A 41,493-nucleotide genomic window follows, 5' to 3' on the forward strand; every position below is an offset into this window, starting at 1 on the left:
GGCGGCCGGCGGGCAGGCGCGCGCCCAGCCAGGCGGCGAAGACGCCGCCAATGGCGCCGACGCCGACGACGCAGACCTTGTGCAGGGAGGGTGTGCTCATGCGCGGTAGCCGGGGTCGATGCGGTCGATCAGGCGCTGCATGGCGGCAAAGCTGTCCTCACCGGCCCCGAAGTTCGGGTTGAAGTTGAGCGAGTCTCGCACGCATTTCTCCAGCACCGGCACCGGGATCGGGCGCAGCGCGCCCAGGGCCTGCGAGGCCACCTGCACCTCGCAGGCGCGCTGCACCAGCCACATCAGGTTGAAGGCCTGCGCCAGCGAGCGGCCGATGACCACCGGGCCGTGGTTGCGCAGCAGCAGCACCGGCTTGCCCTGGCTGGAGGCCAGGATGCGGGCGCCCTCGTCGGCGTGCACCGTGATGCCTTCGAACTCGTGGTACGCCACCTGGCCGTAGAGCTGGGCGGCGTAGAAGTTGGTGTAGCTCAAGCCCTCCTCAGTGCAGCACACCGCCAGCGTGGGCGTGGTGTGCACGTGCATCACGCAGTGGGCCTCGGGCAGGGTGGCGTGGATCGCGCCGTGGAAGGTGAAGCCGGCCGGGTTGATCGGCCAGTCGCTGTGGCCGACGACGTTGCCCTGGATGTCCACCTTCACCAGGTTGCTGGCGGTGACCTCGCTGTAATGCAGGCCGAAGGGGTTGATCAGGAAGTGGCCCTCCTGATCGGGCACCTTCAGGGAGATGTGGTTGTAGATCAGCTCGGCCCAGCCCTGGTGGGCGAAGATGCGGTAGCAGGCGGCCAGCTGGACGCGGGCGGCCCATTCGGCCTCGCTGAAGCGTGCGGGTCGGGTGAATGCGGTCATCGTGTGGCCCTCAGACGAAACGGAAGTTCAGGACCCCCAGCGGGCCGTAGTCGGCTTGAAACAGGTCCCCTGCCCGGGCGGCTACCGGCCGCGTGAACGAGCCGGCCAGCACGATGTGGCCGGGCTGCAGGGTCTCGCCCCAGGGCGCGAGCTTGTTGGCCAGCCAGGCGATGCCGATGGCCGGGTCGCCTTGCACGCCAGCGGCCAGGCCGGTTTCCTCGACCACGCCGTTCTGGCGCAGGATGGCGCCGCACCAGGCGCGGTCCACCGCGCGCGGGCCGACGCGCTGGCCGCCCAGCACGATGCCGGCGTTGGCGGCGTTGTCGCTGATGGTGTCGAAGACCTTGCGCATCAACTGGGTATGGCGGTCGAACTGCTCGATGCGGGCGTCGATGATCTCGATCGCGGGGGTGATGTACTCGGTGGCGTCCAGCACCTGCTCCACCGTCACGTCCGGGCCGGTCAGCGGCGCCTTCAGGATGAAGGCCAGCTCCACCTCCACCCGCGGCGCGATGAAGGCCGACACCGGGATGTCGAGCACCGCCTCGCCCTCGCAGCGGTAGAGCATGTGGTCCAGCAGGGTGCCGTAGTCGGGCTCGGTGATCTGGCTGCTGATCTGCATCGCGCGGCTGGTCAGGCCGATCTTGTGGCCGATCACCCGGGCGCCGTCGCCGATCTGCCGCTGCACCCAGGCGCGGCTGACGCGGTAGCCGTCCTCGATCGTCATGCCGGGGAAGCGCTTGCTGAAGTGCTCGACCGGCTCGCGGCGGTCCTGCGAGGCCTGCAACTCGGCGGCGAGCGCGGCGATGGTGGTGTCGTCCAGCATGGGTCAGGCCTTCTTGAACAAGGGGTGCAGGGAGCTGTGCTTGGCGTCGAAGACCTCGGGGCCTTCGTCGATCTGCAGGGTGACGCCGATCGGCCGGGTGGCCAGCAGCGGCGCGAAGTGGGCCTGGGCGGTGGCCTCCAGCGCCTGTCCCACCGCGCGGTGGACGGCGGCGCTGCGGCCGCGGCCCATGCGCAGGTTCAGGTACGCGAAGGCGTAGTCCCCGCCCTGCCCGGCCGCCTGGCCGGCGGCGCCACCGTCGGCCACCGCCCAGTGCGCCGCCGGGTAGGCCAGCACGCGCACGCCACCGGGCGGGAAGACGGCGCGGCCGTCCTCGTCACGGGCGGCCAGCAGGGTGTCGGCCAGGGCGCGGCACAGCGCGCCCAGGTCGCTGCCGCCCTCGGCCACCGGGCGGTCGAGGTTGGCGGTGTAGAGGATGACCAGGTGGGGCATCGCGGGCTCCTCAGAGGCGGGTGGCGATCGCGGTGTAGCCGTCGGCCGCCGAGGCCTGGGCCGCCGGGATGGCGCGGCCGCTGACCGGCGTGACCGGGAAGACGGCGTTGAGCTGGCCGGTGCCGCTGGCGCCGAAGTACGGGGTGACGATCTCGGCCGGGGCGGCGTATTCGCTCCAGCCGAGTGCGCCCAGCATCATCGCGGTGTCGTGCATGAAGCCTTCGCCGTGGCCCTTGCTGGCGTACTCGGGGAGCATGGCGCAGAAGTCGTCCCACTGGCCCTTCTCCCACATCTCGATGACGCGGCGGTCGAGCTGTTCCAGGAAGGGGCTCCAGACCTTGAAGGCGTATTCGGGCGCCAGGCCGTTCTGGGCGAAGCGGTGGCTGAGCGAGCCGCTGGCGAGGAAGGCGACGGTGCCGTCGTAGTGGTCCTCGACGGCCTTGCGCAGCGCCCAGCCCAGGCGGGCCGAGTCGTTGAGGTAGTGGACGGTGCACAGCGCCGACACCGACACGACCTTGAAGTGCTGGTCGGGGTTCATGTAGCGCAGCGGCACCAGGGTGCCGTATTCGGGGTCGAGGGTGGTCTCGTGGTGGGCCAGGGTCTCGACGCCCATCCCGGTGGCCACGCGCGCCATCAGCTGGCCCAGTTCGGGGTTGCCGTGGCACTCGAAGGGCATGTTCTTGATGAAGTGCGGCAGCTCGTTGCTGGTGTAGCTGCCCTTGAAGTGCGGCGCGCAGTTGAGGTGGTAGTTGGCATTGACCAGCCAGTGGGTGTCGAACACCACCAGGGTGTCCACGCCCAGTTCGCGGCAGCGCCGGCCGATCTCGATGTGGCCATCGATCGCGTCCTGCCGCGTGCCCTTGCGCGGGCCGTCGAGCTCCGAGAGGTACATCGACGGGACGTGGGTGATCTTTCCGACGAGAGCGAGCTTGCCCATAGTGTGTCTCCTGATGAGGCCAAGTCTTCCGACTTCAAAGGGCGGCGCGGGCGGCAGCGGCAGGTGGCCGCTTGCGCTCATGTCCCCCGGGCTGGTCTTCGACCAGCCCTCCTCCTTTACTTCGCTCCAGCGGCCACCTGCCACTGCCTGTTCCGTCGCGGTCTGACTGCTCCGCAGGGCAGCACGGTGGAGTGGCAGGGGGCTGGGGTGCTTGGCGGAGCGAAGTAAAGGAGGAGGGCCCGGCGAAGCCCGGGCCGGGGGACGGAGCCCGGACACAAACAGTCCTGAGGACTGTTTGTGCCTGGCGACGGCCAGGGCCTCTGGCCCTGGCATGAGCGCAGCCAAGCACCCCAGCCCCCTGCCCCGCTCCGGGTCCTGCGAGCGAGGTCCTCAAACACCCCAATGCGGAATGTGGTGCGAGCCCATCGACACCGCCACGTTCTTCGGCTCCAGGAACACCTCGTGGCTCCAGGTGCCACCCTCGCGCCCGGTGCCGCTGGCCTTGGTGCCGCCGAAGGGCTGGCGCAGGTCGCGCACGTTCTGGCTGTTGACGAAGCACATGCCCGCCTCGATGGCCGCGGCCACGCGGTGCGCCTTGCCGATGTTCTCGGTCCAGACATAGCTCGACAGGCCGTAGGCGGTGTCGTTGGCGATGCGGATGGCCTCGGCCTCGTCCTCGAAGGGGATCAGGCAGGCCACCGGACCGAAGATCTCGTCCTGGGCGATCTTCATGCGGTTGTCCACGTCGGCGAAGACGGTGGGCTTGACGAAGTTGCCCTTGGCCAGATGGGCCGGCAGCTCGGGCGCGTCCAGGCCACCGCACAGCAGCGTGGCGCCCTCCTTCGTGCCCAGCTCGATGTAGTGGCGCACCTTGGCCAGATGGCCTTGGCTGATCATCGGGCCGATGATGGTCGTATCCATCAGCGGGTCGCCCACGGTGATGCGCCGGGCGCGCTCGGCGAACCTGGCGGCGAAGTCGGCGTAAATGTTCTTTTGCACCAGGATGCGGCTGCCGGCGGTGCAGCGCTCGCCGTTGTTGCTGAAGATCATGAACACCGCGGCGTCCAGGGCGCGGTCCAGGTCGGCGTCGGCGAAGACCACGAAGGGGCTCTTGCCGCCCAGCTCCATGCTGAACTTCTTCAGGCCGGCGGCCTTGACGATGCGGTGGCCGGTGGCGGTGGAGCCGGTGAAGCTGATGGCCCGCACGTCAGGGTGGGCACACAGCGGCTCGCCGGCGTCGGCGCCGAAGCCGTGCACGATGTTGAGCACGCCGGCCGGGATGCCCGCCTCCAGCGCCAGCTCACCCAGGCGGGCGGCGGTCAGGGGCGAGAGCTCGCTCATCTTCAGCACCGCCGTGTTGCCGAAAGCCAGGCAGGGCGCGACCTTCCAGGTGGCGGTCATGAAGGGCACGTTCCAGGGGCTGATCAGCGCGCACACGCCCACCGGGTGGAACAGGGTGTAGTTCAGGTGCGTGGGCGTGGGGTAGGTGTGGCCGTCCACCCGGGTGCACATCTCGGCGAAGTAGTGGAAGTTGTCGGCCGCGCGCGGCACCAGCTGCTTGGCCGTTTGGCTGATGCTCTGGCCGGTGTCCGTCGTCTCGGTGCGGGCGATCTCGGGCACGTGCCGGGCGATCAGCTCACCCAGCTTGCGCATCAGCGCGGCCCGCTCGGTGGCGGGCCGGCCGGCCCAGGCCGGGAAGGCGTCCTTGGCGGCCTGGACCGCGGCATTCACCTCGGCGGCGCCGCCGGCGGCCACCTCGGCCAGCACCTCCTGGGTGGCGGGGTTGACGGTCTCGAAATACTGCCGGCCGGCGACGGCCTGGCCGTTGATCAGGTGGTCGATGCGCATGGGTGCGTGTCCTTGTGGGTGCTCAGCGGCCGAACGCGGCGTCGCCGACGAGGGTGTTGACCAGGCGGCCGATGCCGTCGATCTCGCAGACGACTTCGTCGCCTTCGTTGACGTTGACCACGCCTTCAGGCGTGCCGGTCAGGATCACGTCGCCCGGCTGCAGCGTCATGAAACGGCTGAGGTAGGCGATCAGGTCGGCCACGTCATGCACCATGTGACCGGTGTGGCCTTGCTGGGTGATCTGGCCGTTCACGCGGGTGCGCAGCGCCAGCGCCTGCGGATCGGGCACGGCGGCGGCGGGCACCAGCCAGGGGCCCAGCACGGTGGCGGTGTCGCGGTTCTTCACCGGCAGGTTGGGGCGGTACCAGTTCTCCAGCAGGTCGCGAATGGCGTAGTCGTTGCACACGGTGTAGCCGGCCACATGGGCCAGGGCGTCTTCGCGGCGGACCTGGGTCGCGGTGCGGCCCATCACCACGGCCAGCTCGCACTCGTAGTGCATGAAGGCCACGCCGTCCGGGCGGCGGGTGGCGCCGCGGTGGCCGATCACGGCACCCGGCCCCTTCAAAAAGACCAGCGGTTCGTCGGCGGCGGTGACGGTGAGCTCCTTGCTCAACTCCTTGACATGGTCGGCGTAGTTCAGGCCCAGGGCGATGACGGTGCCCACCTCAAAGGGCGGCAGCCACACCACCTCGTCCTCGCGCAGCACGCGACCGTCGGCCAGGCGCAGCCAGCCGCTGGCGATGGCGGCCAGGCCGGTGGCGCCCTCGGGCGACCAGGGCCAGGCGGTGTGCAGCGCCCCGCCATAGGCCACGCGGGCACGGGGGCTGAGGGCCGGCTGCGCCGGCAGGGCGCAGCGACGGGCGTTGGCGTCCGCATGGGCCAGTGGGGTCACGACCGTCATCACCGGCCCTCCCCCGCCACGAGTTCAAGCGCCAGGGCCGGCAGGCCATCGATGCGCAGGCTCACCCGCTGGCCGGCCCGCACCAGCGGCGCGGGGGTGGCGGCCCCCAGCATCAGCACATCGCCGGGCTGCAAGGTCATGAAATCGGTGACGTCGGCGATCAGGCGGGCCACGGGGCGCAGGCGCTGCGCGGTGCTGGCCTGCTGCATGCAGACGCCGTCCACCCAGACCTCGGTGCGCAGGGCGTCCGGCTCTGCCACGGCGCTGGCCGACACCACCGGGCCCAGGGGGCAGAAGCCGTCGCGGGCGTGCTGGCGCACGGCGGGGCGGTAGTGGCTGGGGTGCGGCACCCACACATCGGCCACCACACAGTAGCCGGCCACCACCTCGGCGGCGCGCTCGGCCGGCACGGCACAGGCGGGCTGGCCAATCACCAGCCCCAGCGACACGCCCACCTGCAGCGCCGCCTCACCCGCCGGCACCACCACCCGCGCCCCCGGCCCGGCCAAGGTGTTGCGCGGCCGCAGGGCCAGCACCGGCCGCTGCGCAGGGGCCTTGTGCGGCGGCTGGTGGGCGGTCTCGCCCAAGGCCTCCCATTCGGGGGCGTGGTTGAGCAGGGTGTTGTAGACCACACCGCTCAAGAGCGGCGGGCACGGCGGCAAGCCCGGTGCGGGCAGTGCGACGGCAGACATGCGGCAGTAGGCGACGGTCCGTCGCGGCTAATCACTAATAGATTAGTAATGTATTCACTAAGATATGAGCATGTCAATCGAACCCGCTGCCGACCCACCCGAAGCCTCCAGCAGCAGCACCGGCCGTGAGCGCGTGTTCCGCCACCGCAACCTGCCCCTGCTGCTACTGACCGCACGCGACGGTGTGCTGGGGCGCTTTCGCCCCATCCTGAATGCGCACGGCGTGACCGAGCAGCAATGGCGCATCATTCGCGCCCTGCTGGAGTCGGGCCCCCAGGAGCCGCGCCAGATTGGCGAGCGCTGCCGCATCTCCAGCCCCAGCCTGGCCGGCGTGCTGGCCCGCATGGACGACATGGGCCTGGTCACCCGCGAGCGCCTGCCCCACGACCAACGCCGCGTGATGGTGAGCCTGACCGACGCCAGCCGCCGCCTGGCCCAGACCATGGCGCCGCAGATCGAGGCGGTCTATCAGATGGTGGAGGACCACATCGGCCAGGCGGTGATGGCCCGCTTCTACGCCACGCTCGATGAGGTGATCGGCCTGCTGGGCGAGATGCCGCCCATCGACGGGGAGTGAGCCCGGCCGGCCGGCCCGTCGGGCCCGTGGCCGGTCCTCAGCCGCCGGCCAGCACCCGCACCAGCCGCGCGGTGGAGGCCACGCCCAGCTTGGCGCGGATGCTGCGCAGCTGGTGGTCGATGGTGGCGGTGGATCGGTCCAGGGCGCGGGCCACTTCCTTGTAGCTCAGGCCCTGGGCGACCAACCGGGCCACTTTGCGCTCGGCCGGCGTCAGGCGGGCCAGCCAGGGGCTCAGGTGGCCCGGGTGGCCGGACGCGGGGGCCAGGTCCGGATCCGCAGGCGGCAGCCCCCCCGCGGCGGCGCCGTCGGCCAGGGGCCCTACGGTGTCCGGGGCCGCCAGCGCCTGCGCTGTCTCCAGCACGGGCGCCAGCAGCTGCTGGCAAAGGGCCGGCAGGGCCTGCAAGGCGCCGGGCTGCCAGTGGGGGCTGGCGTCTTCCCAATCGGCGCAGATCAGGCCCACGGGGCGGCGCCCGGCCAGGCCCAACGCCAGCTTGGCGGCGGTGCCGGCCTGGGCCAGCAGGGCCCGGGTGCCGGCCGACACCTGGCGCTGCTCGCTCAGGTGCGGCAGCACGCACAGGCCCTGGCTGGCCCAGACCTGGCGCACACCGGGCTCGGTGGCTGGCACTCGGCGGCCCAGCATGCTGGGCATCAGGCCCGGGCGGCGCTGGCTCTCCACCAGCACCACGTAGTCGCGCGCCCCCTCCGGGCCTGCGCCGTAGCCGCCGGGGCCGGCGTCCACCCGGTCGGCGTGCACGGTGCGGCACAGCCAATCGGCGGTGATCTGCCAGCACCGGGCGGGGTCGTCCAGGTAGAGCAGCAGGTGGGCGGCCAGGTCCCGGGCGGGCTGCCAGCGCAGGGCTTGCGGCCCGTCCAGCAGCAGGGCGCGCAGGCGGCGCTGCTCCTCGTGCAGGCGGGCGTCGGCATGGGGGGTGGGCATGACCGGGAGTCTCGCCGAGAAGCCCACGGCCGGCCCCGGCCCCGGGCCGCACCTGGGGGAAGTCCCGGGGCGAAGGTTCGCGATGCGTGGCCCGCCCGGCCCTGCCCATACTGGCCTGCAGCCAAGCCAAGACTTCCGGAGACACGCCCTTGCACACCCCCACCTACCTCAACACCCTGGCCGGCCAGGCCGTGGACTCGCCCACCCACTTTGACTCGTTCAACCCGGCCACGGGCGAAGTGATCGGCCGCGTGCCGCACAGCACGCCCGATCAGGTGGCTGCCGCTGTAGGCGCGGCCCACGCCGCCCAGCCGGCCTGGGCCGCCCTGCCCGATGCCGAGCGCCAAGCCCGCCTGATGGCTGTGGCCGATGTGCTGCACGAGCACGCCGAGGCACTGGCCACCTGGGTCACACGCGAGCAGGGCAAGCCGCTGGGCGGCGTGGGCCCTGATCAAGTGCCCGGCGCCCGCTTTGAGCTGCACGGCTGCGAAGCCTGGACCCGCGTCACCGCCTCCCTGCCCCTGCCCGTGGACGTGGTGTTTGAAGACGACACCCGCCGCGACGAGATGCACCGCCGCCCGCATGGCGTGATCGGCGCCATCGCCCCCTGGAACTGGCCGCTGCTGATCGCCATCTGGCAGATCATCCCCTCGCTGCGGGCCGGCAACACGGTGGTCATCAAGCCCTCCGAACTCACCTCCATCGGCACCTTGGAGATGGTGCGCCTGATGGCCGCCGCCCTGCCCCCGGGCGTGCTCAACACCGTGAGCGGCGGCGGCGAGGTGGGCGGCTGGCTGGTGGAGCACCCGCGGGTGGACAAGGTCATGTTCACCGGCTCCGAAGCCACAGGCATCAAGATCGCCACCGCCGCGGCCCGTCACCTCAAGCCCACCACGCTGGAGCTGGGCGGCAATGACGCCGCCATCGTGCTGCCCGATGCCAACCCGCGCGCCATCGCCATGGGCCTGTTCTGGGGCGCCTTCCTCAACATGGGCCAGACCTGCGCCTGCGCCAAACGCCTGTATGTGCCCGACAGCCTGCACGACGCCGTGGTGGCCGAGCTGCGCGCCCTGGCCCAGGCCCTGCCCATGGGCAACGGCCTGCAGCCCGGCGTGGCCTTGGGGCCCCTGCAAAACCGCCCGCAGTTCGACAAGGTCAAGCGCCTGGTCGACAGCGCCCGCGCCGGCGGCGCCACCATCGTCTGCGGCGGAGAGCCCCTGCCCGGCCCCGGCCTGTTCTACCCCGTGACCCTGGTGACCGACATCGCCGACGGCGCCCCCCTGGTGGACGAGGAGCAGTTCGGCCCGGTGCTGCCCATCCTGCGCTACCGCAGCGTGGACGAGGCGGTGGCCAGCGCCAACCGCCTGCAGGTGGGCCTGGGCGCCTCGGTCTGGGGCACCGACACCGCCGCCGCCCATGCCGTGGCCCAGCGCCTGCAGGCGGGTACCGTCTGGATCAACCAGCACGGCGCCATCCACCCGCTGGTGCCGTTTGGCGGCATCAAGGCCTCCGGCTGGGGCGTGGAGTTTGGTGCCGAAGGCCTCAAGGCCGTGACCCGCGGGCAGGTGATCAGTTTGAAGAAGTGAGGCGCCACGGGCGCCACCACGGCCCAGGGCGTCGATACTCACCGGCGGCTGCGCCGGCAGGCCCGAGCCACTCCCGGTGGTGGTACGGTGCCTGCGGCAGGCCTCCCACCTGGGAGGCGGTGCGGGCCGCACGGGGCATGATGGGCGCGGCTCGGGCCTGATCTGGCCCCAACCGCTTCAACGACTAGGACCCGACAGGACGCGGATCACGGTGCTCGACTACCTGCGAGACATGCTGGACTTGGCCCTTCGCAAGGAGGTCCAGGGGATTCATTTTTGGGCGACGGTGTACGTGCTGGTCGTTCTGGGCGGATCGCTATGGCACGTGCTGAAGGTTCGTGCTTGGCCACATGCCGAAGGCCAGCTTTTGAGCTTGGGCATTCGTCCCCTGGGGGGTGCTGGCCTGGGCTCAGGCGACGCAGACCATGTGCCCTCGGCGCTTTACCGGTATCAGGTGAACGGGCAGGAGTTCCTCGGCCATGAGATCTCGGTATGGAAGATGTCTGCATCGGGCCTGCTCAAGAACGCGGCCTATGTGCTGCCCCGCCTGGTGGCTGTCGAGCCGACGGGTCGGGTGCGCATCTACTACCACCCCAAGCACCCCAACAAGAGCCTCTTGTTGCGGCCGGGGTGGATGAGCCTTTGCAGCCTGACGGTCGCCATGGGGCTGACGGCGGCGCTCTACCTCTGGAGTTGGCACCTGCCCTGAGCCAAGGGGCGGGCCAAAGGGGGTGATTGGGGCGCGGCGCCCGCTGCTGCGACGCCTTGCCGCGTGGACGACCGCAGCTTGTACAGGCCCATCCCAAGGCAGTGCATCGCCGATCCACGCCCAACCGTGGACCGTGGATCGAGGGCAAAGCGCTCGAACGGTGCCCCTCAGCCCTCCCGCCACTTCGCCGCCAGCGCATCCGCTGCGGCGATGAGCAGGTGCAGGTCGGTGCCCACGCCCACCAGGGTGGCGCCTTGGGCGATGTAGCCCTCGGCTTTGCCGTCGGCGGCGAGGATGCCCACCGGCTTGCCGGCGGCGCGGCCGGTGGCGATGGCCTGTGAGATGGCGGCCTGCACCTCGGGGTGCAGGGCGTTGCCGCGGTGGCCCAGGCTGGCAGCCAGGTCAGAGGGGCCGATGAAGACGGCGTCCACGCCGGGCACGGCGCAGATGGCGGCCAGGTCGTCCAGGGCTTCGCGGGATTCGATCTGCACGATCACGCCGATCTCGTCGTTGGCGCGGGGCAGAAAGTCTTTGCGGCGCAGCCAGCCGCCGGCGCGGGTGCTGCTGGCCACGCCGCGCTGGCCGTCGGGGGCAAAGCGGGTCCAGGAGACGACTTCGGCGGCCTCTTTGGCGTTGCGCACGTTGGGCACCATGATGTTGGGCGCGCCAGCGTCCAGCACGCGCTTGATCCAGGCCATGTCGTGGATGGGCACACGCACGATGGGGGCGACCTGGGTGCCGCGCAGGGCCAGCAGCTGGCTGCCGATGATGTGCAGGTCGCTGGGGGTGTGCTCCATGTCGAGCAGCAGCCAGTCGAAGCCGGAGCCGGCCAGCACTTCAACGATGGCCACATGGTCGAAGTTGATCCACAGGCCCAGCAGGCGCTCGCCAGCGGCCAGGGCGCGCTTGAAGTGGTTCTCGGGCAGGGAATGGACGGGGGTGTGCATGGTGTCTCGTCTCCTCAGAGCACGTCGGCGTAGATGGCGCGCATGGCGGCGTGGTCCATCGGGCGGGGGTTGTTGTCCAGCAGGCGGGTGACCTTGGCGGCGCCGGCCACCAGGGCGTCCAGGTCGGCTTCCACCACGCCCAGGTCGCGCAGGCGGGTGGTGATGCCCAGGTCGGCGTTGAGCTGGCGCAGTGCGGCCACAAAGGCATCGGCCGCGTCGGCATCGCTCTGGCCTTGCACGGGCAGGCCCAGGGCGGCGGCCATGGCGGCAAAGGCGGCTTCGTTGCCCACACGGTTGTAGGCCATCACGGTGGGCAGCAGCATGGCGTTGGACAGGCCATGCGGCACGCGAAAGCGCCCGCCCAGCGGGTAGGCCAGGGCGTGCACCGCCGTGGTGGAGCTGGTGGCGATGCACACGCCGCCGTAGTAGCTGCCCAGCAGCATGTCTTGGCGGGCGTCCACGTCCTGCCCGTTGGCAAAGGCGCGGCGGATGCTGCGGCCAATCAGGCGGATGGCCTCCAGCCCGTACAGGGTGGAGAAGGTGTTGCCTTTTTTGGAGGTGACGCACTCGATGGCGTGGCACAGCGCGTCAATGCCGGTGTGGGCCGTCACCTCGGCCGGCAGGCTGAGGGTGAGCAGCGGGTCCAGCAGCACCAGGTCGGGCAGCAGGTGGGGGCTGACGATGCCGATCTTGAGCGCGTCCTGCGGCACCAGGATGATGGAGTTGGGCGTGGCCTCGGCGCCGGTGCCGGCGGTGGTGGGCACCATGGCGGTGGGCAGGCCACGGCCGGGCACCGGGGTGCCCGAAAGCAGGGCGCGCAGGCTGACCGGGTGGGCCAGCAAGACGGCCAGGACCTTGGCCACGTCGATCGCGCTGCCGCCGCCGATGCCGGCCACAAAGTCGATGGGCTGGCTGGCAGCTTCCGCCGCTGATTGGGCGGCGGCCAGCAGGCCGTCCACGTCACTTTCCAGCGGCTCGGGCGGCACGGGGGGCAGCAGGCTCACGCGGGTGCCGGCGGCTTCCAGCGCCGGGATCAAGGCGGACAGCGGGCTGTCGGCGGCCACATGGCGGCCCACCACCAGCAGCAGGTGGCGCGGGCGCCAGCCGGCCAGCAGCTCGGGCAGGCGCTGCAGGCAGCCGGCGCCGGCCACCACGCGGCCGGCTTGGTGGAGGATGGCCGGGGCGGCGGCGGGGTTTGAAGCGTTCACGGTGCTCATCACGGTGCTCATGTCAGGGGCTCAGTCCTGCGTCGGAAGGGGGAGTCCCGCATCAGCCGGCAAGGTGGCGGCCCAGGCTTCGTCGCACACCACATGGCGGATGTGCTGGCGGTGCCAGGTGTAGGCCAGCTGCAGGCGGCCGTCCGGGCCCTGGTGGACGCTGGGGTAGGAGAGTTCGCGGTTGCGCTGCTCGGCGGAGTTGTTGGTCAGGCAGTAGCCGTCGCCGGTCTCCACATCGCGACGCATCGGCCAGCTCAGGCCGTCGTCGTCCGACAGCAGCAGGGCCATGGGGGCGCGCGGCGCCCCCCAGAAGGCCAGGCGGCGGCCGCCGGCGTTGGCGGCGCCGGCCTCCGGCAAGGGATTGGCGGCGTCATCTTCCGATTCGATCTCGTCATAGAGCGAGACGCGGCGGTCGGTGGCGTGGGCGGCGCTCACCGGGTTGCACACCAGGGCCAGGCGGCCGCTGGCCAGGCGCACCACCTGCACCGAGGAGTTGTTGTTGGGCACCGGGGTGGGCTGCGGGGCGCTCCAGGTCTCGCCGCCGTCGTGGCTTTCGCTGCGGTAGACCCAGTCGGCCCAGCGGCTGCGGTAGAAGGCCAGCAGGTGGTCGGGGCCCTGGCTGCCGGGCACCACGTTCATGTGCACGGCACCCAGGCTGTGGGGCACTTCGCGCACGGTCCAGGTGGCGCCCTGGTCGTGGCTGATGAAGAGCACGCTGTCATCGTCGTCGCCGCTCCAGCGCAGGCCGGGCAGCGCGCGGCAGCGGAAGACGGGCAGCAGCCAGGCGCCATCGGCCCGCACCAGCGGGGGCTGGCGCACGAACAGGCCGCTGCCGGGCAGCAGGTCGCGCGGCTCGTCCCAGGTGGCGCCGCCGTCGGTGGAGGTGCGGCAGCGCACCACGGCGGTGTCTTGGTGGCCGGCGCGCTGGGCGGTGTGGATCAGCCACAGCCGGCCGTCGGGCGCGGTGAAGAGGATGGGGTTCTGCTCAGAGCGGGCGCTGTCGTGGCTCAGCCGCACCGGGGGGCTCCAGGCGCTGGCGCCCGGCGTCAGGGTGGAGAACCACACGCAGATGTCCGAAAGGCCTTCTTGTGTGCCACCAAACCACACGCAGGCCAGCCGGCCGTCGGCCAGGGTGGTGAGGTTGGCGGCGTGGCTTTGCACGCCGGTGGCCGGCAGGTCGCGCACGGCGCCGGCGGCCAGCAGGTCGGGGTGCGGTGCGGCGGTGGGCAGGGCGGTGGTGAACTGTGGCGCGTTCATGCGGCTTCCGCTGCCATGCGGGCGCGGCCTTCAATCAGGGTCTGGGCGTAATGGATGGCGTCCACCAGGCTGTCGGCGTTGGCGATGCCACGGCCGGCGATGTCAAAGGCGGTGCCGTGGTCCACCGAGGTGCGCAGGATGGGCAGGCCCAGCGAGATGTTCACGCCGCTGATGGCCTGCCATTTGCCGGTGGCCGGGTCCACATTGAAGCCCAGCAGCTTGACCGGGATGTGGCCTTGGTCGTGGAACATGGCCACTACCGCATCAAACTGGCCGGCGCGCAGCTTGATGAACACGGTGTCACCCGGCCAGGGGCCGGTGAAGGCCTCGCCCCGGGCCTGGTATTCGCGGATGACGGGGGCGATGACGGCGTCGTCCTCCTGGCCCAGCACGCCGTTCTCGCCGGCGTGGGGGTTGAGGCCACACACGGCGATGCGCGGTTTGTCGATGCCCAGGGTGCGCAGGGCGTCGAGCGTGACGTCGAACACGCGGCGCAGCCGGGTGGGGGTGACGCGGCCGGGCACGCTGGCCAGGGCGCAGTGGGTGGTGACGTGGGTGACGCGCAGGTTGTCGTGCGCCAGCATCATCACCGCGTCGCGTTGGCCGGTCAGGTGGGCCAGCAGCTCGGTGTGGCCTTCAAAGGCATGGCCGGCCAGGTGCAGCGCTTCTTTGGACAGCGGCGCGGTGACGATGGCATCGGCCCGGCCGGCCTGCACCTCGGCCACGGCGCGGCACACGGCGCGGTAGGCCCACTCGCCGCCAGCGGCGCTCACCTCGCCGGTGCGCCATTCACCCACCACGGGGCCCAAGTCCTGGCCCACGTCGATCATCCGGGCGGCGGTGGGCGGCAGGCCCAGCTGGGCTTCGGCCTGGCGCAGCGCGGCCTCGCAACCGGCCACCTGCAGGTCCAGGCGGCCGGCTTGCACCTCGGGCGCCAGGTGCTGGACGGCCTTGGCGATGATTTCAGGGCCAATGCCGGCGGGGTCGCCCATCGTCAGGATCAGGCGGGTGGGATGGCTCATCGGGTTCTCTTTTCTGCGCGGGGAGGGATCGGACGGGGGCGGCGGGAAAAATCGCCCGCCCGGACACGCTGCGGTGGCGGGCCCGGTGCGGGCGAAACGTTCCAACGACGTTCTCGGGACAGGGCCGGCCGGCGGGGCCCGGGCGGCCGGGGGTTCAGTCGGCCTTGATGTTGGCGCTCTTGATCAGTTTGCCGATGCGCTCGTACTCCACCGGCACCAGCTTGGCCAGCTCGGCGGCATCGCCACTGGCGGGGCTCACACCCACGCTGCGCAGCTTGTCGATCACCTCGGGCTGCTTGAGCGCCGTTTGCAGGGCGCCGGAGAGCTTGGCCACCACGTCCTTGGGTGTTTTGGCCGGGGCGAACAGGCCGTACCAGGCGGTGAACTGGAAGCCGGGGTAGCCGGCCTCGGCAAAGGTGGGCACGTGGGGCAGGTCGGGCAGGCGCTGCGGCATGGAAACCGCCAGCGGCCGCACCTTGCCGCCGCGGATCAGCGGCATGGAGTTGGTGGCGGTGTCGAAGATCACCGGCACGCGGCCACCGATCAGGTCCAGGATGTGGGCATTGCCGCCCTTGTAGGGCACATGGGTCATCTGCGAGCCGTTGGTGGCGTCAAACAGTTCACCGGCCAGGTGCAGCGGCGAGCCATTGCCCGAGGAGCCGTACATCACCTCGCCGGCCTTCTTCTTGGCGGCGTCGCCCACCTCCTTCAGGCTCTTGAAGGGCGAATCCGGGTAGGTGATGACGATGATGGGCGCCTGGCCCAGCAGGCCGATGGACTCGAAGTCCTTGAGCGGGTCGTAGTCGGCCTTGATGAGGTGGGGGCTGGCGGCATGGGTGGCCAGGCCGCCCACCAGGATGGTGTAGCCGTCCGGCGCGGCCTTGGCCACGGCGTTGGCGCCCAGCAGCGCGCCGGCGCCGGGCTTGTTGTCGATGATGACCGTGGTGCCCAGGGCCTCGCCCATCTTCTGGCCGATCAGGCGGCCCAGCATGTCGTTGGCGCCCCCGGCCGGGTACGGCACCACCACGGTGATGGGCTTGGCGGGGTAGCCGCCCTGCGCCCAGGCCCCGGGCATGGCGGCAGCGGTGGCCAGGGCGGCCAGGCCCAGGGCGGCGGCGCGGCGGGTGGTGAAGGCGAAGCGGGAAGTGGTGCGGCGTGTCATGAACGGTGTCTCCGGTGGCGTGGCGCTTTGTGAGCGTTTCTGATTGAACGCTTCGCATATCCTCCACAATCAATCACAAAGCGTCAATAGGTGTCAGATCCGATCAAACCCTGGCGCGGCCAGGCGCAGAATGCTGACCATCCACTGCCCAGCCGCCCCGACATGAGCGCCCCCCTGCCCGAATCCGCCCCGTCCCTGGCCGTCGTCTCGCTGCTGCCCGCGCAGCGCCGCCAGCGCATCGTGGAATTCCTGCGCCGCCATGGCGCCGTCACCCTGGTGCAGCTGGAGCAGGCGCTGGAGGTCTCGGTCTCCACCCTGCGGCGCGACCTGGACAGCCTGGCGGCCGAAGGGGTGATCGACCGCACCCACGGCGGTGCGCTGCTGCGCCAGCAGGGCTACACCGCCTTCGAGCCCGATTCGGTGGCGTCGTCTGAGCTGTCGCCGCGGGAGAAGCGGGCCATCGGCACCGCGGCGGCGGCGGCCCTGCAGCCCCACCAGAGCGTGATCTTTGACAGCGGCTCCACCGTGCTGGAGGCCGCCCGCGCCGCCGTGGCCCGGGGCCTGCCCTTCACCGCCGTGACCAACGACCTGGCCATTGCCCAGGCGCTGGGGGCCAGCCCGCAGGTGCAGGTGCATGTGTTTGGCGGCCAGCTGCGCCCTGGCAGCCAGACGCTGGTGGGGGAGCAGCTGATCGAGGCCGCGCGCGCCATCCAGGCCGATGTGCTGCTGTGCGGCGCGCATGCCATCACCGGCGGCATCATCACCGAGACCTCACCCGAGGTGGCCGCCGTCAAGCGGGCGCTGATGCGTGCCGCCGTCAGCCGCCGCCTGCTGGTGGATGCCTCCAAGTTCCGCCCGCGCACCTTCATGCAGGTGGCCACGCTGGACGAGGTGGACGAGATCTACTGCGACGACGCCCTGCCCGCCGACGAGGCGGAACACCTGCGCAACCTGGGCAAACGCCTGACGCTGGTGCCCGTGACCGGCTGAGCCCCACCCGCCCGACGCGGCCTGCCGCACCGGGCTTCTGACGCCCCGCCTTGCCCTGCCCGACCGGCGCGCCGCTGCGCGACCGGCGGCAGCGCCCTGCCCGCTGACGCCCACGGCCCCTCCCCATGACCCACCCCTGGCTCCCCCTGCACCTGCTGGCCGATGACCTGACCGGCGCGCTGGACAGCGCCGCCGCCTTTGGGGCGGGCGTGCCGGTGCACCTGGACCGTCCCCCGGCGCACGCCGAGCGGCCCGGCCCGGCCGTGGCCGTGCTGGCCACCGCCACCCGTGACGTGGCCCCGCCCACGCTGCCCGGGCACCTGGCGCCGGTGCTGCCCTGGTGGGCCGATGCGGGCATCGCCTTCAAGAAGGTGGACAGCCTGCTGCGCGGCAACACCCTGGCCGAGGTGGCCTGGCTGACGCGTGCCGGTGGCTTTGGCCGCGTGGTCATGGCCCCGGCCCTGCCCGCCCAAGGCCGCTACACCCTGGGCGGCCGGCTGGCCGTGGCCCCGGCCGGTGCCCCCTGGACGCAGGCCGAGGCCCGGGGCCCGCAACTGGCGCAAGCCCTGCACGCGCTGGACTGGCCGGCGGACTGCGCCCTTCACCTGCCGGATGTGCGGGACGACGCCACGCTGGACGCCCTGCTGGGCGAGGCCCTGCCCGCCCTGGCCGGTCCCCAGCCGGCACGGCCCACGCTGTGGTGCGGCAGCGCCGGTCTGGCTGCCGCCTGGGCGCGGGCCCTGAAGCCGGTCCGTGCCGCCCCCCCTGGGTGCCCGGCCCCTGCCACAGCAAGTGCCGCCACCGGCGCGGTGTGGGTGGTGGGCGCCAGCCACCAGGCCATCGCCCGGGCCCAATGGGACCGGGCCCAGGCCGCCTGGCCTCAGGCGCTGACCGTGCGCCACGGCCAGCCCCAGGCGCTGGCCCAGGCCTGCGCCGTCCTGCGGAACGCCGCCGCCGGCGGGCCCGGGCCGGTGCTGATCGACCTGGCGCCCCTGCACCCGCTGACCGCGGCCGAGGCCGCCACCTTGCTGCACACCCAGGTGGCCGCCCTCACCGCCCTGCCGCCACCGGCGCGCCTGTTGGTGCTGGGCGGCGACACCGCGCTGGCCCTGGCCCGCGCCACCGGCGTGCAGGCCATGGTGAGCGGCCTGCCCGGCCGCCCAGGCTGGGGCCAGGCCCGCTGGCAGGGCGGCCGCTGGCACGGCCTGCTGATGGATTGCCGCTCCGGCGCCTTTGGCGCCGAGGACGACCTGTGCCGGGCGCTGGAGGTGGTGATGCCGGCGTGATGCCGGCCGTCTCCCCGCCGCTGCCCACCGCCCGATCCCTGCCCGATTTCCGCCCCAGGCGGCCCGCCCCCACCGCGCCCTGACGCGGCATTGAAGACCCCTACGGAGACCTCCCCCATGCAACGCCGCCTCTTTCACCGCACCCTGGCCACCGGCGCCGCCCTGGCCGCCACCGGCGCCCTTTGCGGCCTGGCCAGCCCGGCCGCCGCCCAGGCACCGGCCGCGGCCTATCCCGGCAAGCCGGTCACGGTGATCATCCCCTTCCCGCCCGGCGGCACGCTGGACGCGGTGGGCCGCATGCTGGCGCAGAAGTTGGGCGAGCAGCTGGGCCAGACCTTCGTCATCGAGAACCGGCCGGGCGGCGCGGGCACCATCGGCGCCAGCGCGGTGGCCAAGGCCCCGGCCGACGGCTACACCCTGCTGTTCAACGCCTCGGCGCTGACCACCACGCCCATGACCCTGAAGAACCCGCCCTATGACGTGGTGCGGGACTTCAGCCCCATCGCCCTGGTGGCCAAGGCGCCACTGGCCGTGGCGGTCAACAAGAACGCGCCCTTCAACGACATCAAGGGCCTGCTGGCCCATGCCAAGGCCAACCCGGGGCGCCTGAGCTTTGCGGTGGGCTCCACCGCCTCGGCCGGGCACCTGGCCACCGAACTGCTGCGCCGCAGCGCCAACGCCGAGCTGGTGATCGTGCCCTACAAGGGCTCCGCGCCGGCCTACCAGGACCTGATCGGCGGCCAGATCGACGGTTTCATCGACCCCATCCTGGGCTCTGCCGCCTTTGCCAAGGCCGGCCAGCTCAAGGTGCTGGCCGTCACCAGCACCCAGCGTGTACCCGCCCAGCCCGACATGCCCACCGTGGGCGAAACCGTGCCGGGCTACGCCTTCTACAGCTGGTACGGCCTGTGGGGCCCGGCCGGCCTGCCCCCGGCCATCGCCCAGCGCCTGAACGCCGAGGTCAACAAGGCGCTGGCCAGCGACATGCGGGACAAGCTCACCCAGCAGGGCCTGGTGCTGACGCCGGGCTCCATCGCCGACTTCAGCCGCTTCCAGACCGAGGACATCGCCCGCTCGGCCAAGATCATCCGCGAGGGGAACATCCGTGCCGAGTGACGCCGCCGGGAACCGTCCGCACGCCGTGGTCTCCGGCGCCAGCGCCGGCATCGGCCGGGCCATCGTGCAGGCCTTGCTGGACCAGGGCTGGCGCGTGACCGGCCTGAGCCGCCAGGCCCCGCCCGATCTGGACCACCCCGACTACCAGCACCAGCCACTGGACCTGGTCGACGCGGCTGCCACCCAGGCCGCTGCCCGTGCCCTGGCTGCCGCCCCCGGCGGGGTGCAGGCGCTGGTGCATGCCGCCGGCGTGTTGCGCGTGGGCCCGCTGGGCGCACTGGACGCCGAGGCGGGCCGCGCCATGTGGGCCCTGCACGTGGCCGCCGCCGAGCACCTGGCCGACGCCCTGGTGCCCGCCATGGCCACCGCCGGCCACGGCCGGGTGGTGTTGGTGGGCAGCCGGGTGGCCCAGGGCAAGGCGGGTCGCAGCCAATATGCCGGCACCAAGGCCGCCCTGGTGGCGCTGGCGCGCAGTTGGGCGGCCGAGGTGGTGGCGCGTGGTGTCACCGTCAACGTGGTCTCGCCGGCGGCCACGGCCACCGCCATGCTGGCCGACCCGGCACGCGCCGGCAGCGCTCCGGCGGTGCCGCCCCTGGGCCGGCTGATCGCCCCGCAGGAGGTGGCCGCGCTGGTGGCCTTCCTGCTCTCGCCCGTGGCCGCGTCCATCACCGGGCAGGAGATCCAGGTGTGCGGCGGGGCCTCGCTGGCGCGCTGAGCAGGCACCGGGCCCGCCTCGTTCACTGCGGATACGACAGGGTGAGGCGCTGGCTGAAGACCTTGCCGCGGCCCGGCGCGGTGAAGGTCAGCCGCAGGCGGCGGCCCTGTGGATCTGCAGCGTGCTCGACAGGGTGCTGCTGCCATCGTCGGTGGTGAAGGAGACCGCCACCCCGTCTGCCACCGGGTGGCCGTTGGCGTTGCTGAGGTAGGCGGTCAGGGTGGTGCTGCGGGTGCTGATGGACTGCATGTCGGAATTGACGGTCACGCTGGCATGGGCCGCGGCGGTGGCGGTGACGACCACGCGGGTGGCCACGCTGCCCAACTGCACGGTGGTGGTGCCGGCACTCTCGGTCACGGCCAGGGTGGCGGTGCCGCTGTAGCTGCTGGCGTCCACCGTGGCCGTAGCAGTGAGGGTGGTGGCACCGGCGCTGGCCGGGGTGACGTCCAGCAGGGCCACGCCGTCGTCGCCGGTCAGGGCGGTGGCGACGCTGGGGCTGTAGCTGAGCAGGCCCCTATCGTCGGAGAAGCTGACCACCACGCCGCTGACCGGTGCGCCGTCGGCATCGGTCACGGTGGCGCTGAGCTGTACCGAGGTGGTGCTGGTGCTGACCGAGCTGACCTCCACGCCGGAGGCCAGCACGGCCACGGCCACGGTGTAGCTGGCGTCGTCAGTGGTGGTGCTGGAGGCGCTGCTGTCCTCGTCGTCAAAGACCGAGGTGCCGGGGTCGCCGTTGTCGCTGCAGCCCGCCAGCACAGCCAGCAGCAGCAGGCCCAGCGCCAGACAGGCCCACAGAACGGACCTCCCCGCCCTCCCGGCGCCTGCCGCCCGCGCCAACGGCCCTGGCCCGCGGCCGTCTCGCCCCGGGCAGGCGGCGCCGGCCCATGCCCCTGTGTACGTGTGTGCCGCTGGCCGCATGGTCCGGCGCTCCTCTTGGGTGTCCGGGCCGGTCGGTCGGTGGATAGGTGGTGGGTTTCAGCCGCTCGGGCACAGCCCCGGCGCCAGGGCTGCGACGTCCGGCCCCGCGCGCCCGGCAAGCATGTTCCGGGGGCGGAGATGAAGGAATCTTGCCGCGGGGTTACGGCCGTGCAATGACGCGGGACCGCCACATTCGCGACACCTGCCGGCAGGGGGCGGGCGTGGGGCGCGGTCCCCCGCCGCAGGTCTGGCCCACGGGCTCAGGCCGCCGGGGCGGCACCCCACAGGGCGGTCCATTGCAGGGGGGTCTGGTGCAGCGGGGCCTCGCCCGCCGCCGCCTGGACCAGGGCCTCGGGCGTCCAGGTGCTGTCCGGCGCCAGGGCCACCCAGGCCAGCAGGTGGCCGTCGCGGGCCTGCAGCCGGGTGCCGGCACGGCCAAAGGCCACCTCGCATGGTGGCAACCCGTCCCAGTGCAGGCATTCCCAAAGCTGGGTGCTCAGGGGCAGCACCGAGACCGGATCGGCCACCAGCACGGACTCGGGGGCGCGGCGCAGCCAGCCCGTGGCCAGCGCCCTCCAGGCCTGGCGCCACCAAGAGCGCTCCGCGGGCTGCATCAGCGGGGCAGGCCCCTGCAACGCCGGCGGGCCGTCCTGGGCCAGCAACGCCAGCAGACGGTCCAACCAGGCCTCGGCCTCGGACTCCCAAGCGGGATCGGCCGCGCCGAAATCGGTGAAACCCGCGGCCTCGAAGCAGGCGTCCGGGTTGACGGGCGCGGGCCACAGGGCCAGGCCCGTGGCGCCCGGGACCAGGGGGCCCGGCCACTGGGCGGCCGGCACCTCGCCCCAATGCAGCTCAAAGCGTGTCATGCCGCCATGGTAGTGGCGCGCATGACACCGGCTTGACAGCGCCACCCGGCGCGCCGGGAGAGACCGCCGCTCAGGACAGGCGCACCACCAGGCTGCCGGTGTAGCCGGTCGCAGGGCTGCCACCGTCGGCCAGGGTCAGCAGCTGCGTGGCGTAGCCATCGCTGAAGACGTTGTCGCTGCTGAAAGTGACCGAGGTGTTGGGGCTGTGGCCATACAGCGCGGTGGCATAGACCGCCTGCGTCACCGCCTCCGGGAAGGCGATCTGGCTGGTGAGTGCCGGGGTGCCGCGGGCATAGTCGCCGTCGGTGTACACCTCGAAGTGGATGTGGGTCATGCGGCCGGCATACCAACCGGGATAGACGGTGGTGAAGGTGACCTGGCCCTGGGCGTCGGTCAGCTGCACGCCGCGCAGGAACTGCTCGCCGGCATGGCTGCCGTTGGCCGAGCCGCTGTAGGCCGAGTACTCGCCGTCCTTGTCGCAATGCCAGATGTAGACCGCCACCCCGGCGCCCACGGGCGTGCAGCCGCTGCCCGTGGTGATGGTGAGGGTCAGGGTCAACGGCGTGCCGTCCTTGAGGGTGGCCGAGCCGATGTTGCTGCGGATGTCGCGGCGCAGGATGCCCGCAAGGGCCAGCACGTCCACCGTGCTGCCGCTGTTGGCATTGGAGCCGTCGGCGGGGTAGGGGCCGCCGGTCTCCGTGGGGGTGGCGGTGCCCGGGCAGCTGGCGCTGGTGGAGCCCGTGGCAGAGCTGCTGTCGGACCCACTTCCCGTGCTGGCGGCCCTGTCGGGATCGCGGTCGTCGTCGGAGCCGCCGCAGGCCACCAGGGCCGCCGCCGGCAGTACCGCCCACCCGCCCAGGGCCAGCAGGCGCCGACGGTCGAGCACTGGCAGGGGCACGGGGTCTGTAGGGGTCGGGGTCATGGGTGCAGGCTTGGTCAGGAGGGGCAGGGGCCCCGACTCTGCCGCCAGGATGTTGCGGCTCTGTTGCCCGGCGCGCCGCACCGGCCGCTCACCGCTCAGCCCAGCTGCTCCACCACCAGCCAGGCCCGCGCCACCGCGCGGCCGGTGTTGCGCAGCGCATGCGGCTGATCGGCGGCGTAGCGCGCCGTGTCGCCCGCGCGCAGCAGCTGCTCGGCGCCACCGGCGCGCACCAGCAGCTGCCCGGCTTGCAGGGTGAGGTGCTCGCGGGTGCCGGCTTCGTGCGGATCGGACACCAGTTCGCCGCCGGGCTGCACGCTCAGCTCGTACCACTCGGCTCGGCCGGCCAGGGGCAGCGGGCCCAGGATGCGCAGTTCGCAGCGGCCGTCATGGCTGCGTATCAGCGGCACCGCATGACCGGGCAGCAGCTCGATGGCCGGGGCGGTGGGCGCGGCCTCGGGTTCGGCCAGCAACTCGGTCAGGCTCAGGCCCAGGGCAGTGGCCAGGCGCCAGAGCACCGCGATGGTGGGGTTGGCCTGGTTGCGCTCCACCTCGGAGAGCATGGACTTGGACACGCCCGCACGGCGCGACAGCTCCTCCAGCGACAGGCCCTGCTGCTTGCGCAGCGCCTGCAGGCGCTCGCCCACCACGGGCGGGCCGGCGGAGAGGGTGACGGGATCGGACATGGCGGCGTAAAATTCTATAAACCGGAAACTTGTTCGGCATACCGGAAATCTGAGAGAATTTCCGCCACACCGGAAGAACCCGCCGAGTGTAGTGCGCGCTGCCGGCCACCGCCAGCAGTGCCAGCCGCTGACCGCCAGGAGCCCCCATGCCCCGTCGCCCCGCCACCGCCGACCCCCTGCCCGCCGCCCTCGCCGCCCCGGCCCTTGTGTCTGGCGCCCCCCCTGCGGGCTACCACCTGCAGTTCGCCAGCGACAACACGGCAGGCGTCTGCCCGGAGGCGTTGGCCGCCTTCGCCCAGGCCAACACCGGCTTTGCCGCCTCCTACGGCAACGACGACGCCACCCACACCGTCTGCGACCGGCTGCGCGAGGTGTTCGAGGCCGACGCCGAGGTGTTTTTTGTCTTCAACGGCACGGCGGCCAACTCCACCGCGCTGGCCGCGCTGTGCCAGTCCTACCAGGCGGTGGTGTGCAGCGACACCGCCCACGTGCACACCGACGAGTGCGGCGCGCCGGAATTCTTCTCCGGCGGCTCCAAGCTGCTGACCGTGCCGGCGCGCCAGGGCAAGCTCACCACCGCCGGCCTGACCGAGGCCATCGAGCGGCGCAGTGACATCCACTACCCCCGCGCCCGCGCCGTGACGCTGACGCAGAGCACCGAACAGGGCACGCTGTACCAGAGGGGCGAGATCAGCGGCCTGGCCCGCGTGGCCCATGCCCACGGCATGAAGGTGCACATGGACGGCGCGCGCTTTGCCAATGCCGTGGCCAGCCTGGGCTGCGCGCCGGCCGACATCACCTGGCGCGCCGGGGTGGACGTGCTGTGCCTGGGCGGCACCAAGATGGGCCTGCCGGTGGGCGAGGCCATCCTGTTCTTTGACCGCCAGCTGGGCGCCGACTTTGCCTACCGCGCCAAACAGGCCGGGCAGCTGGCCTCCAAGATGCGCTTTGTCTCCAGCCCCTGGCTGGCCATGCTGGAAGGCGGCACCTGGCTGCGCCACGCCGGTCACGCCAACGCCATGGCCCACCGCCTGGCCGAGAAGGTGGCGGCCCTGCCCGGGGCCGAACTGCTGCTGCCGCCCGAGGCCAATGGCGTCTTCGTCAGCCTGCCCGAGGCGGCCATCGCCCGGCTGCGGGCGGCCGGCTGGGCCTTCTACACCTTCATCGGCGGTGGGGCGCGGTTCATGTGCTCCTGGGCCACCACGCCCGAGGCGGTGGACCACCTGGCCCACGACATCGGCGCGGCGCTGGCCGCAGGCTGACCGGCCCCCACTTTCCTGACCCTTCCTGGAGACCCGAATGGCCGAACGCAGCGGCGGCACAGGCAGGGCCCGCTGAGCCCGGGCCACGGCCGCAGGACCGAGAATCCCACCGCCATGCCCGCTGCCCTGCCCCCCCTGTTCACCCTGCGCCGCTACGGCCCGTCCAAGGGCAGCCACGACCACGCCCATTTCCAGGTGCTGGTGCCGCTGGACGGCGCGCTGGAGCTGGAGGTGTCCGGCCGGGGCTGCCGGCTGCTGCCAGGGCAGGGCCTGCGCATCGCCCCAGGCGAGCGGCATGACTTCGAGGCGCCGGGCGGCAGCCGCTGCCTGGTGCTGGACACCGCTGACGACCAGTGGGCCTGCCGCACGGCGCAGGCCCAGGCGGGGGCACCGCTGGCGCCGCTGGCGGACTTCATGGCCCAGGCGCTGGACCAGGGCTTGCCGGTGTCGCCCCTGCACGCGGCGCAGTTGCTGGTGCAGGCCTGGGCCCATGCGCCGACGGCCACGCGCCCGCTGCGGCGCGAGATCGACTGGACCGGGCTGCAGCGCTGGGTGACGCACCGTCTGGGGGCTCCCCTGTGCGCGGCCGACCTGGCCGCCCAGGCGGGGCTGGGCGAGAGCCAATTCCGTGCCCGCTGCCTGCTGCACACCGGGCTGACCCCCATGCAGTGGGTGCGCCAGCTGCGCCTGACCCGGGCCCGGGCCCTGCGCGCCCAGGGCCTGGGCGTGGCCGAAACCGCCCGGCGGGTCGGCTATGACTCGCCCTCGGCCCTGACCGCCGCCCTGCGGCGCCCCCCGCCGCCGTGACCCCGTTTGCGCGCACCAGCACCACGGCCCCGCGCCGGCGGATCGGCGGCCCTGTGGATCGGCGTCCCGCACCGGCCCGCCGGCGTCTGGCGATGCTCCTGGCGGCATGCTGTCGGCCATGACCCGTGCTGACCTGCTGGCCCTGGCGGCCATCCTCCTGTGGGCCTCCCTGGCCGCCCTGGGCGTGAGCCTGTCCCATGTCCCGCCCCTGCTGCTCACCGGCCTGGGCCTGCTGGTGGGCAGCCTCATCGCGCTGCCGCTCTCCGGCGGGCGGCTGGCGGCCTGGCGCGTGCCGCTGCCCACCCTGGCCCTGGGGGTGTATGGCCTGTTCGGCTTTCACCTCCTGCTGTTCATGGCCCTGCGCAGCGCCCCACCGCTGCAGGCCAACCTGGTGAACTACCTCTGGCCGCTGGGCATGGTGGTGCTGGCGCCGCTGATCCTGCCGGGGGTGCGGCTGCGCGCCGGGCATGTGGGGGCGGCGCTGATGGGCTTTGCCGGCGCGGCGGTGGTCATCCTGGGACGCGGCAACGGCGCCGCACTGCAGGGTGGCTGGCATGGCGGCTACGCCCTGGCGCTGTGCTCGGCCTTCGTGTGGTCCACCTATTCGCTGGGCACCCGGCGGGTGGCGGCCTTTCCCACGGCGGCGGTGGGCAGTTTTGCGGCCGTCTCGGGGGTGCTGGCGCTGTTGGCCCATGCAGTGCTGGAGCCCACGCCTGCGCTGAGCCTGCGCGACGGCCTGCTCATCGCCGGCCTGGGCCTGGGGCCGCTGGGCGGCGCCTTCTTCCTGTGGGATGCGGCGCTCAAGCAGGGCGACCCGCGGCGCATCGGCCTGCTGAGCTTTCTCACCCCGCTGTTGTCCACCCTGGTGGTGGCGCTGACCACCGGGCAGGCCCTGTCGGCCAGCGTGGCGCTGGGCGCTGCCCTGATCGTGGGGGGCGCGGTCTGGGGCAGCCGCACCCGGGGCGACTGAGGCCACTGAGCCGGCGGACCGGCCCGCCCGCGTGGGATCATGCGGGGATGGCCCGTCCGTCCTTGCCTGCGCCTGACGCTTCCACCGGCACCCCGTCCGCCACCACACCCACCGGCCCCACCAGCCCCCCTTGGCCCCAGCTGCAGCCAGCGCCAGCCGCGCCGCGCCGCGGCCTGCGCGCCCTGGTGGTCCTGGCCTGCCTGGGCAGCTCCGGCGCCGGGGTGGTGATGGCGGCGCTGTCCCTGCCGGTGCTGCTGGCCGCCCTGGGTTGGGGCCTAGCGCTGACGGTGGTCCTGCTGTGGCTGCTGGGCGCAGCTGCCCTGCTGCGGCTGGCGCTGGCCTGGGTGGCGGGGCTGCACCTGGGCCGGCGCGCCGCGCGCCGTGCCCACTGGCAAGGCCTGGCCGCCCTGTCCGCCCTGCCGCTGGCGATGGTGGTGTCCGCCTGGGCAGGCACCGGCAGGGGCGGTGGCAGTGGCGACCCGGCACGGTCAGCCGACCTGGCGCTGCAACTGCTGGGGCTGCAGGTACTGCTGGTGCTGCCCGCCATCGCCCTGGCGGTGGGGCTGCAGCGTTTTCACCGGCGGCTGCTCTAATGCGGCGCCCGATCCCGGGGCGCTTCCTGTTTTCGCCCACCTCGTGAGACCGCCTTCCCCCTCCCCCTCCTCGGCCTTGAGCCGACTGCGTGCCGCCAGCGGCTGGATGCTGTTCCTGCAGTTCGGCAGCCAGGGCCTGCGCTTTTTCAGCAACCTGGTCCTGGCCCGGCTGCTGATGCCCGACGCCTTCGGCCTGGTGGCCACGGTGAACCTGGTGATCATCGGGCTGAACCTTTTCAGCGACATCGGCCTGCACAACTCGGTGGTGGTCAGTGCCCGGGCCGTGGAGCCGGCCTTCGCGCGCACGGTCTGGACCCTGCAGGTGTTGCGCGGGCTGGTCCTGGCCGGCTGCTGCCTGGCCCTGGGGCTGCTGATGCTGGTGGTGGGCCGGTGGGACGCCCTGGCGGGCACCACCTATGGGGATCCGCGGCTGCCTGCCGTCTTCCTGGCCTTGAGCCTGATGCCAGTGGTGACGGGGCTGCAGTCGGTGCGGGTGCTGCTGGCCAAGCGCGAGCTGCGCACCCGCGACCTGGCCGTGCTGGAGCTCGGGGGCCAAGGCGTGGCCTTCATCACCACCGCCACGCTGGCCTGGCTGACCCATTCCCATTGGGCGCTGGTCGTGGGCGGCCTGACCGGCGCCCTGGTCCAGACGCTGGCGGGACACTGGCGCCTGCCTGGCCCGCGCGACGGCTGGCAGCTCGAACGCGAGGCCATGCGCGAGGTCCTGGGCCATGCCAAATGGCTGCTGCCGGCCTCGATCCTGGCTTTCCTGGCCGCCAACAGCGACCGGTTGGTGCTGGGCGGTGTGGTCGACGCGGCGACGCTGGGCATCTACAGCATGGCCTTTTTGCTGATGAACGCCTTCCAGCAGATCGCGGGCAATCTGTGCGCAGGGGTGGTGTTTCCGGCCCTGAGCGCCGTGCAGCGCGAAAACCCCCAGGCCATGGGCGCCACGCTGGCACGCTTCCAGCGGCTGTACGACCTGGGGTTTGTCACCGTGGGCAGCGCCCTGGCCGTTTGCGGCAGCCAGGTGGTGGGGCTGCTCTACGACCCACGCTACGCCGCCGCCGGCCCGATGCTGCAGTTGCTGGCCGCCGGCAGCATCGGCCTGCGCAGCCAGATCGGTGAGCTGGCGTTTCAGGCCTTGGGCCAGTTCAAGTGGTCCGCAGCCGCGCGCTTGGTGCAATGGCTCAGCTTGCTGGTCGGTCTGGGGACGGGCCTGGCGCTGGGAGGCGTGCTGGGGGCCACGCTGGGCATCGCCCTGTCCTCGTACGCGGTCTGGCCCCTGGTGATGGCGTTCAACCGCCGCCATGGCCTGCGCCCGCCTGGCGCCCACCGCATGCTGCTGCCGGCCCTGGCGGCCGGTGGCCTGCTGGGCCTGGTGGTGCGCCAGCTGCTGTGGTGGCTGCAGGGCTGAGCCGGTCTCCCGCCGCCGCCGGCGGCCGCCCTGGCAGCCCTAGGGCTCCAGCCGGTCGATGAGGCGGCGCACCCGGTCGATCTCGATCTCGAATCCCCCCGGGCAGGCTTGTCCGACGGTAAAGGCATAGCGCAACCCCAGCAGGTCGCAGTACGCCTTGAGCGTGTTGTCAAACTTGAAGGGCGGCTGCAGCGTCAGCAGGGTGGCCCCCGCCGGCAGGGCCATCAGGGCATGGGTGAGGTGGCTGCCCTCCACGCCCACCACCAGCCGGGCGCTGGCGCAGATGCGGGCCAGCGCCGCCGCGTCCATGCCCAGGGGATCCACCACCTGCAGGCCATGGTCGCCCAGGGCCCGGGCCAGCGCCTCCTCATGGCGCAGCAGGCGCTGGCGCCCGCTGTGTCCACGCATCAGGAAAACCCCCCGCGGCCCGCCGGACGCACCGCCCACCGCGGCACGCAGCCGTTGCCGCAGCCGGTCCAGGGCCTGGGCCTTGAGCGGATGCGGCCCCCAGGGCAGCACCAGGCTCAGGCGGCGGATGAAGGCATCCTCCAGGCGCTGCGGTGCCTGGCCAAACAGCGCCAGGTACTGCCGCTGGTGATCCGAACTGCCGGCACCCACCGAGAGCCCCGGCCACGTGGGCAGCCAGGTCGCCAGCGCCTCGGTCAGGCTGCACTCATCCAGCATCCAGTGGCCGAAAAAGGTGCAACTCTGCCTGTCGGCCACCAGTGCCGCCTGAGCCAGTTCGGGCACCCCACCCCAGCGCCACAGCGGCGGACGCCGCGCCACCAGACGGCGCAGACGCCCGCGACTCAGCAGGGCCCCCCCCACCAGATGCACGTTCTCCACCTCCACCCGCACCGGTGCCGGCATGTCCAGAGTCCCCCCCCGGATGCGCTGGTACTCCAGCGCCAGGGGAAAGAACTCCCCTGCGGACACGGGGCGGCGCAAGTCCTCCTCGTCCAGGTAGAGGGCGGGCGGCACCTGCCACTGCGCAGCCTGGCCCAGCGGCTCGCGGACCATGGCCAGATCGGTGAAGGAAGCGGCCCTGCCAAGGCGCTGGCGCAGCAGGCCAGGCAGGCAGGACACCAGGAACGGCGACGACATGAGGACGGGGCGTGGAGGAGATCGGCGGAGCTGACCCGGGTGAACCGGGTTTCCCGGGCACGATAACGCACCCCGGGTCCGGTCAGGCGGCGCGGCGCGAGGTGGTGGACTTGCGCAGGAACCGCTGCTCCCAGTAGCGGTGGCTCCACCCGGCCAACACAAAGGTCAACGCCAGGTACAGGCCCAGGCGGGTGGCAAATCCCAGGGCCGGGGGCCAGCTGACCATGAGCGGCTTGAGCACCGCCCAGACCAGCACCCGCACCGCTTCGTGATAGATGTAGGCGCCGTAGGACACCTGCCCCATCCACACCCAGGACGGTCGCTGCAGGAACCGGCTCACACAAACCGGCGCCATGCCCAGCCACAGCTGCTGGATGAACAACCCCAGGGCCAGGGAGAGCACCACCAGGGCCAGATCATGCCCCCCAGGGGTGGGGCGGGCGCTCAGCGTGGTGCCCCACACCACCAGGGCGGCCAGCAAGACCCCCAAGGGCCAGCGCCCAGCCGCCTGCGCCACCCGCGCCGCCACGGCCGGACGCGTCATGCCCCAAGCCGCCACCGCTGAGCCCACCAGCAGCAGGAAACCCCGCGTGAACAGCATGTGGTCCTTGAGCAGGCCCTCTGGCCACGCCCCGTAGGCCAGCGCTGCCAGCGCGGCCAGGGCCGCGGTCCCCGCGGCCACCCACCGACCGTGGCGCAACACCGCCGCCAGGGTGGGCGCCCAGACCAGGTAGTACTGCTGCTCCAGCGCGAGCGACCACAGGTGCACGGTCAGGATTTGATGGCGCCAGATGCCCCCTTGAGGCACGAAGTTGATGGCGTGCAGCCACAGGGCCAACAGATAGCCGCCGACGTTCCAGCCGCCCTCCTCGGCAAAGCCCGGGTCCGGCAGCAGCAGCATCACGCCACACAGGACCGCCAGATAGAGGTAGTACGCAGGCAGCAGACGGCGTGCCCGGCGAAGCAGGAAGGCCCACAGATCGATGCGGCCCGTGTTCGCATGCTCCTGCAGCAGCAAGGTGGTGATGAGGAAGCCGCTGAGGACAAAGAACACGTCCACCCCGATGCCCCCCCAGCTGAACCCCGGGGCACCGGCATGAACCAACATGACGGCGAGGACGGCCAGGGCCCGGACGCCGTCCAGCGCCTTGACATGGGTGGGAACGGCAACAGGAGATGACATGCGCGGGATACCTCTGGAAGGCGCTTCGTTCTGGCGGACAGGATTCTCCATCCCTTCCGGCGCCCGGCCCCGCGCGGGCCTCACTCCATCGTGATGCGGGCCTTGGCCACGTAGGCGCGCAGCAGCGGCAGCTCGCGGGCCAGGCGGGCGTCGTAGGCGGCGGCGGGCTGGAAGCCGACCTCCAAGCCGGCGTCTTTCAAGGCGGTCTGCACCGCCGAGTCCGACAGCGCGGCGGCCAGGGTGATGGAGAGCGTACGCGAGACGGGCGCGGGCAGGCCCTTGGGCGCCACGATGGCCAGCCAGGACACCATCTCGAACTGCGGCATGCCGGACTCGGCCACGGTGGGCACCTGCGGCAGGTACTGGGCCCGGCGGGCACCGGTGGTGGCCAGCACCTTGACCTTGCCGGCGCGCAGCATGGGCAGGGCGGCCACCAGGGTGTCCACGCTCAGGTTGACCTGTCCGCCCAGCAAGTCGGCCATGGCCGGGGCGCTGCCCTTGTAAGGCACATGGATCATGTCCACACCGGCCATGACCTTGAGCATCTCGCCGGCCAGGTGCGCGGTGGTGCCGGTGCCGAAGGAGGCATAGGTCAGGCTGCCGGGTTTGGCCTTGGCCTGGCCCAGCAGCTCACCCATCGAGTTGGCCGGAAAGGAGGGCAGCGCCATCACGGCCAGCGGCGAGCTGCCGACCATGCCCACCGCCTCGAAGCTCTTTTCCGCCGAGTACTGCAGGCGCGGCTTGAGCGCGGGGTTGACGGTGAAGGTGCTGTTGGAGGAGATCAGCAGGGTGTAGCCATCGGCCGGGGCGCGGGCCACGGCGGCCGCGCCCACCTCGGTGCCGGCGCCGGGCCGGTTGTCCACCACCACGGTCTGGCCCAGGCGGTCGCCCAAGGCCTTGGCCACGATGCGGCCCACCGTGTCGGTGGCGCCGCCGGCGGTGAACGGCACCACCAGGGTGATGGGCCGGCTGGGATAGGCATCGGCGGTGGGGGTGGTGGCGGCGGCGGCCGGCAGGCCGGCGCCCAGGGTGGCGAGTGCGGCCAGAGGCGCCAGGGACTGGGTGAGGAAGCGGCGGCGGGACATGGCGGACTCCTGTGGGCGGGAAAGGGTAAGGGGAAAGGTCGAGGCAGGGCGGCGGGCTCAGACCACGGAGGCGACGCCCTGCTGCGCGCCGGCACCGGCGGCAGGCCACTGCGGCGGCGCGGTGACCCCGCTGCGCAAGGCCGGATGGGCCGGGCGCAGGGCAGACAGATCGGGCCGCGGCCGGCCCAGGCCCGGGGTGAGGGCACCGGCCTGCTCCAGGCCCAGGGCCACCGCCAGCAGGCGGGCGTCGTCGCGGAAGCGGCCCACCACCTGCAGGCCAAAGGGCATGCCGGCCTCGTCCACGCCGCAGGGCAGGCTCAGCGCGGGCAGGGTGGTGAGCGTGACCACGTAGGTCAGCGCCAGCCAGCGGTAGTAGTTGGCCTGCGGGCGGCCGTCAATGGTGGCCGCATGCGGCTGCGTCCAGGGGAAGGGCGAGACCGGGGTGACGGGCGAGAGCAACACGTCGTAGTCCTGCCAGGCGGCCTGGAAGCGGCGCAGCAGGCGGGTCTGCTCGGCCTGGGCCCAGGCGCAGTCGGGCAGGCTCATGCGAGCGCCCATCTCGTAATTGGCGCGCGGGTTGGGCCCCAGGCTGGCCGGATCGCGGGCATAGGCGTCGCGGGTGCCGGCCACAAAGGCTTCGGCACGCAGCACATCGAAGCAGCGGTGGGCATCGCCCAGGTCCAGGCGCACCTCGTCACAGGCGGCGAACCAAGGGGCCATCGCGGCCAGGCGGGCGCGGAAGGTGCGGCGGACGTCGGGGTCCACATCGCACAGGCCGAAGTCCTCGGTCCAGGCCACCCGCAAGCGGCCCAGCTCGGCCGCACGCGGGGCCAGGAAGGCACCGGCGTCCACCGGGTAGCTCAGCGGGTCGCCCGGGTGGGCGCCCGCGGTGGCGGCCAGTTGCAGGCAGGTCTCCTCCACGGTACGGCCCATGGGGCCCACCACCGAAATGGGCGACCAGCCCAGCAGGCGCCGGGTGTTGGGCACCAGGCCGGGCGAGGGCCGCAGGCCGACCACCCCGCACTTGGCCGCGGGAATGCGCAACGAGCCGCCGGTGTCCGAGCCGGTGCACACCGGCAGCATGTCGCAAGCCAGGGCCGCAGCCGAGCCACCGGAGGAGCCGCCGGCGTTGAGGTCCGGATTGAACGGGTTGCCCGTGGCGCCCCACACCGGATTGAAGGTGTTGGCGCCCGCGCCCAGCTCGGGCACGTTGGTCTTGCCCACCACAATGCCGCCGGCCTGGCGCAGCCGGGCCACCAGTTCCGCATCCTCCGCGGGCACAAAGCTGCGGAAGTTGGGCGAGCCGAAGGTGGTCAGCAGCCCGGCAGTGGGCTCCAGGTCCTTCACGCCCACGGGCAGGCCGTGCAGCAGGCCCAGGGGCTCGCCACGCATCACCGCCTGCTCGGCCTGGCGGGCCTCCTCCAGCGCCTGCTCGAAACGGGTGGCCGTGACCGCGTTGACCAGCGGATTGACCGCCTCGATGCGGGCGATGCAAGCCTGCATCAGCTCCACCGGCGAGACGGCGCGCTCGCCGATCAGGCGGCGCAGCTCGGGGGCGGTGAGTTCAACCAGGGTGGTGGCGCGGGGGGAGGTCATCGGCGTGTCATGTAACGGGGTGCGGACACATCGTAGAAAGCCGACGGGCGGACCATCAATGGCCATTTTCGGAACCGTTCATTGCAAAATCCGCAAACCTAGGAGTTGCCCGATGCCACGCAAGACCGACCAGCGCGCCCTGCAGGAGACGGCCCTGCGCCACTTTCTGGAGGTGGCGCAAACCGGCTCGGTCACGGCCGCGGCCGAGCGCCTGCACGTGGCCCCTTCGGCAGTCAGCCGCAGCATCGCCCGGCTGGAGGAGGCGCTGGACACCCTGCTGTTCGAGCGGCGTGCGCGGGGCATGCACCTGAACTCCGCCGGCGAGCTGCTGGCGGTGCACGCCCGCCGCGCCTGGCAGGACATCGAGCGGGTGGTCGCCGAGATCGGCTCGCTGCGCGGGCTGCGCAGCGGCAATGTGCGACTGGCCAGCACCGAGGGGCTGGCCGCCGAGTTCCTGCCCCAGCTCATCGCTGGGTTCCAGCGGCACTACCCGGGCATCCGCTTCATGCTGGAGGTCTGCCAGCAGGCCGACATCCCGCGCCTGCTGCGCCATGGCGACATGGACATCGGCCTGACCTTCGGCACCAGCAGCGAGCGCGACATCCAGGTCGAACGCCGCCATGCCGCCCCCATCCTGGCGGTGGTGTCGCCCGACCACCCGCTGGCCAACCGTCGCCAGCTGGCCCTGGCACAGCTGGCCGGCCATGCGCTGGCCCTGCCCCCGCCCTCCTCCACCCTGCGCCAGCTCTTTGACATCAGTTGCACCCGGCAGGGCCTGAGCCACGACGCCGCGCTGCTGTGCAACCGGCTGGACCCGGCCATCGCCTTCGCCGCCGCCGGCGGTGGGGTCGCGCTGTGTGGCGAGCTGGCCATCCGCAGCCGCCTGCAGTCCGGCGCGGTGGTGGGCATCGCCCTGCGGGACCGGGAAATGAACGAGCGCCACTTCGAGGTGCAGACCCTGGCCGGCCGTACCCTGCCCAGCGCCTGCCGCGCCTTCCTCAACCACCTCAACGACCTGCTGCAGCAGGAACCCTGAGCCGCCGCTCCAAGCGTCCTGCCTTGCGTTTCACGCAAGGACCACTTCAAAAAATCGGCATCCACAGGACCATGGAGGGCCACAGAATGGGGCTTCGCCCCCCCCTTGGCCCCGCCACCACCCGCCTGCCGCGCCGCGCCCATGAGCTCCTCCTCCCCCCTCCGCCAGGACGTGCTGGTCCTGGGCGCCGGCATGGTCGGCGTGTGCACCGCCCTGCAACTGGCACGCCGCGGCCACCGCGTGGCCCTGGTGGACCGCCGCGGCCCCGGCGAGGAGACCTCCAGCGGCAACGCCGGCATCGTGCAACGCGAGGCGGTGGTGCCCTACGCCTTTCCCCGTGACTGGCCCAGCCTGCGCGACGCCGCCCTGGGCCGCAGCCCGGCGGTGCATTACCACCTGCGCGCCCTGCCCGCCCTGGCCGGCCCGTTGTGGCGCTACTGGCGAGCCAGCGCCCCGGCGCGCCATGCGCGCAGCGCGGTCGCCCACAGCGCCCTCATCCGCCACAGCCTGCAAGAGCACCTGGCCTTGGCCGACGAGGCCGGCGCCCGCCACCTGCTGCGACCCGGCGGCTACCACGCGGTCTTCCGCACGGCGCCAGCCTGGCAGGCTGCGGCGGCCGAGGCCCGCCGCCTGGCCGACGCCCACGGCCTGTCCCTCACCGTGCGCGACGGCGCAGCCCTGGCCCAGGCCGAGCCCGGCCTGCAGGCCCGCCTGGCCGGGGCCTTGCACTGGCAAGACCCTTTCTGCTGCCCCGACCCCGGGGCCCTGGTGCGGGCCTATGCGGCCCGCCTGCCAGCCCTGGGCGGCGTGCTGCTGCGCGGCGATGCCCAGACCCTGGCGCCACAGGGCCAAGGCTGGCAGGTGCAGACCGAGGCGGGGCCGGTGCAGGCCGCCCGGGCGGTGCTGGCCCTGGGCCCGTGGATCGCCCCCCTGGCCCAGCGCCTGGGCTACCGCCTGCCCCTGTTCGCCAAGCGGGGCTACCACCGCCACTTCCGGCAGGCCCCGGCCCTGTCGGGTCCGGTGCTGGATGCGGAACGCGGCTTGGTGCTGGCGCCCATGGCGCAGGGCCTGCGCCTGACCACCGGGGCCGAGTTTGCCCGCCTGGACGCTCCGCCCACGCTGGTGCAGGTGGCCCGGGCCACCGCCGCTGCCCGCGAGCTGCTGCCGCTGGACGACCCCCGGGAGGCCGAGCCCTGGCTGGGCCGGCGCCCTTGCACCCCCGACATGCTGCCGCTCATTGGCCCGGCGCCGCGCCACCCCGGCCTGTGGTTCCACGGCGGTCACGCCCACCAGGGCTTCACCCTGGGCCCGGTCAGTGCCCGGCTGCTGGCCGAGCTGATGGAGGGCGGCACACCCGGCCTGGGCGTGGACCCGACGCCCTACGCCCCCCAGCGCTTCCTCTGACCCTAACCCCGACGACAGGCCCGCCGCCTGCCCCGACCCACTGCCTGCGCCCCATGTCCGACCTGTCCCTGCCCAGCCCGGCCACACTGGCCACTGCCCTGTCCCACCCCCTGGTGCCCACGCTGCGCGCCGCCCAGCCGACGCTGTGGCGCAACCCGGCCCTGGCGCCCACCGCCACCGCCTTGGGCGACGTGGGCCTGGGCGCCGACGATGTGGCCCAAGCCAGCGCGCGGCTGCGGCGCTTTGCGCCCTACCTGGCGCTCAAGTTCCCGGCCACGGTCGCCGCCGGCGGGCTGATCGAATCCCCGGTGCAGGCGGCACCGGCGCTGCAGGCCGCGCTGGGCCCGGCCGGCGCGCCACCACTGCCGGGCCGGCTGTGGCTCAAGCTCGACAGCCACCTGCCCGTCTCGGGCTCCATCAAGGCACGCGGCGGCCTCTACGAGGTGCTGCACCATGCCGAACGCCTGGCCCTGGACGCCGGCCTGCTGCGCCAGGAGGACGACTACCGCGTGCTGGACACCCCACCGCTGCGCGCCCTGTTTGCCGCCCACCAGATCGCCGTGGGCTCGACCGGCAACCTGGGCCTGTCCATCGGGCTGATGGGGGCCACGCTGGGCTTCCGGGTCACGGTGCACATGTCGGCCGACGCCCGGCAATGGAAGAAGGACCGCCTGCGCGCCCACGGCGTGACGGTGGTGGAGCACCGCGCCGACTACGGCGCCGCCGTGGCCGAGGGCCGCCGCCAGGCCGAGGCCGACCCGCGCTGCCACTTCATCGACGACGAGAACTCGCGCCACCTGTTCCTGGGCTATGCCGTGGCCGCCGAACGGCTGGCCCCGCAGTTGGCGGCCGCCGGCGTGGTCGTGGATGCCGAACACCCCCTGCATGTGCACCTGCCCTGCGGCGTGGGCGGCGGCCCCGGCGGCGTGGCCTTCGGCCTGAAGCTGGCCTTTGGCGATGCGGTGCACTGCTGGTTTGCCGAGCCCACGCGCTCGCCCTGCATGCTGCTGGGGATGCTGACCGGGCTGCACGAAGGCGTGAGCGTGCGCGACATCGGCCTGGACAACGTGACCGCCGCCGACGGCCTGGCCGTGGCACGGCCTTCGGGCTTTGTGGGTCGGGCACTGCAGCGCCTGATCGACGGGGTCTACACGGTGGACGACGCGCAGCTGTTCCGTCTGCTGGCCCTGACCGAGGCCACCACCAGCCTGCGGCTGGAACCCTCGGCGCTGGCCGGGGTGGCCGGCATGGGCTGGGTGGCACCCACCCTGTCGCCGACGCTGGCCGCCGGGGCCACCCACCTGGCCTGGGCCACCGGGGGCAGCATGGTGCCCGAGGACGAGATGGCGGCCTACCTGGCCCGGGGTCGCGCGCTGCTGGACGGCTGAAGCCGCCTCAGCGCTCCAGCAGACTCAGGTCAAAGCCGGGGGGCGTGGCGCCCCCGGTGGCGCCGGGGCGGCTGTGTGCCCGCCAGCGCGCCACATCGGCGCGGATGCGCTGCAGACGGCTGGCCGGACAGGCCGCCAGCAGTGCCTCACAACGCTGGCTGAACGCCGCCGGCACGGGTGAGCCCAAGGCCACCAGCATCAGGTAGTGGCGCAAGGCCAGCTGCTGGTTGCCCCGCGCCAGGTCGGCCGCCAGCAGGCCCAGCAGAGCCCGCCGCCGCTCGATTTCCCCCGGGTCCAAGGCGCCCGGGGTCACGGGCCGCGGGGCCGCGCCACGCACCGCCCCGGCGCGCGCCGGCCGGCGTGCACCCGGCACCCAGTCGGGCAGGCCAGGCACGTCGGTCCAGCTGAAGGGATGGGGGGCGGGCGGAGTGGGGCTCATCCGGGGGAGGGGCGACGGCGCTTCAGCCGTCGATGAGGGCCGGATCCCAGGCGTGCACGGTCTGCCGTTGCTCGCCCAGTTTCTCAATGCCCAGGGTGATGACGTCGCCCGCCTTCAGGAACTGCGGGGTTGGCTTCTGGCCCATGCCCACGCCCGGGGGCGTGCCGGTGGTGATCACGTCACCCGGCTCCAGGGTCATGAAACGGCTGAGGTAGCTGACGATCTGCGCCACCGTGAAGATCATGGTGCGGGTGTTGCCGGTCTGCTTGCGCACACCGTTCACGTCCAGCCACATCGACAGGTTCTGCGGGTCGCCCACCTCGTCGGCCGTCACCAGCCAGGGGCCGATGGGGCCGAAGGTGTCGCAGCCCTTGCCCTTGTCCCAGCTGCCGCCGCGCTCGAGTTGGTACTCGCGCTCGGACAGGTCGTTGATGGTGCAGTAGCCGGCCACGTGCTTCAGGGCATCGGCTTCGGACACATAACGTGCCCGGGTGCCGATGACCACGCCCAGCTCCACCTCCCAGTCGCTCTTGACGGAGCCCTGGGGCAGCACCACCGGGTGGTGGCAGCCCACGGCGCAGCTGGCGGCCTTGGTGAAGACCACCGGCTCGGCCGGGGCGGCCATGCCGGCCTCGGCAGCGTGGTCGGCGTAGTTCAGGCCGATGGCGATGAACTTGCCCAGGCCGGCCCAGGGCACGCCCAGGCGGCCCTGGGCCACCACCGGCAGCGTGGCCGGGTCGAGGCTGGCCAGCGCGGCCAGGGCGGCGGGCGACAGCTGGGCCGGGCCGAGGTCGGCCAGCACCGGGCTGAGGTCACGCACGGTGCCGTCGGTGTGCAGCAGGGCGGGCTTTTCCTGGCCCTTGGGGCCGTGGCGGAGGAGTTTCATGGCGTGGAATGCGTCAGGGGGAGATTGTCACGGAATTGCGCAAACACCGGTCAAGGGCGGGCGCGTGATGCCGTGAAGGAAGGGCGAGGCAGACAGGTGCAGACGGGCTCAGATGGCCCAGCCGCCGTCGATGAGCTGGGTGGTGCCGGTGGTAAAGGCCGACTCGTCGCTGGCCAGGTACACCGCCAGGGCGGCGATTTCCTCCGGCTTACCCAAGCGGCCCATGGGCTGGCGGGCGTTGAACGCGGCCTGCACCGCTTCCAGCGTCTGGCCGCTGGCCTCGGCCTGGGCGGCCATGCGCTGCGCCAGCGACGGCGAGGTGACGGTGCCCGGGCAGATGGCATTGCAGCGGATGCCACGGGTCACGTAGTCGGCGGCCACCGATTTGGTCAGGCCCACCACGGCGGCCTTGGTGGCCATGTAGATGAAGCGGTTGGGCGCGCCCTTGAGGGCGCCAACGATGGAGGCCACGTTGACGATGGCGCCGCCGCCCTGGGCCAGCATGCCCGGCAAGAAGGCGCGGATGAGGCGGTATTGGGAGCGCACGTTGAGGTTGAAGGCGAAGTCCCACTCGTCCTCGGTGCTCTCCAGGATGCTGCCGGCGTGTACGTAGCCCGCGCCATTGAACAGCACGTTCACCGCACCGAACTCGGTGCTCACCTGGGCGGCCAAGGCGGCAATGGCGGCGCCGTCGGTCACGTCCAGCACATGGGTGGTGCAGCCGCCGCTGCCCAGCTCAGCCTGCAGCGAGGCCAGGGCCTGGGCATTCACATCGGTGGCGATGACCCGGGCGCCCTCGGCCGCAAAGGCGATGGCAGTGGCGCGGCCGATGCCCTGGCCGGCGGCGGTGAGGAAGGCGGTTTTGCCCGCCAAGCGTTGTGACATGAAAACGTCTCCTGAAATCGTGGGGGCGGCGAGGATCAGCCCCTCAGAGCACCTTGCCGGGGTTGAGCAGGCCTTGCGGGTCGATGGCGTTCTTGAGCAGGCGCATCAGGCCGATCTCTTCGGGCGAGCGGGCGTGGCCCAGCCATTCGCGCTTCAAGGTGCCGATGCCGTGTTCGGCCGAGACCGTGCCGCCAAACTCGCGCACCAGGCCGTAGACGATGGCGTTCACACCGTCCTTGGGTTGCTGGGGCGCCCCCGGCAGGTGGGCAATGATGTGCAGGTTGCCGTCGCCGATGTGGCCGTAGAAGAAGCTGTCGATCCCGGGGTAGGCCTCGGCGAGGGCGGCGCGGCAGCGGATCACGTAGTCCTCCATGCGCGCCACGGGCAGGCCCACGTCGTAAGCCAGGTGGCCGGGCCACAGCGGGTGGAACTCGCCCGAGGCGTCGCGCAGCGCCCAGAAGGCCTTGGCGTCGGCCAAGGACTGCGCCAGCGCCGCGTTGGGCACCACGCCGTCTTCCAGCAACTGGCCCAGCCAGGCCTGGAAGCGCTCCGCGTCCTGGGCCTCGTCGGTGCCCAAGGCCTCGACCAGCACATGCGCGCCGTAGGCGGTGGGATCGTCGGCAAAGGGGTTGCGGGCGCGGGGCGCGTGGGTGTTGGCAAACCGCCAGAACTCCGGCCACATCACCTCAAAAGCCGAGAGCTGCGGGCCCAGGTGCTGGCGGGCCGAGGCCAGCAGCGTCAGCACATCGGCATAGCTGTGGACCGCGCACAGCGCCACCTGGGTGGACGCCGGCTTGGGCGACAGGCGCAGCACCACACGGGTGATGACGCCCAGCGTGCCTTCGCTGCCAATGAACAGGTGCTTGAGGTCAAAGCCCGCGTTGTTCTTGATCATCTTGTTGAGGCTGGTGATGACCGTGCCGTCGGGCAGCACCACCTCCAGGCCCAACACCATCTCGCGCGCCATGCCGTAGCGGATCACGCGGTTGCCGCCGGCGTTGGTGGCCAAGTTGCCGCCGATGCTGCAGCTGCCCCGGGCGCCCAGGTCCAGCGGGCAGAAAAAGCCGGCCTCGCTGGCGGCCTGCTGCACCGCCTCCAGCGGCGTGCCGGCGCGCACCGTCATGGTGGCGGCGGCGGCGTCGATCTCCTCAATGCCCACCAAGCGCTCCAATGACAAGGCGATCTCCCCGCCGGCGGTGCGGGCCGCGCCGCACAGGCCGGTCAGGCCGCCTTGCGGCACCACGGCCACGCCGTGCTGGCTGCACAGGCGCAGCGTGGTGGCCACGCCGGCGGTGTCGGCCGGGCGCACCACCGCCAGCGGCGGGGCCGGCGGCAGGCCGCTGCAGTCGTTGTGGTTGCGCACCGGCGCATCGGCGCCGGCCAGCACGGCGGTGGGGCCCAGCGCGGCGCGCAGGGCGTCGATCAGGCCCGCGGCCTGGGCAAGGTTCAGGCCGCGGGCCTGGGGATGGGGGGTCGTCATCGGGGGTCTCCAGGCCGGGCGGGCGCCCGGCGCTCGGTCAGTGGGTCAGCCAGCGCGCCGGCACCAGCACCAGCGAGGGGAAGAGCACCAGCAGGAACATCACCGCGAACTGCGCGGTCATGAAGGGCAGCACGCCGCGGGTGACTTCGTCCATCTTCATCTTGCCCACGCCGGCCACCACGTTGAGCACCGTGCCCACCGGCGGGGTGATCAGCCCGATGGCGTTGTTCATGATGAACAGCACCCCGAAGTACACCGGGTCGATCCCCGCGGCCTTCACGATGGGCATGAGCACCGGCGTCAGGATCAGGATGGTGGGCGTCATGTCCATGGCCGTGCCCACGGCTATGACCAGCAGCATGATGGCGATGAGCAGCAGCGTGGGGCTGTCCATCAGCGGCTCCAGCAGGCCCACCATGGCGCTGGGGATGTCGGCCACCGTGATCAGCCAGGCGCTGACCATGGCCGCGGCCACCAGGAACATGATCACCGCCGTGGTCTTGGCCGCGCTCACAAACACCTCGTGCAGCGCCTTCAGG

42 protein-coding genes (1 of these 42 only partly in view) are annotated in these 41,493 nt (G+C 72.3%); 15 read left to right on the forward strand and 27 right to left on the reverse strand.

The genetic code is table 11. From position 1 onward, the window contains the following. From G3A44_RS14920 to G3A44_RS14955, 8 genes are all read right to left on the reverse strand, one after another. On the reverse strand, positions 1-85 hold the 5' portion of the coding sequence (locus tag G3A44_RS14920) for a 2-dehydropantoate 2-reductase (protein ID WP_203561434.1). It extends 917 nt beyond the left edge of the window; the window shows 85 of its 1,002 coding nt (coding positions 1-85); the start codon lies at positions 83-85; its stop codon lies off the left edge, out of view. Positions 86-96: 11 nt separating this feature from the next. Beyond that, the gene (locus tag G3A44_RS14925; RefSeq protein WP_163458394.1) at positions 97-855 is read right to left on the reverse strand and encodes a class II aldolase/adducin family protein; all 759 of its coding nucleotides are present in this window, start codon (positions 853-855) and stop codon (positions 97-99) included. Between the two features lie 10 nt (positions 856-865). Further along, on the reverse strand, positions 866-1,681 hold the full coding sequence (gene hpaH / locus G3A44_RS14930; RefSeq protein ID WP_163458396.1) for a 2-oxo-hept-4-ene-1,7-dioate hydratase: 816 nt from the start codon (positions 1,679-1,681) through the stop codon (positions 866-868). Positions 1,682-1,684: 3 nt separating this feature from the next. Further along, positions 1,685-2,131 (reverse strand): 5-carboxymethyl-2-hydroxymuconate isomerase, encoded by a 447-nt coding sequence (locus G3A44_RS14935; RefSeq protein WP_163458398.1) that lies wholly within the window; start codon positions 2,129-2,131, stop codon positions 1,685-1,687. Between the two features lie 10 nt (positions 2,132-2,141). Continuing rightward, positions 2,142-3,068: a 3,4-dihydroxyphenylacetate 2,3-dioxygenase gene (hpaD, locus tag G3A44_RS14940; RefSeq protein ID WP_163458400.1), complete on the reverse strand. Its 927-nt coding sequence runs from the start codon at positions 3,066-3,068 to the stop codon at positions 2,142-2,144. 390 nt (positions 3,069-3,458) lie between these two features. Next, positions 3,459-4,916, reverse strand: a complete 1,458-nt coding sequence (hpaE, locus tag G3A44_RS14945) for a 5-carboxymethyl-2-hydroxymuconate semialdehyde dehydrogenase (RefSeq protein WP_163458402.1) — start codon at positions 4,914-4,916, stop codon at positions 3,459-3,461. A 22-nt stretch (positions 4,917-4,938) separates the two neighbouring features. Further along, on the reverse strand, positions 4,939-5,817 hold the full coding sequence (locus tag G3A44_RS14950; RefSeq protein ID WP_163458403.1) for a fumarylacetoacetate hydrolase family protein: 879 nt from the start codon (positions 5,815-5,817) through the stop codon (positions 4,939-4,941). After that, the gene (locus G3A44_RS14955) at positions 5,817-6,509 is read right to left on the reverse strand and encodes a fumarylacetoacetate hydrolase family protein (protein WP_163458405.1); all 693 of its coding nucleotides are present in this window, start codon (positions 6,507-6,509) and stop codon (positions 5,817-5,819) included. Before G3A44_RS14955 ends, G3A44_RS14950 begins: the two co-directional genes overlap by 1 nt. A 70-nt stretch (positions 6,510-6,579) precedes the next feature. On the opposite strand from G3A44_RS14955, the gene hpaR reads away from it, so the two are divergent. Then, positions 6,580-7,086 carry a homoprotocatechuate degradation operon regulator HpaR gene (gene hpaR, locus G3A44_RS14960; protein ID WP_163458406.1) on the forward strand — a complete coding sequence of 169 codons (507 nt, stop codon included), beginning with the start codon at positions 6,580-6,582 and terminating at the stop codon, positions 7,084-7,086. 37 nt (positions 7,087-7,123) lie between these two features. On the opposite strand, the gene G3A44_RS14965 is transcribed toward hpaR, so the two are convergent. Beyond that, on the reverse strand, positions 7,124-8,023 hold the full coding sequence (locus G3A44_RS14965) for a helix-turn-helix transcriptional regulator (RefSeq protein WP_163458408.1): 900 nt from the start codon (positions 8,021-8,023) through the stop codon (positions 7,124-7,126). 149 nt (positions 8,024-8,172) lie between these two features. Here G3A44_RS14965 and G3A44_RS14970 point away from each other — a divergent pair, with 149 nt between their 5' ends. Then, positions 8,173-9,609 (forward strand): aldehyde dehydrogenase family protein, encoded by a 1,437-nt coding sequence (locus G3A44_RS14970; protein ID WP_203561429.1) that lies wholly within the window; start codon positions 8,173-8,175, stop codon positions 9,607-9,609. 211 nt (positions 9,610-9,820) lie between these two features. Continuing rightward, a complete protein-coding gene (locus G3A44_RS14975) occupies positions 9,821-10,318 on the forward strand; it encodes a DUF3592 domain-containing protein (RefSeq protein WP_163458410.1) in 498 nt (165 codons plus the stop codon). Positions 10,319-10,485: 167 nt separating this feature from the next. Here G3A44_RS14975 and G3A44_RS14980 read toward each other — a convergent pair whose 3' ends face one another. From G3A44_RS14980 to G3A44_RS15000, 5 genes are all read right to left on the reverse strand, one after another. Then, complete coding sequence (locus tag G3A44_RS14980; RefSeq protein ID WP_163458412.1) at positions 10,486-11,265, reverse strand: HpcH/HpaI aldolase family protein; 780 nt, start codon at positions 11,263-11,265, stop codon at positions 10,486-10,488. A 14-nt stretch (positions 11,266-11,279) separates the two neighbouring features. After that, on the reverse strand, positions 11,280-12,494 hold the full coding sequence (locus G3A44_RS14985) for an iron-containing alcohol dehydrogenase (RefSeq protein WP_203561430.1): 1,215 nt from the start codon (positions 12,492-12,494) through the stop codon (positions 11,280-11,282). A gap of 9 nt (positions 12,495-12,503) precedes the next feature. After that, positions 12,504-13,739, reverse strand: coding sequence for a sialidase family protein (locus tag G3A44_RS14990; protein ID WP_163458414.1), 1,236 nt, complete (start codon positions 13,737-13,739; stop codon positions 12,504-12,506). Further along, on the reverse strand, positions 13,736-14,761 hold the full coding sequence (gene pdxA, locus G3A44_RS14995) for a 4-hydroxythreonine-4-phosphate dehydrogenase PdxA (RefSeq protein WP_163458416.1): 1,026 nt from the start codon (positions 14,759-14,761) through the stop codon (positions 13,736-13,738). Before pdxA ends, G3A44_RS14990 begins: the two co-directional genes overlap by 4 nt. Positions 14,762-14,915: 154 nt before the next feature. Then, entirely contained in the window at positions 14,916-15,923 is a 1,008-nt protein-coding gene (locus G3A44_RS15000; protein WP_163458418.1) for a Bug family tripartite tricarboxylate transporter substrate binding protein, read from the reverse strand. Between the two features lie 162 nt (positions 15,924-16,085). Between G3A44_RS15000 and G3A44_RS15005 the strand changes: the two genes are divergently transcribed. From G3A44_RS15005 to G3A44_RS15020, 4 genes are all read left to right on the forward strand, one after another. Beyond that, on the forward strand, positions 16,086-16,913 hold the full coding sequence (locus tag G3A44_RS15005; RefSeq protein WP_163458420.1) for a DeoR/GlpR family DNA-binding transcription regulator: 828 nt from the start codon (positions 16,086-16,088) through the stop codon (positions 16,911-16,913). A 125-nt stretch (positions 16,914-17,038) separates the two neighbouring features. Then, positions 17,039-18,199 (forward strand): four-carbon acid sugar kinase family protein, encoded by a 1,161-nt coding sequence (locus G3A44_RS15010; protein ID WP_163458422.1) that lies wholly within the window; start codon positions 17,039-17,041, stop codon positions 18,197-18,199. A gap of 117 nt (positions 18,200-18,316) precedes the next feature. Beyond that, positions 18,317-19,315: a Bug family tripartite tricarboxylate transporter substrate binding protein gene (locus G3A44_RS15015; RefSeq protein ID WP_163458423.1), complete on the forward strand. Its 999-nt coding sequence runs from the start codon at positions 18,317-18,319 to the stop codon at positions 19,313-19,315. Next, positions 19,305-20,030: an SDR family NAD(P)-dependent oxidoreductase gene (locus tag G3A44_RS15020; RefSeq protein ID WP_163458425.1), complete on the forward strand. Its 726-nt coding sequence runs from the start codon at positions 19,305-19,307 to the stop codon at positions 20,028-20,030. Before G3A44_RS15015 ends, G3A44_RS15020 begins: the two co-directional genes overlap by 11 nt. Before the next feature lie 87 nt (positions 20,031-20,117). On the opposite strand, the gene G3A44_RS15025 is transcribed toward G3A44_RS15020, so the two are convergent. The 4 genes from G3A44_RS15025 to G3A44_RS15040 form a co-directional block, all read right to left on the reverse strand. After that, the gene (locus G3A44_RS15025) at positions 20,118-20,786 is read right to left on the reverse strand and encodes an Ig-like domain-containing protein (RefSeq protein WP_163458427.1); all 669 of its coding nucleotides are present in this window, start codon (positions 20,784-20,786) and stop codon (positions 20,118-20,120) included. Between the two features lie 422 nt (positions 20,787-21,208). Further along, complete coding sequence (locus tag G3A44_RS15030; protein WP_163458428.1) at positions 21,209-21,814, reverse strand: hypothetical protein; 606 nt, start codon at positions 21,812-21,814, stop codon at positions 21,209-21,211. Positions 21,815-21,884: 70 nt separating this feature from the next. After that, positions 21,885-22,736: a dioxygenase family protein gene (locus tag G3A44_RS15035; RefSeq protein ID WP_163458430.1), complete on the reverse strand. Its 852-nt coding sequence runs from the start codon at positions 22,734-22,736 to the stop codon at positions 21,885-21,887. A gap of 95 nt (positions 22,737-22,831) precedes the next feature. Beyond that, positions 22,832-23,419 carry a helix-turn-helix domain-containing protein gene (locus G3A44_RS15040; RefSeq protein WP_163458431.1) on the reverse strand — a complete coding sequence of 196 codons (588 nt, stop codon included), beginning with the start codon at positions 23,417-23,419 and terminating at the stop codon, positions 22,832-22,834. Between the two features lie 146 nt (positions 23,420-23,565). Here G3A44_RS15040 and G3A44_RS15045 point away from each other — a divergent pair, with 146 nt between their 5' ends. From G3A44_RS15045 to G3A44_RS15065, 5 genes are all read left to right on the forward strand, one after another. Then, on the forward strand, positions 23,566-24,681 hold the full coding sequence (locus G3A44_RS15045; RefSeq protein WP_163458432.1) for a threonine aldolase family protein: 1,116 nt from the start codon (positions 23,566-23,568) through the stop codon (positions 24,679-24,681). Between the two features lie 114 nt (positions 24,682-24,795). Next, positions 24,796-25,488: an AraC family transcriptional regulator gene (locus G3A44_RS15050; protein ID WP_163458434.1), complete on the forward strand. Its 693-nt coding sequence runs from the start codon at positions 24,796-24,798 to the stop codon at positions 25,486-25,488. A gap of 118 nt (positions 25,489-25,606) precedes the next feature. Continuing rightward, positions 25,607-26,458 carry a DMT family transporter gene (locus tag G3A44_RS15055; RefSeq protein ID WP_163458436.1) on the forward strand — a complete coding sequence of 284 codons (852 nt, stop codon included), beginning with the start codon at positions 25,607-25,609 and terminating at the stop codon, positions 26,456-26,458. Positions 26,459-26,505: 47 nt separating this feature from the next. Next, complete coding sequence (locus G3A44_RS15060; RefSeq protein ID WP_163458438.1) at positions 26,506-27,051, forward strand: hypothetical protein; 546 nt, start codon at positions 26,506-26,508, stop codon at positions 27,049-27,051. A gap of 76 nt (positions 27,052-27,127) precedes the next feature. Continuing rightward, on the forward strand, positions 27,128-28,468 hold the full coding sequence (locus G3A44_RS15065) for an oligosaccharide flippase family protein (protein WP_163458440.1): 1,341 nt from the start codon (positions 27,128-27,130) through the stop codon (positions 28,466-28,468). 39 nt (positions 28,469-28,507) lie between these two features. Here the strand turns inward: G3A44_RS15065 and G3A44_RS15070 are convergent, their stop codons facing one another. The 4 genes from G3A44_RS15070 to G3A44_RS15085 form a co-directional block, all read right to left on the reverse strand. Further along, positions 28,508-29,572 (reverse strand): glycosyltransferase family 61 protein, encoded by a 1,065-nt coding sequence (locus tag G3A44_RS15070; protein ID WP_163458442.1) that lies wholly within the window; start codon positions 29,570-29,572, stop codon positions 28,508-28,510. Positions 29,573-29,654: 82 nt separating this feature from the next. After that, complete coding sequence (locus tag G3A44_RS15075; protein ID WP_163458443.1) at positions 29,655-30,755, reverse strand: acyltransferase family protein; 1,101 nt, start codon at positions 30,753-30,755, stop codon at positions 29,655-29,657. An 80-nt stretch (positions 30,756-30,835) separates the two neighbouring features. After that, complete coding sequence (locus G3A44_RS15080; protein WP_163458445.1) at positions 30,836-31,840, reverse strand: tripartite tricarboxylate transporter substrate binding protein; 1,005 nt, start codon at positions 31,838-31,840, stop codon at positions 30,836-30,838. Between the two features lie 57 nt (positions 31,841-31,897). After that, positions 31,898-33,436: an amidase gene (locus G3A44_RS15085; RefSeq protein WP_163458446.1), complete on the reverse strand. Its 1,539-nt coding sequence runs from the start codon at positions 33,434-33,436 to the stop codon at positions 31,898-31,900. A 112-nt stretch (positions 33,437-33,548) separates the two neighbouring features. On the opposite strand from G3A44_RS15085, the gene G3A44_RS15090 reads away from it, so the two are divergent. The 3 genes from G3A44_RS15090 to dsdA all read left to right on the forward strand — a co-directional run bounded on the left by G3A44_RS15090 (position 33,549) and on the right by dsdA (position 37,264). Then, positions 33,549-34,472 carry a LysR family transcriptional regulator gene (locus G3A44_RS15090; RefSeq protein WP_163458448.1) on the forward strand — a complete coding sequence of 308 codons (924 nt, stop codon included), beginning with the start codon at positions 33,549-33,551 and terminating at the stop codon, positions 34,470-34,472. A 141-nt stretch (positions 34,473-34,613) separates the two neighbouring features. Beyond that, positions 34,614-35,876 carry an NAD(P)/FAD-dependent oxidoreductase gene (locus G3A44_RS15095; RefSeq protein WP_163458450.1) on the forward strand — a complete coding sequence of 421 codons (1,263 nt, stop codon included), beginning with the start codon at positions 34,614-34,616 and terminating at the stop codon, positions 35,874-35,876. 53 nt (positions 35,877-35,929) lie between these two features. After that, on the forward strand, positions 35,930-37,264 hold the full coding sequence (gene dsdA, locus G3A44_RS15100; RefSeq protein WP_163458452.1) for a D-serine ammonia-lyase: 1,335 nt from the start codon (positions 35,930-35,932) through the stop codon (positions 37,262-37,264). A 7-nt stretch (positions 37,265-37,271) separates the two neighbouring features. On the opposite strand, the gene G3A44_RS15105 is transcribed toward dsdA, so the two are convergent. The 5 genes from G3A44_RS15105 to G3A44_RS15125 all read right to left on the reverse strand — a co-directional run. After that, positions 37,272-37,703 (reverse strand): hypothetical protein, encoded by a 432-nt coding sequence (locus G3A44_RS15105; RefSeq protein WP_163458453.1) that lies wholly within the window; start codon positions 37,701-37,703, stop codon positions 37,272-37,274. 22 nt (positions 37,704-37,725) lie between these two features. Beyond that, positions 37,726-38,589 (reverse strand): fumarylacetoacetate hydrolase family protein, encoded by an 864-nt coding sequence (locus tag G3A44_RS15110; protein WP_163458455.1) that lies wholly within the window; start codon positions 38,587-38,589, stop codon positions 37,726-37,728. Between the two features lie 108 nt (positions 38,590-38,697). Next, on the reverse strand, positions 38,698-39,474 hold the full coding sequence (locus tag G3A44_RS15115) for an SDR family oxidoreductase (protein ID WP_163458456.1): 777 nt from the start codon (positions 39,472-39,474) through the stop codon (positions 38,698-38,700). 43 nt (positions 39,475-39,517) lie between these two features. After that, complete coding sequence (locus tag G3A44_RS15120) at positions 39,518-40,954, reverse strand: FAD-binding oxidoreductase (protein WP_163458458.1); 1,437 nt, start codon at positions 40,952-40,954, stop codon at positions 39,518-39,520. A 37-nt stretch (positions 40,955-40,991) separates the two neighbouring features. Continuing rightward, the coding region (locus G3A44_RS15125) for a TRAP transporter large permease subunit (protein WP_163458460.1) at positions 40,992-41,493 on the reverse strand (502 nt) is incomplete at its 5' end.

This window comes from Ideonella livida, assembly GCF_010499455.1.
Lineage (GTDB): Bacteria > Pseudomonadota > Gammaproteobacteria > Burkholderiales > Burkholderiaceae_C > Ideonella > Ideonella livida.

What these genes read in the sequence shown, in the direction of transcription:
- G3A44_RS14980 (WP_163458412.1), bottom strand. Translation starts at nt 11,265, where the DNA reads ATGCACACCCCCGTCCATTCCCTGCCCGAGAACCACTTCAAGCGCGCC.
- G3A44_RS15010 (WP_163458422.1), top strand. Translation starts at nt 17,039, where the DNA reads ATGACCCACCCCTGGCTCCCCCTGCACCTGCTGGCCGATGACCTGACC.
- G3A44_RS15080 (WP_163458445.1), bottom strand. Translation starts at nt 31,840, where the DNA reads ATGTCCCGCCGCCGCTTCCTCACCCAGTCCCTGGCGCCTCTGGCCGCA.
- G3A44_RS15070 (WP_163458442.1), bottom strand. Translation starts at nt 29,572, where the DNA reads ATGTCGTCGCCGTTCCTGGTGTCCTGCCTGCCTGGCCTGCTGCGCCAG.
- G3A44_RS15045 (WP_163458432.1), top strand. Translation starts at nt 23,566, where the DNA reads ATGCCCCGTCGCCCCGCCACCGCCGACCCCCTGCCCGCCGCCCTCGCC.
- G3A44_RS15035 (WP_163458430.1), bottom strand. Translation starts at nt 22,736, where the DNA reads ATGACCCCGACCCCTACAGACCCCGTGCCCCTGCCAGTGCTCGACCGT.
- G3A44_RS14925 (WP_163458394.1), bottom strand. Translation starts at nt 855, where the DNA reads ATGACCGCATTCACCCGACCCGCACGCTTCAGCGAGGCCGAATGGGCC.
- G3A44_RS15110 (WP_163458455.1), bottom strand. Translation starts at nt 38,589, where the DNA reads ATGAAACTCCTCCGCCACGGCCCCAAGGGCCAGGAAAAGCCCGCCCTG.
- G3A44_RS15030 (WP_163458428.1), bottom strand. Translation starts at nt 21,814, where the DNA reads ATGACACGCTTTGAGCTGCATTGGGGCGAGGTGCCGGCCGCCCAGTGG.
- G3A44_RS15075 (WP_163458443.1), bottom strand. Translation starts at nt 30,755, where the DNA reads ATGTCATCTCCTGTTGCCGTTCCCACCCATGTCAAGGCGCTGGACGGC.
- G3A44_RS15055 (WP_163458436.1), top strand. Translation starts at nt 25,607, where the DNA reads ATGACCCGTGCTGACCTGCTGGCCCTGGCGGCCATCCTCCTGTGGGCC.
- G3A44_RS14950 (WP_163458403.1), bottom strand. Translation starts at nt 5,817, where the DNA reads ATGACGGTCGTGACCCCACTGGCCCATGCGGACGCCAACGCCCGTCGC.
- G3A44_RS15015 (WP_163458423.1), top strand. Translation starts at nt 18,317, where the DNA reads ATGCAACGCCGCCTCTTTCACCGCACCCTGGCCACCGGCGCCGCCCTG.
- G3A44_RS15090 (WP_163458448.1), top strand. Translation starts at nt 33,549, where the DNA reads ATGCCACGCAAGACCGACCAGCGCGCCCTGCAGGAGACGGCCCTGCGC.
- G3A44_RS15120 (WP_163458458.1), bottom strand. Translation starts at nt 40,954, where the DNA reads ATGACGACCCCCCATCCCCAGGCCCGCGGCCTGAACCTTGCCCAGGCC.
- pdxA (WP_163458416.1), bottom strand. Translation starts at nt 14,761, where the DNA reads ATGAGCCATCCCACCCGCCTGATCCTGACGATGGGCGACCCCGCCGGC.
- G3A44_RS15115 (WP_163458456.1), bottom strand. Translation starts at nt 39,474, where the DNA reads ATGTCACAACGCTTGGCGGGCAAAACCGCCTTCCTCACCGCCGCCGGC.
- G3A44_RS15085 (WP_163458446.1), bottom strand. Translation starts at nt 33,436, where the DNA reads ATGACCTCCCCCCGCGCCACCACCCTGGTTGAACTCACCGCCCCCGAG.
- G3A44_RS15040 (WP_163458431.1), bottom strand. Translation starts at nt 23,419, where the DNA reads ATGTCCGATCCCGTCACCCTCTCCGCCGGCCCGCCCGTGGTGGGCGAG.
- G3A44_RS15005 (WP_163458420.1), top strand. Translation starts at nt 16,086, where the DNA reads ATGAGCGCCCCCCTGCCCGAATCCGCCCCGTCCCTGGCCGTCGTCTCG.
- G3A44_RS14990 (WP_163458414.1), bottom strand. Translation starts at nt 13,739, where the DNA reads ATGAACGCGCCACAGTTCACCACCGCCCTGCCCACCGCCGCACCGCAC.
- hpaD (WP_163458400.1), bottom strand. Translation starts at nt 3,068, where the DNA reads ATGGGCAAGCTCGCTCTCGTCGGAAAGATCACCCACGTCCCGTCGATG.
- G3A44_RS15050 (WP_163458434.1), top strand. Translation starts at nt 24,796, where the DNA reads ATGCCCGCTGCCCTGCCCCCCCTGTTCACCCTGCGCCGCTACGGCCCG.
- hpaH (WP_163458396.1), bottom strand. Translation starts at nt 1,681, where the DNA reads ATGCTGGACGACACCACCATCGCCGCGCTCGCCGCCGAGTTGCAGGCC.
- G3A44_RS14965 (WP_163458408.1), bottom strand. Translation starts at nt 8,023, where the DNA reads ATGCCCACCCCCCATGCCGACGCCCGCCTGCACGAGGAGCAGCGCCGC.
- G3A44_RS14985 (WP_203561430.1), bottom strand. Translation starts at nt 12,494, where the DNA reads ATGAGCACCGTGATGAGCACCGTGAACGCTTCAAACCCCGCCGCCGCC.
- hpaE (WP_163458402.1), bottom strand. Translation starts at nt 4,916, where the DNA reads ATGCGCATCGACCACCTGATCAACGGCCAGGCCGTCGCCGGCCGGCAG.
- G3A44_RS14935 (WP_163458398.1), bottom strand. Translation starts at nt 2,131, where the DNA reads ATGCCCCACCTGGTCATCCTCTACACCGCCAACCTCGACCGCCCGGTG.
- G3A44_RS14955 (WP_163458405.1), bottom strand. Translation starts at nt 6,509, where the DNA reads ATGTCTGCCGTCGCACTGCCCGCACCGGGCTTGCCGCCGTGCCCGCCG.
- dsdA (WP_163458452.1), top strand. Translation starts at nt 35,930, where the DNA reads ATGTCCGACCTGTCCCTGCCCAGCCCGGCCACACTGGCCACTGCCCTG.
- G3A44_RS15095 (WP_163458450.1), top strand. Translation starts at nt 34,614, where the DNA reads ATGAGCTCCTCCTCCCCCCTCCGCCAGGACGTGCTGGTCCTGGGCGCC.
- G3A44_RS15000 (WP_163458418.1), bottom strand. Translation starts at nt 15,923, where the DNA reads ATGACACGCCGCACCACTTCCCGCTTCGCCTTCACCACCCGCCGCGCC.
- G3A44_RS15105 (WP_163458453.1), bottom strand. Translation starts at nt 37,703, where the DNA reads ATGAGCCCCACTCCGCCCGCCCCCCATCCCTTCAGCTGGACCGACGTG.
- hpaR (WP_163458406.1), top strand. Translation starts at nt 6,580, where the DNA reads ATGTCAATCGAACCCGCTGCCGACCCACCCGAAGCCTCCAGCAGCAGC.
- G3A44_RS15060 (WP_163458438.1), top strand. Translation starts at nt 26,506, where the DNA reads ATGGCCCGTCCGTCCTTGCCTGCGCCTGACGCTTCCACCGGCACCCCG.